At 71.6% G+C, this 56,586-nt stretch carries 53 protein-coding genes (1 of these 53 only partly in view); 26 read left to right on the top strand and 27 right to left on the bottom strand.

Going from position 1 to position 56,586, the window contains the following annotated elements; translation table 11 throughout:
* The 5 genes from AB0472_RS37555 to AB0472_RS37535 all read left to right on the top strand — a co-directional run.
* Window positions 1–535, top strand: partial view of a TIGR03089 family protein gene (locus AB0472_RS37555; protein WP_366363467.1) — the 3' portion only. The gene continues 221 nt to the left of window position 1, outside the view; only the last 535 of its 756 coding nucleotides appear in the window; its start codon lies beyond the left edge, outside the window; it ends in the stop codon at window positions 533–535.
* Window positions 536–773: 238 nt separating this feature from the next.
* Window positions 774–1,898: an LCP family protein gene (locus AB0472_RS37550; protein ID WP_366363465.1), complete on the top strand. Its 1,125-nt coding sequence runs from the start codon at window positions 774–776 to the stop codon at window positions 1,896–1,898.
* Window positions 1,899–2,139: 241 nt separating this feature from the next.
* Complete coding sequence (locus AB0472_RS37545) at window positions 2,140–3,855, top strand: LCP family protein (protein WP_366363463.1); 1,716 nt, start codon at window positions 2,140–2,142, stop codon at window positions 3,853–3,855.
* Between the two features lie 182 nt (window positions 3,856–4,037).
* Window positions 4,038–5,696, top strand: a complete 1,659-nt coding sequence (locus tag AB0472_RS37540; RefSeq protein ID WP_366363462.1) for an LCP family protein — start codon at window positions 4,038–4,040, stop codon at window positions 5,694–5,696.
* Between the two features lie 302 nt (window positions 5,697–5,998).
* Window positions 5,999–7,426, top strand: coding sequence for an LCP family protein (locus AB0472_RS37535; protein WP_366363506.1), 1,428 nt, complete (start codon window positions 5,999–6,001; stop codon window positions 7,424–7,426).
* 18 nt (window positions 7,427–7,444) lie between these two features.
* Here AB0472_RS37535 and AB0472_RS37530 read toward each other — a convergent pair whose 3' ends face one another.
* Complete coding sequence (locus AB0472_RS37530) at window positions 7,445–8,482, bottom strand: glycosyltransferase family 2 protein (protein WP_366363460.1); 1,038 nt, start codon at window positions 8,480–8,482, stop codon at window positions 7,445–7,447.
* A 249-nt stretch (window positions 8,483–8,731) separates the two neighbouring features.
* On the opposite strand from AB0472_RS37530, the gene AB0472_RS37525 reads away from it, so the two are divergent.
* Window positions 8,732–10,132: an LCP family protein gene (locus AB0472_RS37525; protein WP_366363505.1), complete on the top strand. Its 1,401-nt coding sequence runs from the start codon at window positions 8,732–8,734 to the stop codon at window positions 10,130–10,132.
* Window positions 10,133–10,274: 142 nt separating this feature from the next.
* On the opposite strand, the gene AB0472_RS37520 is transcribed toward AB0472_RS37525, so the two are convergent.
* The gene (locus tag AB0472_RS37520) at window positions 10,275–10,823 is read right to left on the bottom strand and encodes an acyl-CoA thioesterase (RefSeq protein WP_350783327.1); all 549 of its coding nucleotides are present in this window, start codon (window positions 10,821–10,823) and stop codon (window positions 10,275–10,277) included.
* Window positions 10,824–10,942: 119 nt separating this feature from the next.
* On the opposite strand from AB0472_RS37520, the gene AB0472_RS37515 reads away from it, so the two are divergent.
* A complete protein-coding gene (locus tag AB0472_RS37515; RefSeq protein ID WP_366363458.1) occupies window positions 10,943–12,238 on the top strand; it encodes an LCP family protein in 1,296 nt (431 codons plus the stop codon).
* Window positions 12,239–12,317: 79 nt separating this feature from the next.
* Here AB0472_RS37515 and AB0472_RS37510 read toward each other — a convergent pair whose 3' ends face one another.
* The gene (locus AB0472_RS37510) at window positions 12,318–12,683 is read right to left on the bottom strand and encodes a four-helix bundle copper-binding protein (protein ID WP_366363456.1); all 366 of its coding nucleotides are present in this window, start codon (window positions 12,681–12,683) and stop codon (window positions 12,318–12,320) included.
* A 139-nt stretch (window positions 12,684–12,822) separates the two neighbouring features.
* Window positions 12,823–13,980, bottom strand: a complete 1,158-nt coding sequence (locus tag AB0472_RS37505) for an acyl-CoA dehydrogenase (protein WP_366363454.1) — start codon at window positions 13,978–13,980, stop codon at window positions 12,823–12,825.
* Window positions 13,981–14,158: 178 nt separating this feature from the next.
* Between AB0472_RS37505 and AB0472_RS37500 the strand changes: the two genes are divergently transcribed.
* The gene (locus tag AB0472_RS37500; RefSeq protein WP_366363452.1) at window positions 14,159–15,502 is read left to right on the top strand and encodes a UDP-glucose/GDP-mannose dehydrogenase family protein; all 1,344 of its coding nucleotides are present in this window, start codon (window positions 14,159–14,161) and stop codon (window positions 15,500–15,502) included.
* A 190-nt stretch (window positions 15,503–15,692) separates the two neighbouring features.
* Window positions 15,693–16,091 carry a cupin domain-containing protein gene (locus AB0472_RS37495; RefSeq protein WP_366363450.1) on the top strand — a complete coding sequence of 133 codons (399 nt, stop codon included), beginning with the start codon at window positions 15,693–15,695 and terminating at the stop codon, window positions 16,089–16,091.
* On the opposite strand, the gene AB0472_RS37490 is transcribed toward AB0472_RS37495, so the two are convergent.
* Window positions 16,088–17,656, bottom strand: coding sequence for a hypothetical protein (locus AB0472_RS37490; RefSeq protein WP_366363448.1), 1,569 nt, complete (start codon window positions 17,654–17,656; stop codon window positions 16,088–16,090). The genes AB0472_RS37495 and AB0472_RS37490 overlap by 4 nt on opposite strands.
* A gap of 417 nt (window positions 17,657–18,073) precedes the next feature.
* Here AB0472_RS37490 and AB0472_RS37485 point away from each other — a divergent pair, with 417 nt between their 5' ends.
* Window positions 18,074–18,433: a VOC family protein gene (locus tag AB0472_RS37485; protein WP_366363446.1), complete on the top strand. Its 360-nt coding sequence runs from the start codon at window positions 18,074–18,076 to the stop codon at window positions 18,431–18,433.
* 13 nt (window positions 18,434–18,446) lie between these two features.
* Complete coding sequence (locus AB0472_RS37480; RefSeq protein WP_366363445.1) at window positions 18,447–18,836, top strand: VOC family protein; 390 nt, start codon at window positions 18,447–18,449, stop codon at window positions 18,834–18,836.
* On the opposite strand, the gene AB0472_RS37475 is transcribed toward AB0472_RS37480, so the two are convergent.
* The 4 genes from AB0472_RS37475 to AB0472_RS37460 all read right to left on the bottom strand — a co-directional run bounded on the left by AB0472_RS37475 (window position 18,837) and on the right by AB0472_RS37460 (window position 23,103).
* Window positions 18,837–19,934 carry a dipeptidase gene (locus tag AB0472_RS37475; protein WP_366363443.1) on the bottom strand — a complete coding sequence of 366 codons (1,098 nt, stop codon included), beginning with the start codon at window positions 19,932–19,934 and terminating at the stop codon, window positions 18,837–18,839.
* Window positions 19,935–20,076: 142 nt separating this feature from the next.
* Complete coding sequence (locus AB0472_RS37470) at window positions 20,077–21,255, bottom strand: dipeptidase (RefSeq protein WP_366363441.1); 1,179 nt, start codon at window positions 21,253–21,255, stop codon at window positions 20,077–20,079.
* Window positions 21,256–21,276: 21 nt separating this feature from the next.
* Window positions 21,277–21,798 (bottom strand): 5-(carboxyamino)imidazole ribonucleotide mutase, encoded by a 522-nt coding sequence (gene purE / locus AB0472_RS37465; protein WP_366363439.1) that lies wholly within the window; start codon window positions 21,796–21,798, stop codon window positions 21,277–21,279.
* Window positions 21,799–21,963: 165 nt separating this feature from the next.
* Window positions 21,964–23,103 (bottom strand): 5-(carboxyamino)imidazole ribonucleotide synthase, encoded by a 1,140-nt coding sequence (locus tag AB0472_RS37460; protein ID WP_366363438.1) that lies wholly within the window; start codon window positions 23,101–23,103, stop codon window positions 21,964–21,966.
* 217 nt (window positions 23,104–23,320) lie between these two features.
* Between AB0472_RS37460 and AB0472_RS37455 the strand changes: the two genes are divergently transcribed.
* Window positions 23,321–23,824, top strand: coding sequence for a GtrA family protein (locus AB0472_RS37455; RefSeq protein ID WP_366363436.1), 504 nt, complete (start codon window positions 23,321–23,323; stop codon window positions 23,822–23,824).
* 7 nt (window positions 23,825–23,831) lie between these two features.
* Here the strand turns inward: AB0472_RS37455 and AB0472_RS37450 are convergent, their stop codons facing one another.
* Together AB0472_RS37450 and AB0472_RS37445 are read right to left on the bottom strand one after the other, a co-directional pair.
* Complete coding sequence (locus AB0472_RS37450; RefSeq protein ID WP_366363434.1) at window positions 23,832–25,103, bottom strand: ATP-binding protein; 1,272 nt, start codon at window positions 25,101–25,103, stop codon at window positions 23,832–23,834.
* Between the two features lie 152 nt (window positions 25,104–25,255).
* Window positions 25,256–25,933, bottom strand: coding sequence for a response regulator transcription factor (locus AB0472_RS37445; protein WP_016436346.1), 678 nt, complete (start codon window positions 25,931–25,933; stop codon window positions 25,256–25,258).
* A 490-nt stretch (window positions 25,934–26,423) separates the two neighbouring features.
* Between AB0472_RS37445 and AB0472_RS37440 the strand changes: the two genes are divergently transcribed.
* Window positions 26,424–27,920: an oligopeptide:H+ symporter gene (locus tag AB0472_RS37440; protein WP_366363432.1), complete on the top strand. Its 1,497-nt coding sequence runs from the start codon at window positions 26,424–26,426 to the stop codon at window positions 27,918–27,920.
* A 104-nt stretch (window positions 27,921–28,024) separates the two neighbouring features.
* Here AB0472_RS37440 and AB0472_RS37435 read toward each other — a convergent pair whose 3' ends face one another.
* The 6 genes from AB0472_RS37435 to AB0472_RS37410 all read right to left on the bottom strand — a co-directional run bounded on the left by AB0472_RS37435 (window position 28,025) and on the right by AB0472_RS37410 (window position 33,438).
* Window positions 28,025–29,344: a hypothetical protein gene (locus tag AB0472_RS37435; RefSeq protein ID WP_366363431.1), complete on the bottom strand. Its 1,320-nt coding sequence runs from the start codon at window positions 29,342–29,344 to the stop codon at window positions 28,025–28,027.
* 2 nt (window positions 29,345–29,346) lie between these two features.
* Window positions 29,347–30,402: a hypothetical protein gene (locus AB0472_RS37430; RefSeq protein WP_366363503.1), complete on the bottom strand. Its 1,056-nt coding sequence runs from the start codon at window positions 30,400–30,402 to the stop codon at window positions 29,347–29,349.
* Window positions 30,403–30,443: 41 nt separating this feature from the next.
* A complete protein-coding gene (locus AB0472_RS37425; protein ID WP_366363429.1) occupies window positions 30,444–31,340 on the bottom strand; it encodes a hypothetical protein in 897 nt (298 codons plus the stop codon).
* A gap of 28 nt (window positions 31,341–31,368) precedes the next feature.
* Window positions 31,369–32,067, bottom strand: a complete 699-nt coding sequence (locus AB0472_RS37420) for an LPXTG cell wall anchor domain-containing protein (protein WP_366363427.1) — start codon at window positions 32,065–32,067, stop codon at window positions 31,369–31,371.
* Window positions 32,068–32,321: 254 nt separating this feature from the next.
* Entirely contained in the window at window positions 32,322–32,840 is a 519-nt protein-coding gene (locus tag AB0472_RS37415) for an ATP-binding protein (protein WP_366363425.1), read from the bottom strand.
* Window positions 32,841–33,024: 184 nt separating this feature from the next.
* Window positions 33,025–33,438, bottom strand: coding sequence for an STAS domain-containing protein (locus AB0472_RS37410; protein WP_366363423.1), 414 nt, complete (start codon window positions 33,436–33,438; stop codon window positions 33,025–33,027).
* A gap of 305 nt (window positions 33,439–33,743) precedes the next feature.
* Here AB0472_RS37410 and AB0472_RS37405 point away from each other — a divergent pair, with 305 nt between their 5' ends.
* Window positions 33,744–34,637 (top strand): RNA polymerase sigma factor SigF, encoded by an 894-nt coding sequence (locus AB0472_RS37405; RefSeq protein ID WP_366363422.1) that lies wholly within the window; start codon window positions 33,744–33,746, stop codon window positions 34,635–34,637.
* Window positions 34,638–34,796: 159 nt separating this feature from the next.
* Window positions 34,797–36,314, top strand: a complete 1,518-nt coding sequence (locus tag AB0472_RS37400; protein ID WP_366363420.1) for an RICIN domain-containing protein — start codon at window positions 34,797–34,799, stop codon at window positions 36,312–36,314.
* A gap of 30 nt (window positions 36,315–36,344) precedes the next feature.
* Here AB0472_RS37400 and AB0472_RS37395 read toward each other — a convergent pair whose 3' ends face one another.
* Both AB0472_RS37395 and AB0472_RS37390 read right to left on the bottom strand, forming a co-directional pair.
* Entirely contained in the window at window positions 36,345–36,743 is a 399-nt protein-coding gene (locus AB0472_RS37395) for a hypothetical protein (RefSeq protein ID WP_366363418.1), read from the bottom strand.
* A gap of 190 nt (window positions 36,744–36,933) precedes the next feature.
* Window positions 36,934–37,158, bottom strand: coding sequence for a hypothetical protein (locus tag AB0472_RS37390; protein ID WP_366363416.1), 225 nt, complete (start codon window positions 37,156–37,158; stop codon window positions 36,934–36,936).
* A 117-nt stretch (window positions 37,159–37,275) separates the two neighbouring features.
* Here AB0472_RS37390 and AB0472_RS37385 point away from each other — a divergent pair, with 117 nt between their 5' ends.
* Entirely contained in the window at window positions 37,276–38,865 is a 1,590-nt protein-coding gene (locus tag AB0472_RS37385) for a hypothetical protein (RefSeq protein ID WP_366363414.1), read from the top strand.
* A gap of 13 nt (window positions 38,866–38,878) precedes the next feature.
* Here the strand turns inward: AB0472_RS37385 and hutI are convergent, their stop codons facing one another.
* From hutI to hutU, 4 genes are all read right to left on the bottom strand, one after another.
* Complete coding sequence (hutI, locus tag AB0472_RS37380) at window positions 38,879–40,054, bottom strand: imidazolonepropionase (protein ID WP_366363413.1); 1,176 nt, start codon at window positions 40,052–40,054, stop codon at window positions 38,879–38,881.
* A gap of 20 nt (window positions 40,055–40,074) precedes the next feature.
* Entirely contained in the window at window positions 40,075–41,415 is a 1,341-nt protein-coding gene (locus AB0472_RS37375) for a formimidoylglutamate deiminase (RefSeq protein WP_366363411.1), read from the bottom strand.
* Window positions 41,412–42,614 carry an allantoate amidohydrolase gene (locus AB0472_RS37370; RefSeq protein WP_366363501.1) on the bottom strand — a complete coding sequence of 401 codons (1,203 nt, stop codon included), beginning with the start codon at window positions 42,612–42,614 and terminating at the stop codon, window positions 41,412–41,414. Before AB0472_RS37370 ends, AB0472_RS37375 begins: the two co-directional genes overlap by 4 nt.
* 179 nt (window positions 42,615–42,793) lie before the next feature.
* Window positions 42,794–44,458 carry a urocanate hydratase gene (gene hutU, locus AB0472_RS37365; RefSeq protein ID WP_366363409.1) on the bottom strand — a complete coding sequence of 555 codons (1,665 nt, stop codon included), beginning with the start codon at window positions 44,456–44,458 and terminating at the stop codon, window positions 42,794–42,796.
* Between the two features lie 157 nt (window positions 44,459–44,615).
* On the opposite strand from hutU, the gene AB0472_RS37360 reads away from it, so the two are divergent.
* From AB0472_RS37360 to AB0472_RS37340, 5 genes are all read left to right on the top strand, one after another.
* Window positions 44,616–45,974 carry a diaminopimelate decarboxylase gene (locus tag AB0472_RS37360; RefSeq protein ID WP_366363407.1) on the top strand — a complete coding sequence of 453 codons (1,359 nt, stop codon included), beginning with the start codon at window positions 44,616–44,618 and terminating at the stop codon, window positions 45,972–45,974.
* A gap of 172 nt (window positions 45,975–46,146) precedes the next feature.
* A complete protein-coding gene (locus AB0472_RS37355; protein ID WP_046731666.1) occupies window positions 46,147–46,536 on the top strand; it encodes a hypothetical protein in 390 nt (129 codons plus the stop codon).
* A complete protein-coding gene (locus AB0472_RS37350; RefSeq protein ID WP_366363405.1) occupies window positions 46,533–47,324 on the top strand; it encodes a transcriptional regulator in 792 nt (263 codons plus the stop codon). Before AB0472_RS37355 ends, AB0472_RS37350 begins: the two co-directional genes overlap by 4 nt.
* A gap of 31 nt (window positions 47,325–47,355) precedes the next feature.
* Window positions 47,356–47,856 (top strand): roadblock/LC7 domain-containing protein, encoded by a 501-nt coding sequence (locus tag AB0472_RS37345; protein ID WP_366363403.1) that lies wholly within the window; start codon window positions 47,356–47,358, stop codon window positions 47,854–47,856.
* 16 nt (window positions 47,857–47,872) lie between these two features.
* Window positions 47,873–48,247 carry a hypothetical protein gene (locus AB0472_RS37340; protein ID WP_360514563.1) on the top strand — a complete coding sequence of 125 codons (375 nt, stop codon included), beginning with the start codon at window positions 47,873–47,875 and terminating at the stop codon, window positions 48,245–48,247.
* A gap of 7 nt (window positions 48,248–48,254) precedes the next feature.
* On the opposite strand, the gene AB0472_RS37335 is transcribed toward AB0472_RS37340, so the two are convergent.
* From AB0472_RS37335 to AB0472_RS37325, 3 genes are all read right to left on the bottom strand, one after another.
* Window positions 48,255–48,857 carry a hypothetical protein gene (locus AB0472_RS37335; protein ID WP_366363401.1) on the bottom strand — a complete coding sequence of 201 codons (603 nt, stop codon included), beginning with the start codon at window positions 48,855–48,857 and terminating at the stop codon, window positions 48,255–48,257.
* Window positions 48,858–48,952: 95 nt separating this feature from the next.
* A complete protein-coding gene (locus tag AB0472_RS37330; RefSeq protein ID WP_366363399.1) occupies window positions 48,953–49,795 on the bottom strand; it encodes a MurR/RpiR family transcriptional regulator in 843 nt (280 codons plus the stop codon).
* Entirely contained in the window at window positions 49,792–51,300 is a 1,509-nt protein-coding gene (locus AB0472_RS37325; protein WP_366363397.1) for an aromatic amino acid ammonia-lyase, read from the bottom strand. The genes AB0472_RS37330 and AB0472_RS37325 overlap by 4 nt, the downstream gene beginning before the upstream one ends.
* Before the next feature lie 141 nt (window positions 51,301–51,441).
* Here AB0472_RS37325 and AB0472_RS37320 point away from each other — a divergent pair, with 141 nt between their 5' ends.
* Genes AB0472_RS37320 through AB0472_RS37305 form a run of 4 tightly spaced genes read left to right on the top strand, consistent with a single transcriptional unit; the run spans window position 51,442 to window position 54,758 of the window.
* Complete coding sequence (locus AB0472_RS37320) at window positions 51,442–52,479, top strand: ABC transporter ATP-binding protein (protein ID WP_366363395.1); 1,038 nt, start codon at window positions 51,442–51,444, stop codon at window positions 52,477–52,479.
* Entirely contained in the window at window positions 52,476–53,117 is a 642-nt protein-coding gene (locus AB0472_RS37315) for an ABC transporter permease (RefSeq protein WP_366363393.1), read from the top strand. The genes AB0472_RS37320 and AB0472_RS37315 overlap by 4 nt, the downstream gene beginning before the upstream one ends.
* A 1-nt stretch (window position 53,118) precedes the next feature.
* On the top strand, window positions 53,119–53,817 hold the full coding sequence (locus AB0472_RS37310; RefSeq protein WP_366363391.1) for an ABC transporter permease: 699 nt from the start codon (window positions 53,119–53,121) through the stop codon (window positions 53,815–53,817).
* Window positions 53,818–53,828: 11 nt separating this feature from the next.
* A complete protein-coding gene (locus AB0472_RS37305; RefSeq protein ID WP_366363389.1) occupies window positions 53,829–54,758 on the top strand; it encodes an ABC transporter substrate-binding protein in 930 nt (309 codons plus the stop codon).
* Between the two features lie 45 nt (window positions 54,759–54,803).
* Here AB0472_RS37305 and AB0472_RS37300 read toward each other — a convergent pair whose 3' ends face one another.
* Complete coding sequence (locus tag AB0472_RS37300; RefSeq protein WP_366363387.1) at window positions 54,804–56,042, bottom strand: FAD-dependent oxidoreductase; 1,239 nt, start codon at window positions 56,040–56,042, stop codon at window positions 54,804–54,806.
* Between the two features lie 200 nt (window positions 56,043–56,242).
* Here AB0472_RS37300 and AB0472_RS37295 point away from each other — a divergent pair.
* Window positions 56,243–56,586 (top strand): methylmalonyl-CoA mutase family protein (locus AB0472_RS37295; RefSeq protein WP_366363385.1); only part of this gene is annotated, 344 nt, incomplete at its 3' end.

The raw sequence follows: 56,586 nt of genomic DNA, 5'->3' as shown, positions 1-56,586 counted from the left end.
GCAGACGGCGGTGTGGCTGCTGGCCTGTTCGTCGGTGGGTGCGATCGCCGACGTGGCCGGGGACCCGGCGGCGGCCGACGTGGTCGTCAGCGGGCCGGACTCGCTGGAGGCGGCGCGGGCGTGCCGGGGGGAGCGGGTCGCTCTCGCGCTGCGGCCGTTGGGCGGGAGGTTCCCGCAGGTGCCGGAGGGATTCGTCGACTACGCCGTCGAGGTGCCGAGTCAGGGCGACCGGTTCGTGCCGTTCTCTCCGGTGGATCCGGAGGAGCCCGCGCTGATCGTCGCGGGGGCGGAGATGAGTGGGGCCGAGGTCGTGGAGCGGGCGCTCGGGGACGCGGCGGGGCTGGATCTGACCGGGCCGGGGTCGCGGTTGCTCTCGGGGCTGGGGTACGGCACGTGGGAGGGGCTGAGCGCGGGGCTGTACGCGCCGCTCGCGGTCGGGGGGTCGGTGGTGTTGTGCCGGCACCTGGCAGAGCTGGGTGAGGAAGGGGTCGCGAAGCGGATCGAGAGTGAGCGGGTGACCGCGTCCGCTCGCTGAGGTCGCGCTTCGGCCGCGGGTGCGTGGGGGCCGGTCACACAGTTCCTCCCCCAGCCTTCGGCCGGGGGGAGGCCCAGCGCCCCGAAGACGGTGGGACCGGGCACCCGCGTCAGCAGCCGGCCGCCCCTTCGACAGCACCGGCCGCCCCCGCCGCAGCGCGCCGCGCCGCGGTGGGACCGCTCACCCGCATGGACCAGTTACCCCGGCTTCGGCTCCCGTCCCGGGGCACTGTTGAGGGGTGACCGACGTCGTAGGGGCATCCGCCACCGGGTCCGGGCTTGCCCGGCGGCGGCGTCGGCGTTGGGTGCGGGGGACGGCCCTCGGGCTCGGTGTGGTGCTCGTCGGGGCCGTCGGCGGCGGCTGGGCGCTGTACGCCAAGCTGAGTCACAACATCACCGCCGACGAGGCCGCCGAGGCCGAGCTCGCCCGGTACGAGCGGGAGCGGCCCACCGCGCTGGTGCGGGGCGCGCAGAACATCCTGCTCATCGGGTCGGACACCCGCGCCGGGGACGGCAACGGCCGCTACGGCAAGGACTCGGGCACCGAACGCTCCGACACGACCATCCTGCTGCACCTCGCCCGCGACCGGCGCAGCGCCACCGCGGTCTCGCTGCCCCGGGACCTGATGGTGCACGTGCCCGGCTGCCTGCGCGCGGACGGGCGGCGCACCGAGCCCTCGTTCACGCTGTTCAACTCGGCGTTCGAGGTGGGCGGTTCGGCCTGCACCATCCGTACCGTCGAGAAGCTCACGGACATCCGGATCGATCACCATGTCGTCGTCGACTTCAACGGGTTCAAGAACATGGTCGACGCGATCGACGGGGTGCAGGTGTGCCTGAAGAAGCCGATCGACGACAAGGCGGCGAAGCTGCGGCTGCCCGCCGGGCGGGTCACCCTCGACGGGGAGCAGGCACTGGGGTACGTACGAGTGCGCAAGTCGCTCGGGGACGGCAGCGACACCGGGCGGATGGACCGCCAGCAGCAGTTTCTCGGGGCGCTCGTCAACAAGGTGCAGAGCAGTGACGTACTGCTGAACCCGGCGAAGCTCTACCCGCTGCTGGACGCGGCGACCTCCGCGCTCACCACCGATCCGGAACTGGCCAGTCTGCGCGGGCTGTACCAGCTGGTCCGCGGGCTGCGGGACGTCCCGACCGACCAGGTGCAGTTCCTCACCGTGCCGCGCGAGCCGTACGTGTACGACTCCAACCGGGACCAGCTGGTGGCGGGCAAGGCCGACGCGCTGTTCGCGCTGCTGCGGGCCGACCGGCCGGTGAAGGTCGCCAGGAAGTCCACCTCCGACGCCGAGGACTCCTCGGCGTCCGCGTTTCGCGGCAACACCGCCGCCGAGGACAGGTGCGAGTAGGGCACGCGCCAAGGCGGCGAACTTCCGTGCCGTTCATTGTCAGTTAAATGAGACGGATTGCCCGGTTGTAGGGAAGACGAATTTGTCACTGGCGTCACTCGACGCTGAACTGGGCGGATAGTGTGAGCGCTCCGGTGCATCCGGCCGCGAGGTCCGTCCTGGGGTCGCGCACCGCGAAACGTGACCGAGCGCCTTGGTGGGGGAAGGCGCCGCGTGGCCCCGACGGAGGATTCGGACAACCGTGGACGCGCAAGGCCGTGGGCGGGCGGACAACATCGACCCCGCAGACCAGTGGGTGCTCAATCCGAACACCGGTGAATACGAACTGCGACTGACCCCTTCCGCACCGCAGTCGCCGGTGCCCGGACCGCGCAGGCCGGCCCCGCCCGGCGCAAGCGCGGGCGGCACCCGGGAGACCGCCGGCCCGGAGATTCCGGGGCAGCGCAGACGGCGCACCGAGCCCGAGCCACCGGCCGGGCGCCGCTCACGGCGGCAGCCGGTGCAGAAGAAGTCGAAGGCCAAGAAGGTCCTGCTGTGGACCGGCGGGACGATGGCCTTCGTGCTGGTCGCCGCATCGGCCGCCGGCTACCTCTACATCAAGCACCTCAACGACAACATCACGTCCGTCTCCGACGACGGCGCGAGCACCGGTGGCTTCAGCAAGGACAAGGCCATCAACCTGCTGATCATCGGTACCGACAAACGGACGGGCTCGGGCAACGAGGGCTACGGCGACGCCGGCAGCGTCGGGCACGCCGACACCACGATCCTGCTGCACATCGCCAAGGACCGCTCGAACGCCACCGCGCTGAGCATCCCGCGCGACCTCATCGTCGACGTGCCCGACTGCCAGACGGAGCAGTCGGACGGGAGCGAGAAGGTCATCGCGGGGACCGAGAACGTCCGGTTCAACACCAGCCTGGGCCAGGACGGCCGTACCGCCAGCTGCACCGTGCGCACGGTGACCGAGCTGACCGGGATCCAGGCCGACAACTTCATGGTGGCCGACTTCAACGCGGTCAAGACGCTGACCGACGCGGTCGGCGGGGTCGATGTGTGTCTCGCCAAGGACATCGACGACTCGGACTCCCACCTGAAGCTGTCCAAGGGCACCCACAACATCTCCGGCGAGACCGCGCTGGCGTTCGTGCGCACCCGGCACTCGGTCGGCTTCGGCGGTGACCTGAGCCGGATCCAGCTCCAGCAGCAGTTCCTGAGCGCCCTGATGCGCAAGCTCAGCTCCAACTCGACGCTCACCAGCCCGACCAAGCTGCTGAAGCTGGCCGAGGTCGGCACCAAGGCACTCACCGTCGACTCCCAGCTGGACAGCATCGGCAAGCTGAAGGACCTCGGTCTGGAGCTCGGCAAGCTCAACCCGAAGAACCTGACCTTCACCACCATCCCGGTGCTGGACAACCCGGCGGAGAAGGTGAAGGCGACCGTCGTGCTCAACGACACGAAGGCCCCCGCCGTCTTCCAGGCGATCAAGGACGACGTCTCCTTCACGGCCGTCAAGAAGAAGCAGGCGCAGGCCAGCAAGGACGCGGCCGCCGCCCGTCTGGAGGGCAGCAAGTCCGCGGCCTCCGCGGTGCGGGTGCGGATCCTCAACGGCGGGGCCCCGCCCGGCAGCGCCCAGGAGACCCTCAGCTGGCTGCAGAACCAGGAGGGCGTCCTCAAGTCGGAGAACGCCGGCAACGCGGACGCCGAACTCGCCAGAACCACCCTGGAGTACGCGCCCGACCAGGCCGCGCAGGCACGCGAACTGGCCAGTCTCATGGGGCTGTCCGGCTCCGCGATGAAGCCCGGCAAGAGCGTGATCAACTCCCAGGGGCTGCCCGCGATCACCCTGACCCTGGGCAAGGACTTCCAGGGGGCGGGGGTCTCCCTCACCACTCCGACAAAGGCGCCGGACGTGGACAGCAAGACGACGGCGGACAAGGTGACCTGCGCCAAGTAGGCGGGCGCGACGAAGAGTCACACCGTGTGAGCGTCAAGTAACAGCGAATAAGTAGGTAACCCTATGGGTCCGTCACGCGTCTAACCGGGCGCGGGGCGGACCCGTGTGGTCCGTGTGACGTCCGACGGGGGGCGTGGCGGCGGGCCTGTGCGCGCAGGGCGCAGGGTGGGGAGGGCGGGACGTTGACCCAGAGCGATGTGCGGGGGGAGGTGCCTGCGGTCGAGGACACGATGTCCCTCGCACCGAAGGCACACAGAGCACCGAAGGCACCCGAGGCGCCCGGCGGCACCGGCGGCCGGTCCCGCAGGCGCGGCCCGGACAACGGCCCCGGCGGCCGCGGACGTCGCGTGCTGCGCTGGTCGGCGACCGTGCTGTCGGTGGTGATCCTCGGTACGGCCGGTGCCGGTTACCTCTACTACCAGCACCTGAACGGCAACATCCACAAGGGCCGGCGCGACATCGGCGACGCCAAGGCACGCAAGACGGCGGCCAACGCGGCAGGCCAGACGCCGCTGAACATCCTGCTGATCGGCTCCGACAGCCGTAACTCCGCCGAGAACGTGAAGCTCGGCGGCGCCAAGTACGACCGGGGCAGCCCGCCGCTCGGCGACGTGCAGATGCTGATCCACCTGTCGGCGGACCGGAAGAGCGCGGCGATGGTGAGCATCCCGCGGGACACCCGCGTCGACATACCCAAGTGCACGGACCCGAAGACCGGCAAGGTGTACCCGGCGACCAACACCATCATCAACGAGTCGCTGGCCCGCGGCGGAGCCGGCTGCACGCTGGCCACCTGGGAGAACCTCACCGGGGTCTACATCGACCACTGGATCACCATCGACTTCGCGGGCGTGGTGAAGATGGCGGACGCCATCGGCGGCGTCGACGTCTGTGTGAAGCAGAACGTGTGGGACCGGCCGACGGCCGCGGTGCCCGGCGGCTCCGGGCTGAAGATGACGGCCGGCACGCACAAGGTGGAGGGCAAGCAGGCCCTGCAGTGGCTGCGCACCCGGCACGCCTGGGGCAGTGACCCGCTGCGGGCCAAGGCCCAGCACATGTACCTCAACTCGATGATCCGGACGCTGAAGGGGCAGAACGTCTTCACCGACACCGGCAGGCTGATGGACCTGGCCGAGGCGGCCACCAAGTCGCTGACGGTCTCCGAGGAGATCGGCACCCCGAAGAAGCTCTACGACCTGGGCATGCAGCTCAAGTCGGTGCCGACGGACCGCATCACCTCGCTGACGATGCCGAACGTCGAGGACCCGCAGAACAAGGACCACCTCGTGCCGGACACCGCCAACGCCGACAAGATGTGGCAGATGCTCCGGGACGACGTGGCGTTCGACAAGAACGGCGGCGCCGAGAAGGGCGGCAAGAAGACCACGGCGAGCACCCGGCCCACCAAGGAGCCGTCCGTCTCCGCGGGCGGTCTCGGCGTGCTGGTGCGCAACGCCACCGGTACCGCCACCGAGGCCGCGGTCCGCGGCCGGGCGCGGGCGCTGGCCGAGGAGCTGGCCGCCAAGGGCTACACCAAGGCGGCGGCGGACACCTCGGGGGCCGCGGAGTCGGTGGAGAAGACGGTGGTCCAGTACCCGAGCGCGGACCTGGAGGGCGACGCCCAGGCGGTCGCCAAGGCGCTGGGCATCCCCACGAGCCAGGTGCAGCAGACCACCGATGTGTCGGGGGTCACGCTCGTCATCGGCGCCGACTGGCGGGAGGGGACGGCGTACCCGAAGCAGTCCGCGCCGAAGGCCGGTGACCTGCCGGAGAACACCGACGCGATCAACGGTTCGGACACCGGGCAGTGCATGGACGTGTACGCGCCCTACCGCTGGTAGCGGGAGCACACAGGTCCGCACAGCCAGGCACAGCTAACTCCTAAGCCACTGCATGACACTGCCGCCGTGCCCAGGTGCCCGGGAGTTCCGGGCGCGGTGGCCGGTGCGAGCGGGAGGGCGGGCAAGTGGTGCGCAGCAGTGTGCGGGGGGAGGTGTCCGACGTGGTGTCGGTCGAGGACACCATGTCGCTCACACCCCAGGACGGCGGGGGCCTGCAGAACAGACCCGGGGCGGAGGACGGCGACCGCCGGCGCCGCAGACGCCGGATCGTGCGCTGGTCCGCCTCGGTCCTGGCGCTGGCCATGGTCGGCACCGCCACCGCCGGGTACCTGTACTACGAGCATCTCAACGGCAACATCAAGAAGGAGTCCCTGAACATCGGGGACTCCAAGGACCGCGCCACGAAGGCCAAGGCGAACGCGGCCGGTCAGACCCCGCTGAACATCCTGCTGATCGGCTCGGATGCCCGGAACACCGCCGAGAACCAGAAACTGGGCGGTGCCAGGGACATCGGGACCGCGGCCCGCGCCGACGTCCAGATGCTCCTGCACGTGTCGGCCGACCGCACCAACATGTCCGTGGTGTCCGTGCCCCGCGACACACTCGTGTCCATCCCCAGGTGCACCGACGCGAAGACCGGCAAGGTGTACCCGGCCACCGACGACACGATGACCAACGCCTCCCTGGAACGCGGCGGCCCCGGCTGCACGGTGGCCACCTGGGAGAAGCTCACCGACATCCACATCGACCACTTCATGATGGTCGACTTCTCGGGCGTGGTGTCGATGGCGGACGCGATCGGCGGGGTGCCGGTGTGCGTGGACGCCGACATCTACTCGCACACCGCCACCGGCCACGGCTCCGGCCTGAAGCTGAGGAAGGGCACCACCTCCGTCAAAGGCAAGCAGGCCCTGCAGTGGCTGCGCACCCGCTACGGCTTCGAGGACGGCAGCGACATAGCCCGGACCAAGGCCCAGCACATGTACATGAACTCGATGGTCCGCCGGCTGCGCTCCGACGCCACCCTCAGCAACCCCGACAAGCTCCTGGGACTCGCCGAGACGGCCACCAAGGCGCTCACGGTCGACACCGGCCTCGGCTCGGTCACCAAGCTCTACGACCTGAGCAAGGAGCTGAAGAAGGTCCCCACCGACCGCATCACCATGACGACGATGCCGTTCGTGTACTCGTCCGACGGCAACCGCGTCCTGCCCAGGCCCACCGACGCGGCCAAGCTGTGGCGGCTGGTCCGCGAGGACGTCGCGCTGGACGGCAAGGGCGAGAAGAAGACGACGGCCACGGCGAAGGTCACCGACAGGGCGGCGGCCGACGACAGGATCGCCGTACAGGTGCAGAACGGCACGGAGAGCAGCACAGGATCCGCGGTCACCGGCCGGGCCGCGACGGTCACCGGACTGCTCGTCGGCAAGGGCTTCACGAAGGCCGCGGCCGACACCTCGGCGCCGCTGAGCGAGGACCGGACGCTGGTGCGCTACCCGAGCGCGGACCTCGCGGGCGACGCCCAGCGGGTCGCGGAGGTCCTCGGCATCCCCACCGACCAGGTCAAGAAGTCCACCGCCGTCGACGGTGTCACGCTGGTCGTCGGCGCCGACTGGCGCCCGGGCACCGAGTACACCGCCGACGACGACACCACCCCGACGTCGGCGAACGCCCTCAACGCCTCGGACACCACGGCGTGCATGCACGTCGACAAGGACTACACCTGGTGACGCCCGAGCGGCCGGTGCTCAGTTCGTGGAGGAGGGGCTGAGCACCGCGGGCCTGCGGGACGCGATGACCCGCTTCGCCAGCGACCTGGGGCTGGTCAGGAAGCCGTACCCCCACGACATGTGCATGGTGGCGAGGGCGACCGGGATCCGCAGCCGCGCCTTCAGCGGCAGCCCCCGGCCGGCCGGGAGGGACCCGGCGGTTATCGCCGCCAGATAGCCGGCCGGGACCACGAAGCCGAACGGGGTGACCAGCGCCCCGACGACGATCCCGGCGGCGATCGCGCACACCGCCACCGGCGGGGCGAGGTACCGCAGGTTGATCGAGCCCTCGTGGTAGCGGGCCACGACGTGCCGCCAACGGCCGTAGTCCTTGTACTGCTTGGCGAGCGCCCGCACGCTCGGCCGCGGCCGGTAGGAGACCTTCAGCTCCGGCGAGAACCAGATCAGCCCGCCGGCCTCGCGGATCCGGAAGTTCAGCTCCCAGTCCTGGGCGCGGATGAACTCCTCGTTGTAGCCGCCCTGTTGCTCCAGCGCCTCGCGCCGGAACACACCGAGGTAGACCGTCTCGGCGGGACCGGCCTCCCCGCCCGTGTGGAAGGCCGCGTTCCCGACGCCGATCTTCGAGGTCATGGCCGCCGCGACCGCGTGCTCCCAGTCGTTCTCGCCCTCGGCGTGCATGATGCCGCCGACGTTCATCGCACCGGTCTCCGCCAGGAGCCGTACCGCGGTGGCGATGTAGTTCGGCGAGAGGATGCCGTGGCCGTCGACGCGGACCACGATCGGGTGCCGGGAGGCCTTGATCGCGGCGTTCAGCGCGGCCGGGGTGCGCCCGGTCGGGTTCGGGACGGTGTGCACGCGGGGGTCCTCGGCCACGAGCGCGGCGGCGATCTCGTCCGTGCGGTCCGTGGACGGACCGAGGGCGATGACGACTTCCAGCTCGCCGGCGTACTCCTGCGCGAGGATCGCTTGGACGGCCCCGCGCAGATGCCGCTCCTCGTCGAGGACGGGCATGATCACAGAGACTGCGGGGTGCCGCACATCGGGCTTGGCGTTCATAGGACGCTCACGTTACCGCGAACGGGGGACACCGGTGCGCGCCGCATCGGCGGTGCCGCGGGCTGAAGGTCGTATCGGCCTACCGTGCTCACGGATCCCACGTACGGCCTCGTCCGGAGGTGTCCTTTGTCCGCCAGCCCGCCCCGGTCCCCCGCCCGGCCCGCCCCGCCGCAGCGCAGACCGCAGCCCACCCGTCAGGCCCCGCGGCCGCCGGTACGACCCAGCAGGCCCCGGCGGCCGCGCTGGGCCATGCGGGCGGTCACCACACTCTCGGTGGTGGTGCTGGCGTCGGCCGGGATCGGACACTCGGTGATGGCCGGCCTGGACGCGGACATCGCCCGCGTCGACCCCTTCAAGGACATGAAGAACCGGCCCGCCGCCGGCCACGGCATGAACGTCCTGCTGGTCGGCACCGACGGCCGCGACAAGATCACCGAGCACGAGCGGCGCAAGTACCGGCTGGGCGGCGCACCCTGCCACTGCACCGACACGATCATGATCGTGCACATCTCGGCGGACCGGGAGCGGGCCACCGTGGTCAGCCTGCCGCGCGACTCGTACGCCGAGATCCCGGCCCGGGTGGACGAGACGACGCACCGCACCTACCCGGCCCACCCCATCAAGCTGAACGCGGCCTACGCGGAGGGCGGCCCGCAGCTGACCGTGCGCACGGTCGAGGACATGACCCACCTGAAGATCGACCACTACCTGGAGGTCGACTTCATCACGTTCATGCGGACCGTCGACGTGCTCGGCGGGGTCCAGGTCTGCACCGCCCTGCCGCTCAAGGACTCCTACACCGGCCTGAACCTCTCCCCCGGCACGCACACCCTGGGCGGCGGCCAGGCCCTGCAGTACGTCCGCGCCCGGCACCTCGACGCGGCCAGTGACCTGGGCCGGATGAAGCGGCAGCAGCGGTTCCTGGCGTCGCTGATCGAGCGGGCGACGTCGAGCGGGGTGCTGCTCAACCCGATCCGGTTCCGGGACGTGACGCGGGCGGTGCTGGGCTCGGTACGGGCGGACACCGGGTTCGGCACGGACGAGCTGCTGGACCTCGGCCGGGCGATGCGCAACTTCTCCCCGTCCTCGTCCGAGTTCACGACCGTGCCCATCGGGCAGCTGGCATACCCCGTGAAGGGCATCGGCTCCACGCTGAAGTGGGACCAGGCCGGGGCGGACCGGCTGTTCCGGTCCCTGCGCGACGACCAGCCGCTCGCACCCGCACCCGCGCCGGCGCCGGCGCCCGCGGCGTCGCCGAAGCCGCAGGGGCCGCCGCCGGCGACGGTGGAGGTCGCGCCGGCCACGATCCGGGTCCAGGTGGAGAACGGCACGGCCACCGCCGGGGTGGCGCGGCGGATGGACGCGGCGCTGGCGGCGACGGGCTTCGCGACGAACCACCGGCCGGTGACGGCCGCGCACCGCGACGTGAGGCGGACGGTGGTCTCCTTCGACCCACGCTGGGACCGCTCGGCCCGTTCCCTGGCGGCGGCGCTCCCGGGCAGCGAGCTGCGGGCCGTGCCGGGTCTCGGGCCGGTGCTGCGGGTGACGGTGGGGGCGGACTTCAAGGGGGCGGTGCGCAAGGTGCGGGTGGACGAGCCGGCGCCGCAGGGAGCCTCCGCCGTCATCCGGGGGGACGAGAAGGTCTGCTGAGGGTGGTCGGCCGGTGCAGGCCGGTGGGGGTTTGTCGCGCAGTTCCCCGCGCGCCTGCAAGACCCCGTTCCCCGCGCCCCTTCAGGGGCGCGGGGAACTGCGCGACAAGCCACGACGGCGCCGCGGCCGACGACGCACCGGCCTAGTCCGCGTACCCCTCCGCCACCCTGCGCTCGCGCAGCTCGCGGATCTCCCGCCGCCTCGCCAGCCGGTGCGTGCGCCTGATCTGGGCCTCCTGGTAGCGCCGCCGGTCCCGGTCCGTCTCCGGCAGGACCGGCGGTACCCGGCGCGGCTTGCCGTCCGCGTCGACCGCCGCGAAGACGAGGTAGGCCGAGCCGACCTGGGTGGCGGGCGTCGACTCGTTCCAGCGCTCGGCGAGCACCCGGACCCCCACCTCCATCGACGTCCGGCCGGTCCAGTTGACCTGGGCCTTGACGTGCACGAGGTCGCCGACGCGGACCGGCTCCAGAAACGCCATCTCGTCCATGGACGCGGTGACGGCGGGACCGCCCGAGTGGCGCCCGGCGACCGCGCCCGCCGCGTCGTCCACGAGCTTCATGATCACACCGCCGTGCACCGTCCCGAGCAGGTTGGTGTCGCTGTGGGTCATGATGTGGCTCAGCGTGGTCCGGGACGCGGACGTCGGCTTGCCGGGTATATCGGATTCCGCCTCGGGGGCCTGGTCTGTCATGGCCCCCACCTTATGCCGAGGCGACAATCACGGAATTTGTGTCGGCTTCGCAACAGCGGTGCCCTGATTTTCCTACGGGCCTTGTAAGAGGCACCGTGGCTGCCTGCACACTGGGGCCCATGAACGAATGGCCCGAGGGATGGTCGGACGGCAACCGCGGCAACCAATACGGCCGCGGTAGTGCGGGCGCGCAGCCTGAGGGCGCCCGCGTGATGCGTCAGGTACGGCGCGGAGAGCCGTCGGCACCGCCGTACGGCGCCCCGCAGCAGGGCGGCGGCTACGCCGGGGTCCCGCAGCAGCCGTCGTACAACGGCGGGTACGACGACGGCGGCGGGTACGACGGCTACGACAGCGGCTACAACACCGGCCACGTCTACGGCGGCGGCCCGGGCGGCGGCGGTCCCTCCGGTACGCCGGAGCGCGGACCGCGGCCTGCTCCCAACTGGCGCAAGCGGATCAAGTGGACGGCGATCGTCGTCGTCAGCGTGCTGGTCGTCACATCCGTCGCGACCTACTTCTGGGCCGACTCCAAGCTGCACCGGGACGTCGACCTGTCCAAGGTGATCGACCGGCCCGCGGCGGGCAAGGGCACCAACTACCTGATCGTCGGCTCCGACAGCCGCAAGGGCATGTCGTCCGACGAGAAGAAGAAGCTGCACACGGGGTCCGCCGAGGGCCAGCGCACCGACTCGATGATGATCCTGCACGTCGGGGACAACGGCGACACCCTGGTCTCGCTCCCCCGTGACTCGGACGTGGAGATCCCCTCCTACCAGGGATCCACCTCCGGCAAGGTCTACCAGGGCACCGGCCGCCACACGAAGCTGAACGCGGCCTACGCCGAGGACGGCCCGACCCTCCTCGTCCGTACGGTCGAGTACAACACCGGCCTGCACATCGACCACTACGTGGAGATCGGCTTCGCCGGCTTCGCGGACATAGTCGACGCCGTCGGCGGTGTCACGATCACCATCGACAAGGGCTTCAAGGACAGCTACTCGGGCGCGAACTTCAAGGCGGGCAAGCAGACCCTGAACGGCGAGGAGGCCCTGGCCTTCGTCCGCACCCGGCACGCCTTCGCCGCGTCCGACCTGCAGCGCACCAAGAACCAGCAGAAGTTCCTGGCCGCCCTGGCCCACCAGGTGGCCACCCCGTCGACGATCCTGAACCCCTTCAAGCTCTACCCCACCCTCGGCGCGGGCCTGGACTCCCTCACCGTCGACAAGAACATGAGCCTGTGGGACCTGGCGTCGATGTTCTTCGCGATGAAGGACGTCAACGGCGGCGACGGCACCTCGATGAACATGCCGATCTCCGGCTCCACCGGCGGCAACCTCGTCTGGGACAAGGCGAAGGTGAAGACACTGGTCGACGAGCTGAAGAACGACCAGAAGGTCACCGTCAGCGGCAACTAGGCCGCAGCGGCGGCCGGCGGCACCACATGGGGAAGGGCCCAGCGCCCTTCCCCATCGCCGTTCCCGGCCGCGACGAGCGTCAGATGGGCATGGTCGCCATCGAACGGCACATCTCGGCGCAGCTGCGACACGCCTCCGCGCAGCGCTTCATCTGCGGGTCGTCGGGCATGGACATACACGCCTCGGCACACATGTCACACGCCTTGGCACACATCGCGCACATCTCGGGCGAGAGCGGCGAACGCCGCATCATCATGTCGGCGCACATGCGGGTCGCCTCGGAGCAGTCCATGAGCGCGCGCATGATGCGCATGTGTGCCTGGCCGCCCTCCATCGACATGCAGGAGCTCAGCGTCTCCTCGCACATCGTGTGGGTGGCCATGCACATGTTGACGCACTCCTGCATCTGCTTGGACATGGCCGTCATGGGTCCGGTCTGGGTCATGGCTCCTCCAGGTGGGGGGCGGGGTCCGGGGCGGTCCCCGTGTGGTTCCCGTCCTAAGCCCGACCGACCGGTAGTGCCATTCGGAACGCGGACCGAGAAGGCGCCCCGAGGGGCGCCTTCTCGCCGGATGCCGGTGCGGTTACGGCAGATTGCGGGCCATGACGATCCGCTGGACCTGGTTGGTGCCCTCGTAGATCTGGGTGATCTTCGCGTCGCGCATCATGCGCTCGACGGGGTAGTCGCGGGTGTAGCCGTAGCCGCCGAGGAGCTGGACGGCGTCCGTGGTGACCTCCATGGCGGTGTCGGAGGCGAAGCACTTGGCCGCCGCGCCCTGGAAGGTGAGGTCGGCGTCGCCGCGCTCGGAGGCGGCCGCGGCCTGGTAGGTGAGGGCGCGGGCGGCGGCGATCTTCATGGCCATGTCGGCGAGCATGAACTGGATGCCCTGGAAGTCGGCGATCGGCTTGCCGAACTGCTTGCGCTCCTGGACGTAGCCCTTGGCGTAGTCGAGGGCGCCCTGGGCGACGCCGAGGGCCTGGGCTGCGATGGTGATGCGGGTGTGGTCGAGGGTCTTCATCGCGGTGGCGAAGCCGGTGCCCTCGGCGCCGATCATGCGGTCGGCGGGGATGCGGACGTTGTCGAAGTAGACCTCACGGGTCGGCGAGCCCTTGATGCCGAGCTTCTTCTCCGGGGCGCCGAAGGAGACGCCCTCGTCGGACTTCTCGACGACGAAGGCGGAGATCCCCTTGGAGCGCTTCTCGGGGTCGGTCACGGCCATCACCGTGTAGTACTCGGAGACGCCCGCGTTGGTGATCCAGCGCTTCACGCCGTTGAGGACGTAGTGGTCGCCGTCGCGGACCGCCTTCGTCCTCATGCCGGCCGCGTCGGAGCCCGCCTCCGGCTCGGAGAGGCAGTACGAGAACATCGCGTCGCCCTTGGCCAGCGGCGTGAGGTACTTCTTCTTCAGGTCCTCGGAGCCGGAGAGGATCACCGGGAGCGAACCCAGCTTGTTCACGGCGGGGATGAGGGAGGAGGAGACGCAGGCGCGGGCGACCTCCTCGATCACGATGACCGTGGCGAGCGCGTCGGCACCGGCACCGCCGTACTCCTCGGGGACGTGCACGGCCTGCAGGTCGTTGGCGACCAGGGCGTCGAGCGCCTCCTGCGGGAAGCGGGCCTCCTCGTCGACCGCGGCGGCGTACGGGGCGATCTTCGCCTCGACCAGCGCGCGGACGACGTCGCGGAGCATGTCGTGCTCCTCGGACGGGCGGTACAGGTCGAAGTCAGCCGATCCGGCCAAGGTCCCTCACTCCAGACGCAGTGGTGCTGACGCTAATTACTGTTAAGTAACTCAAAGTTTAGAGCGCGGCCCACGGAACGGTGACGTGAGGTACGCGACAGCGGGAAAGTTGCCCGCAAGGGGGCCCGGTTATGCTCGGCCCCGCAGCAGCACCAATGTCCCCGAGCTGGAGCGTTCCATGAGCCTGAAGATCACTGTGATCGGCACCGGCTATCTCGGTGCCACGCATGCCGCGGCCATGGCGGAGCTCGGCTTCGAGGTGCTGGGGCTCGACGTCGTACCCGAGAAGATCGCGATGCTGGAGCGCGGCGAGACCCCGATGTACGAGCCGGGGCTCGACGAGCTGCTGCGCCGGCACGTGGCGGGCTTCGAGGGCTCCTCCGGGCGGCTGCGCTTCACCACCGACTGGGCCGAGGTGGGTGCCTTCGGCGATGTCCACTTCGTCTGTGTGAACACGCCGCAGAAGCACGGCGAGTACGCCTGCGACATGTCGTACGTCGACTCCGCGATCGCGTCGCTGGCCCCGCATCTGACCGGGCCCGCCCTCGTGGTCGGCAAGTCGACGGTGCCGGTCGGCTCGGCGGAGCGGCTGGCCGCCTACCTCGCCGAGAACGCGCCGGCCGGCGCCGAGGCCGAGCTGGCCTGGAACCCGGAGTTCCTGCGCGAGGGCTTCGCCGTCCAGGACACCCTGCACCCGGACCGGATCGTGGTCGGCGTGCGCGGCGAGCGGGCCGAGAAGCTGCTGCGCGAGGTGTACGCGAGGCCGGTCGGCGAGGGTACGCCGTTCGTGGTGACCGACTTCCCGACGGCCGAGCTGGTGAAGACCTCCGCGAACTCCTTCCTGGCCACGAAGATCTCCTTCATCAACGCGATGGCGGAGGTGTGCGAGGCCGCGGGCGGGGACGTGGCCAAGCTGGCGGAGGCGATCGGGCACGACGACCGGATCGGGAAGAAGTTCCTGCGCGCCGGGATCGGGTTCGGCGGCGGCTGCCTGCCGAAGGACATCCGTGCCTTCATGGCCCGTGCGGGTGAGCTGGGTGCCGACCAGGCGCTGACGTTCCTGCGCGAGATCGACTCCATCAACATGCGGCGCCGCGGCCAGATGGTCGAGATGGCCCGGGACGCCCTCGGCGGCGGGTCCTTCCTCGGGAAGCGGGTCGCGGTGCTCGGCGCGACGTTCAAGCCGGACTCGGACGACGTGCGGGACTCGCCGGCGCTGAACGTGGCCGGGCAGATCCATCTGCAGGGCGGCCAGGTGACGGTGTACGACCCGAAGGGGATGGCGAACGCCCGGCGGCTGTTCCCGACCCTTGGCTACGCGGAGGCTGCGCTGGAGGCCGTGCGGGGGGCGCATGTTGTGCTGCATCTGACGGAGTGGCGGGAGTTCCGGGAGCTGGATCCCGCGGCGCTGGGTGCCGTGGCCTCGGACAAGGTGATCCTCGACGGGCGTAATGCGCTGGATCCTGAGATCTGGCGGCGGGCCGGGTGGACGTATCGCGCCATGGGGCGTCCCACCGCGTGAGGCTGCGGGTGCGTGGGGGCTGAGCGCGCAGTTCCTCCCCCGGCCTTCGGCCGGGGGACCCCCAGCGCCCCTGAAAGGGCGCTCCGGCGCGGGGTGCCAAATGGAACCGGACGACACCGGTTCGGCCGAGGCTCAGTCGGCCGAACCGGTGTCTTGTTGCATTCTGCACCACGCGGCACATGCATATCCGGTGAACCGGCTGTGCCTTACCGGTCCTTGGCGCGGTACCGGTGCGACCGGGTCGGCGCAGGGCGCGGGCCGGGCAGAGGCCCAGATCCTGGCGAACCACCTCAGGATCCCCGATCGCGCCGAACCCGCCCACCATCACGGCGACCAGGAGACGATTCTCTACGTCATCAGCGGCACGTCCCGCTTCCGGTGGGGCGACAAGCTGGAGAGCGTGGCAGAGGCGGGCCCCGGAGACTTCGTGTTCATCCCCGGGCACGTCAGCCATCAGGAGATCCACGCCTCCCCGGAGGCGGAGACGGTCTGGGTCGTCGTGCGCTCCGGCGTCGATCCCATCGTGGTGAACCTTCCGGAGCTGGACGCCTTCGCGGAACCGGCGGCTGTCGAGTACACCCACCCCTAGGGGGCGAGGAACTCGGCGAGCGGGAAGGAGCGATGGCGACGTGGTGGCACCAGAAAGTTCTGCCGGTGGGTCGTGTTCAGGACCGAGTTGATGCCGGCGTGGGGGCTGCGCGGTGAGACGGGGAGTTTCATATCGGGATAGTGGCCGTCCATGGCGAGCCGAACGATGTTGAAGATTCCGATCGTCGGCTGGAACTGGATGAAGTGCAGCCCGGCCGCCGGCTTCGTGCTGTAGTGGTCCCCCGTGGGATCGGACGTGTAGTGGAACGGATTGTCCAGCGTGTCGAAGTCGCCGCGCACCGGGATGGTCGTCCCCGAGGGATATGACTTCCCGTAATTGCTGGTTTCCTGCTTTGTGGTGCTGTCCACCTCCGACATGCTCCCGGTGTGCCCGAAGGAGTGGTACTGCTTGACCCCTTCCGCCACTTGGGCCTCGGTCGGCCCTGGCGGCTGGAGGGCAAACGTACCCGGCGCGGGGGCGGGCTTCAGGCCCGGTTGGAGCATCGCCTGGACGCGGTCCGCGTACTGGGGGTAGTTCTTTTCGTACCAGGTCTCCAGGTCTTGGAACAGGTGCGAGAGATGCATGGTGGTGCCCTGTTTGAAGTAGCCGTTGGGCCACTGGTCGGTGAAACCGGGCAGGGTCTCGAGATTCGCGATGTTGTCGGGTCCCATGTTCGACACCAGGGTGGTGGCGAAACCGAGGAAGCCTTGGGCCTGTCGAGGAATCGACTGGGCGCCGGGGATGTTTGCTTTCAGCGCCAGCTTGCTCGGCAGGCCCTGTTGCCCGTAGAACCCGCCCCCGGAGAAACCCTGGCGGATACTCGTCACCTCGAACAGGCTGCCCGCCTGATTGCTTCCGGACCCGAAGACCGCGTTGGCGGCCGCCGTGATATTGGCGAGTGTGTCACTGCGGAGGAGCACCGCCACGTCGTTCTGTTCCAGGCGGACCGGCCCGAAGCCGGGCGGAGGCTGGTCGCTGGGGAACGTCCTGGCCTCCTGGAGCGCATAGACGGTGCGGCCCTGCGTCTTGGAGGTCATCAGATCCACCGGCAGATAGGCCGGGTAACGCGTTCCCGCCTTGAAGAAGTGCGACCCCTTGCCCAGGGTCGGGATGTAGTGGTGGAAATAGGGAAGTCCCCAGGCCACGGTGACGCCCACTCCCGAGGGAGTGGGCGGAAATTCACGTTCCAGCGCCACGATGGCGGACTCGAGATGGTGCTGTGCCTCCTGCAACGCCCTGGCATTCGCCGGAACCTTCAGCTTCGCGGTGAGGACGTGATCGTGCAGGGCCGGCACCCGGACCGCGATCGTTCCCTTGCTGCTGCGCACGGCCGAGCCATCGACCATGATTACCTGCTCGTTCTGCAGGATGTACTGCTCCTGGACGGGCGGACCGGCAGAGGCGGTGGGACGGTCCGGCGGTTCCACGATCGCATCGATCATCTTGTAGATGCCGACAGATGCCAGAGCGGCACCGAAGGTGCCCGCCGTCCCCTGGAGAAGGCGTCGCCTGTTCAGGGCTTTTCCAGCTCCGCCCACAGGCCCGTTTTCGTTGCCGCCCGCCATGATTCCCTCGCTGTGGAAAAGATGTCCGCCATCACCCGGCATCGAATTTTCGACCCGCCCAAACGGCCGCTACTCGCCTTTCCTGCCACGAACGCACGCCGGAGGGGGCTGGGGGCGGAATATCGGATTCGCCGCGCCGATATAACAACACGAGCCCCAAGGCCTTCGAAGTCAACACGCCGCCGGGTCATCGAGGCCGACCGTACGAGCAGGAACCCAACTCCTGACAGCGGCGCCCTTCGGAACGGGCGTGCTGAACCATCGGTGAAATCCCGACGGGGATACGAAGACGTCGCCCGCCGCGGTGCCGAGCACTGCCCAGGGCCGGCGGCGCGTCGGTGGGTGCCGACGATGACTGAGGAACCTCCCTCGTGGTTAGGAAGTCCTGGAGGTAACTCCCACTCCAAGGAGGAAGTCATGGCTCTCGCCAAGCTCGGTGTCGTCGTCCTGGACTGCCCCGACCCGTCCGCGCTGGCCGGTTTCTACGCCGGCGTGCTGGGCGGCAGTGTCGAGGGGGACGGGGACTGGGTGGACCTGGCGGTGCCCGGCGGGCAGGCGCTGGCGTTCCAGAAGGCACCCGGATTCGTGGCGCCGCAGTGGCCCGCGCCCGACGACTCGCAGCAGTTCCACCTGGACCTGGTGGTGGACGACCTGGACGCGGCCGAGAAGGGGGTGCTGGAGCTGGGTGCGAAGCCGCTGGACGCGGCGGACCGGGAGCGCACCTTCCGGGTGTACGCCGACCCGGCGGGGCATCCGTTCTGTCTCTGCGCCTGCTGACCGAGGAGGTTCCGTGGCATCCATCGCCCGTCTGCGCAACGTGGTGCTCGACTGTCCCGACCCGCACGCGCTGGCCGCCTTCTACGCGGCCGTCGCGGGCGGTTCCCCGGTGGTCGAGGAGGAGGACTGGGTCGTGCTGCGGCTGCCGGACGGGCTGCGGCTGTGCTTCCAGCTGGCGGAGGGGTACACCCCGCCCGAGTGGCCGCGCGCCGACCACGGCTCCCAGCAGTTCCATCTCGACTTCGACGCGGGGCCGGCCTGGGAGGACGTGGACGCGGCGGAGGAGAAGGTGCTGGCCCTCGGGGCGCGGCTGCTGCGGCGGGAGGAGGACCAGGTGGCGGAGGACTTCCGGGTGTTCGCCGACCCGGCCGGGCATCCCTTCTGTCTCTGCCGGATCGGCTGATCAGGCCTCGGTGTCGGCCGGGCGGGGCGGGTTCGGGTCCCTGCGGCGCTGGGTGGCGCGGGCGGTGAAGTCGGCGCTGCGCAGCGCCCGCTGGACGTTTCCCCAGGTCAGCAGGGACAGTTCGGTCTCCGACCAGCCGCGCTGGAGCAGTTCGGCGATCAGGTGGGGGTAGCGGGAGGTGTCGTCGAGGTCGCGGGGGTGGGCAGCGCCGGAGTCGAAGGTGCCGGAGAGGGCGACGCACTCGGGGCCCGCGACCACGCGGATGTGGTCGAGGTGGTCGGCGACGTCCGGGAGGGTCGGCCCGGTCTGCTCGGCGCTCAGCGGCACCATGCACACGCCCTTGTGCTCGCCCAGCTGCCCGAGCAGCTCGTCGGAGAGGTTGGCGGGGTGCGGGCGTACGGCCGCGGCGGCGGAGCGGGTGCACAGGACCGGCGTCTTGGAGAGCGCCAACGTCCGGGCGAGGGCGGCCTCCGGGGCGCCGGACAGGTCGGCGAGGACCCCGAGCCGGTTCATCTCCCGGACCACCTCCTCGCCGAACCGGGTCAGCCCCGCCTCGCCCGCCCACACGGCACCGGCCAGCGAGAGCACGCGCACGCCCAGGGACTGCAGGACCCGCAGGATGCCGAGGGAGTCGCCGACGGCGGCAGCGGAGGCCGGCCCGAGGACGACGGCGACCCGGCCGCAGTTGCGGGCGTCGATGACCTGCCCGGCGGTGCGCACCAGGCGGAGCCCCTCCGGGTGCATCTCGACCACCCGGCGCACCAGGTCCAGCTGCTCCAGGGTGGCCCCCACGGCCCGGTCGCCCCGCTCCCGCGCCGGCAGGTCCAGCGACCAGAACAGCGCGCCCACGTGCCCCTCGCGCAGCCGGGGCACGTCGGTGGCCACGGCCGTCTCGCCCAGCTCCAGGTCGTACCAGGGCAGCGCGCCGAGCGCCCGGGGCAGCCCGCAGTAGCCGTCCGCGACCGGATGCGCCTCCAGCAGCTCGTGGGCCCGCTCCAGGACCGCGGCACCGGACTCCATTCGGAAGGGGTCGTCCGGAAGGCAGTCCTCCCTGCCGACCTCGGTCGTGGTGTGGATGTCGTGCTGGAGGTCGGCCATGAAAGGCTCCGTACGTCGTCGTGAGCTACGTCGTGAAGGGGCTGTAGCTCACCGTCGCACGGCCGACCGGGAGGGTTCCTGGTGGACGGGGCGTTCGGGGGTACGCCCCGAACGCCCGGCCCGTCCGACCGGCTTTCGCCGGTCAGCCGTCCAGGTCGGAGATGGTCGCGTGGGACGGCCCCCGCGTCTCCTGGAGGCCGCGAGCCACGTCCTCCGCGGCTCCCAGCACCCGGACCGCGTTCTGCCAGGTCAGCTTGGCCAGGTCGGACCTGGACCAGCCGCGGTCCAGCAGCTCGGCGACGAGGTTGGGGTAGCCGGAGACGTCGTTCAGACCGTCGGGGGTGAAGGCGGTGCCGTCGTAGTCGCCGCCGATGCCGAGGTGGTCGATGCCGGCGACCTCGCGCATGTGGTCGAGGTGGTCGGCGACCGTGGCGGTGGTGGCGACCGGGCGCGGGGTGGTCTCCTCGAAGGCCCGGTGGACCTTCATGGCCGCCTCGGTGGTGTCGAGGTGGTGGAAGCCGTGGGCGCGCATGTTGTCGTCGGCCGCCGCCGTCCAGTCGACCGCCGCCTGGAGCACGAACTTCGGTACGAACGTCACCATCGCCATGCCGCCGTTGCCGGGAAGACGTTCGAGGACGTCGTCCGGGATGTTGCGGGGGTGGTCGCAGACGGCCCGGGCGGAGGAGTGGGAGAAGATCACCGGGGCGGAGCTGGTGTCGAGGGCGGCGTGCATGGTCGTGGCCGCCACGTGGGAGAGGTCGACCAGCATGCCCAGCCGGTTCATCTCGCGCACGACCTCGCGGCCGAAGGCCGACAGGCCGCCGACGTTCGGCTCGTCGGTCGCCGAGTCCGCCCAGTCGTTGTTGTCGTTGTGGGTGAGCGTCATGTAGCGCACGCCCAGCTCGTACAGACCGCGCAGGGTGCCCAGCGAGTTGTCGATGGAGTGACCGCCCTCCGCGCCCATCAGGGAGGCGATGCGGCCCTCGGCGCGCGCGGCCTCCATGTCGGCGGCGGTCAGCGCGGCCCGCAGGTCGGCCGGGTAACGGGCGATCAGCTGCCGTACGCAGTCGATCTGTTCGAGGGTCGCCGGGACCGCGCCGGGCAGGTCCGAACGGACGTACACCGACCAGTACTGCGCACCGACGCCGCCCTCCCGCAGCCGCGGGATGTCGGTGTGCAGGTGGGCGTTCTGGTGGGCGGCGATGTCCAGGGCGTCGAGGTCGTAGCGGACCTGCTCGCGCAGTGCGTACGGCAGGTCGTTGTGGCCGTCGACGACCGGGAACTCGCGCAGCAGGGACCGGGCTTCATCGAGGGACGTCATTGCGTGTTACTTCCCGGAGTCCTACTTGCCGAAGCCGAAGCCGTTCGAGCCCTCGACCTTGGCCCGCAGCCGCTTGCCCTTGTCGGTGGCCTGGTCGTTGAGGTCCTGCTGGAAGTCGCGCATCTTCTGCAGCAGGTCCTCGTCGTGGGCGGCGAGGATGCGGGCGGCCAGCAGACCGGCGTTGCGGGCACCGGCGACGGAGACGGTGGCGACCGGGACGCCGGCCGGCATCTGCACGATGGACAGGAGGCTGTCCATGCCGTCGAGGTACTTCAGCGGGACGGGCACGCCGATGACCGGGAGGGGGGTGACGGAGGCGAGCATGCCGGGCAGGTGGGCGGCGCCGCCCGCGCCCGCGATGATCACCTTCAGACCGCGCTCGGCGGCGTGCTCACCGTAGGTCACCATCTCGCGCGGCATGCGGTGCGCGGAGACGACGTCCACCTCGTACGCGATCTCGAACTCGTCGAGGGCCTTGGCGGCGGCCTCCATGACGGGCCAGTCGGAGTCCGAACCCATGACGATGCCGACAACGGGGCTCATCTCAATCTCCTTGCGTACCTGCTCGGCCTCGGGCCGAGGGTGTGGGTAGGCACCTCGCTCGCAAGCGGGAGCGGTTCATCCGGATCCGCACGACAGGATTCCCTGGCTGCCAGACATGCTTACATCAAAGGACCGCAGATCCCTCCCCAAGGGGAGAGGCCGAAGTCAATCGGTGATCGTGCCTCTCAGGTAGCCGGCAGCGTGACGTGCGCGCTCGAGAACGTCTTCCAGGTCGTCGCCGTAGGTGTTGACGTGGCCGACCTTACGGCCGGGCTTCACGTCCTTGCCGTACATATGGATCTTCAGTCTGGGGTCGCGGGCCATGCAGTGCAGGTACGCGGAGTACATGTCCGGGTAGTCGCCGCCCAGGACGTTGACCATGACCGTCCACCTGGCGCGGGGCCGCGGGTCGCCGAGGGGCAGGTCGAGGACGGCCCGCACGTGGTTGGCGAACTGGCTGGTGATCGCGCCGTCCTGGCTCCAGTGGCCGCTGTTGTGCGGGCGCATCGCCAGTTCGTTGACGAGGATGCGGCCGTCGCGGGTCTGGAACAGCTCGACGGCCAGGTGGCCGACCACGCCCAGTTCCTTGGCGATCCGCAGGGCCATCTCCTCGGCCTGCAGCGCGAGGGACTCCTCCAGGTCGGGGGCGGGCGCGATCACGGTGTCGCAGACGCCGTTGACCTGCTGCGACTCCACCACCGGGTAGGCGACGGCCTGGCCGTGCGGGGAGCGGACGACGTTGGCGGCGAGCTCACGCACGTAGTCGACCTTCTCCTCGGCGAGGACCGGCACGCCGGCCCGGAAGGGGTCGGCGGCCTCCTCGGCGGTCTCGACGACCCACACGCCCTTGCCGTCGTAGCCGCCGCGCACGGTCTTCAGGACGACGGGGAAGCCGTCGCCCTCGGCCGCGAACCGGACCACGTCCTCCTGGTCGGTCACGATCCGGTGCCGCGGGCACGGCACGCCGATCTCCGTGAGCTTCGCCCGCATCACGCCCTTGTCCTGGGCGTGCACCAGCGCCTCCGGGCCGGGGCGCACGGGGATGCCGTCCGCCTCCAGGGCCCGCAGGTGCTCGGTGGGCACGTGCTCGTGGTCGAAGGTGATCACGTCGCAGCCGCGTGCGAACGCGCGCAGCGTCTCCAGGTCGCGGTAGTCGCCGACGACGACATCGCTCACCACCTGGGCCGCTGAATCCTGGGGGGTGTCACTGAGGAGCTTGAACCTGATGCCCAGCGGGATGCCCGCCTCGTGCGTCATACGCGCGAGCTGACCCCCGCCGACCATGCCGACTACCGGAAACGTCACGCCCCTAGGGTATCGGCCACTCCGGGGTGGCCAGTTTCCGCGCCCGCGACCAGGGCTCTTACCCGCCGCTTCGAGGCCTCTTGCCCTGCTTTTCCCGCGCCTTTCCGGAGCTCTTCCCAAGCCTTTCCCGACCTGTGTCGCCATCCACAGGCATCGGAGATACTGGGTCGTTAGAGTGGCTGGGTCGCAATACCTACGGACGGGAGCCCGCACAACCATGGAACGTGGTTCCTCGGGGCTGCAACGGCTCGTACGCGAAGTCGCCAAGTTCGGCGCGGTCGGCGGGGCCGGCATTCTCGTCAATCTCGGCGTCTTCAACCTGGTCCGGCACGTCACCGACCTGCCCGTGGTGCGGGCGAGCGTCATAGCGACGGTCGTCGCGATCGCCTTCAACTACCTCGGCTTCCGCTACTGGACGTACCGGGACCGCGAGAAGAACGGCCGCACCAAGGAACTCACCCTGTTCCTGCTGTTCAGCGCGGTCGGCCTGGTGATCGAGAACGGTCTGCTGTACCTGGCCACCTACGGCTTCGGCTGGGACAGCCCGCTGCAGAGCAACGTCTTCAAGTTCGTCGGCATCGGCGTGGCGACCCTGTTCCGTTTCTGGTCGTACCGCACGTGGGTGTTCAAGGCGCTGCCGGCGCGTGAGGCGGTCGCCGACGCGGAGGCCCTCCTGGAGCGGGCCGTCGACACCGAGCAGCCCGCGCAGCGGGTCCGCTAGCGCTTCCTCACCGGACCGTCGGCAGGTCGTCCTCCGGCTTGTGCGGCGGCGGGGTGCGGGACAGGAAGAGGCCGAACACCGGCGGCTGGGCCTGGAGCAGCTCCAGGCGGCCTCCGTCGGCCTCCGCGAGGTCGCGTGCGACGGCCAGCCCGATCCCGGTGGAGTTGCGGCCGCTGATGGTCCGCTCGAAGATGCGGTTGCCGAGATCGGCCGGCACCCCCGCCCCCTCGTCGGTCACCTCGACCACGGCCTGGTTGCCGGTGACCCGGGTCCGCAGGGCGACGGTGCCGCCCCCGTGCATCAGCGAGTTCTCGATCAGCGCGGCCAGCACCTGCGCCACCGCGCCCGGCGTGCCGACCGCGCGCAGGTGGCGCTTGCCGGAGCTGACGATCGCCCGGCCCACGCCCCGGTAGGCGGGCCGCCACTCGGCGAGCTGCTGCTGGATGACCTCGTCCAGGTCGAAGGAGACGGCGGAGCCGGTGCGCGGGTCCCGGGAGTTCGTCAGCAGCCGCTCCACGACGTCCGTGAGCCGCTCCACCTGCGTGAGCGCGACGTTCGCCTCCTCCTTCACGATGTCCGGGTCGTCGGTGAGGGTGATCTCCTCGAGGCGCATGGACAGCGCGGTCAGGGGGGTGCGCAGCTGGTGGGAGGCGTCGGCGGCGAGGCGCCGTTCGGCGGTGAGCATCCGCCCGATCCGCTCGGCGGAGGAGTCCAGCACGTCGGCGACCCGGTCCAGCTCGGGCACGCCGTAGCGCTTGTGCCGCGGGCGCGGGTCGCCGGATCCCAGCCGCTCGGCGGTCTCCGCGAGGTCGGTGAGCGGGGACGCCAGCCGGTTGGCCTGCCGGATGGCGAGCAGCACGGCGGCGATCACGGCGAGCAGCGCGACGGCCCCGATGATCAGCAGCGTCCGGCCGACCTCCCGGGTCACCGTCGACCGCGGCTCCTGGACGGTGACCGTCTCGCCTTCCTCGCCGTCGGCCGTGTAGTGGATGACGTCGCCCTCGGGCTTCGCACCCAGCTCGATCGGCGCCTTGCCCGGGATCCGGATGACGGCGTACTGCTCCTTGCCGACCTGGCTCCGCAGTATCTCGGCGGTGACGTCCTCGTCCCCGAGGATTCGGCTGTCGACGATGCTGGCGAGACGCAGCGCCTCGGAGTCGACCCGTTCCTGGGCGCTGTTGCTGATGGTCCGCGACTCGACGATGACGAGAGAGACACCGAAGACGGCGATGACCACGAGCACGACGGCGAGGGTGGACTGAATCAGACGACGACGCACGGCACTCTCCGGGAAACGGCGACTTCAGCGCCCCGGACGGGGCACGGGGCGGAGACATGTGCGGCCCCGCCGCGCGGGCGTGACCGGCCCATGGCGACGGCTGGTCGCACCATGTCTCATCAGCCGCCCACGGCGCGACGCGCGTAGCCGACCTAGCTCTTCTCGAAACGGAACCCGACGCCACGCACGGTAGCGATGTACCGGGGGTTCGCCGCGTCGTCGCCGAGCTTCTTGCGCAGCCACGAGATGTGCATGTCGAGCGTCTTGGTCGACGACCACCACGTGGTGTCCCAGACCTCCCGCATCAGCTGGTCCCGCGTGACGACCCGCCCCGCGTCCCGCACCAGCACCCGCAGCAGGTCGAACTCCTTCGCCGTGAGCTGGAGCTCCTCGTCGCCCATCCATGCCCGGTGCGACTCGACGTCGATGCGCACCCCGTGCGTGGCCGGCGGCTGGGCCGGCTCCGCGGCACCGCGCCGCAGCAGCGCCCGCACCCGGGCGAGCAGTTCCGCGAGGCGGAACGGCTTGGTGACGTAGTCGTCGGCGCCCGCGTCGAGGCCGACGACGGTGTCCACCTCGTCGGCCCGCGCGGTCAGGATGAGGATCGGCACGGCGTGGCCCTCGGCACGCAGCCGGCGCGCCACCTCCAGGCCGTCCATGCCGGGCAGCCCGAGGTCCAGCACGACCAGGTCGACGCCGCCCTGCATTCCGGCGTCGAGCGCGGTGGGTCCGTCCTCGCGCACCTCCACCTCGTAACCTTCCCGGCGCAGTGCGCGGGCCAGCGGCTCCGAGATGGACGCGTCGTCCTCGGCGAGCAGTACACGGGTCATGGGGTGATGGTAGTCCGATTACGCGCAGTACTGGAGTGTGATCGGCACCAGGGATTCTTACCTTGGGGCACAGTGGTACGAACCTGTGGGCGAGAGGTGCGATCGTAGGAGGGACCTTCGAAACCGGGTGCGAGGTTCCCCCGACACCTGTGATCCGCGTCTCAAGTCCTTCCATATCCGGCAGTGTCCTGACGTACAGTGACGTGAACGCCTGTAGTACACCCGGGGACCTTTGGTGGGCATGTTGACACTGAAGGTCTCTTTTGTGTGCGGGCTGGCCCGCCAGCCTCGAAAGGAATGACCTCTGGCCGGGCTCCGGACGCGACGCAGCGTCACGGGGCGTGGATCCCGGTGGTCGCCGTCCGCCGCTCCGTGATGCGGGGCGGACTCCCCCTGGGCGTGGGGTGGACGGTACGACCCGCCGGTGCCGGCCGCTCCCCCCACGGGCGCGCACAGCCCCACCGCGCGCTCCGACCAGCAAGGAACGACCATGGCGTCCAGCCTGACGAAGGACTCGGTCCGCCCGGGCACCCCCGGTTCCGAGAAGACCTTCTTCGGCCACCCCCGCGGACTGGCCACCCTCTTCATGACCGAGATGTGGGAGCGATTCTCCTACTACGGCATGAAGGCCCTGCTCCCGCTGTACCTGGTCGCTCCCGGCGGCCTGCACATGAACGCGGCCACGGCGACGGCGATCTACTCCGTGTACCTGTCGCTCGTGTACCTGCTCGCCCTGCCGGGCGGCTGGTTCGCCGACCGTGTGCTCGGCCCCCGCAGGACGGTCGCCGTCGCGGGCACGATCATCATGCTCGGCCACCTGACGCTGGCGCTGCCCAGCGCCGGCACCTTCTTCGCGGGCCTCGGCCTGGTCGCCATAGGTTCCGGGCTGCTGAAGGCCAACATCTCCACGATGGTCGGCCACCTGTACGACGGCCCGGACGACCCGCGCCGTGACGGTGGCTTCACGCTCTTCTACATCGGCATCAACCTGGGCGCGTTCGCCGCGCCGCTGGTCATCGGCACGGTCGGCGAGAACTACAACTGGCACCTGGGCTTCGCGCTGGCCGCGGTCGGCATGGCGCTGGGTCTCGCCCAGTTCCTGCTCGGCACCCGCCACCTGAGCTCGCGCTCGGACGTCGTCCCGACGCCGCTGTCCGCCGCGGAGAAGAAGGCGACGCTGACGAAGGCCGGTCTCTGGGCCGCCGTCGCCGCGGTCTTCTACCTCGTGGTGGGTGTCTCCGGCGTCTACACGCTGAACTGGCTGCTGGTCCCGATCACGATCGCCGGCCTGCTGATCCCGGTCTTCGTCATCGCCCGCATCAAGCGCGACAAGGACCTGGACCGCGCCGAGCAGTCCAAGATGAGCGCGTACATCTGGTTCTTCGTGGCCGCCGCCGTCTTCTGGATGATCTACGACCAGGGCGGCTCGACCGTCTCCCTGTTCGCCGACGCGTCCGCGAAGAACACGATCTTCGGCTGGAACTTCCCGGTCTCCTGGTACCAGTCCGTCAACCCGGTCATGATCATGGCGTTCGCGCCGGTCTTCGCCTGGGCCTGGCTGGCGATGGCGCGGCGCGGCAAGGAGCCGAGCACGGCCGCGAAGTTCGCCGGTGGCCTGGTGCTGATCGGAGCGTCGTTCTTCCTGTTCCTCGCGCCGCTGTCGATCGCGGACGGCGGGCACAAGGCCGCGGCGATGTGGCTGGTCGGGATCTACTTCGTGCAGACCGTGGGTGAGCTCCTGCTGTCTCCCGTGGGTCTGTCCGTGACGACCAAGATGGCGCCGGCGAAGTACGCGTCCCAGATGATGGGTGTGTGGTTCCTCGCGGTCACCGCGGGTGACGCGACGACCGGTCTGCTGTCCATCGCGGGTGTCGACCTGAACAAGACGGGGATCGTGACGCTGCAGGCGGCGCTCGCCGTGGCCGCCGGTCTGGCCGTGTGGATGTACCGCAAGAAGGTACGCGAGCTCATGGGCGACGTGCACTGATCGTCTTCTGACGGAGGGCCACCGCATCTTCTGGATGGGGTGGCCCTCGTGCGTTGTCGGCTAACGGTTCGTGGGGGCCGGCCGCACCCCTGGAAGCAGGCCGGTCACCTCGTCCTCTTCCGGGGCATGAAGGTGAAGACCGCACCGCCCAGGAGGATCGCCGTTCCCGCCACCAGGCCCAGCGCCTTCAGTGCGCCGTTGCTGTTGTCACCGGTCTCGGCGAGGCCGCCGCTGCTGCTGCCGCCGCTCGACGAGCCGCCCGACGTGGACGTGCCGCCCGATGCCCCGCTCGCCTGCTGCGTCGTGTCCAGGGTCAGCGAGACCTCGGTCTTCGTCGGGGTGCAGGTGGTCGTCGTACCGAGGGCCTCGACCGTCAGGACACCCGGTGACAGCGTCGACTCGCCGCTCGCGCCCGGCTTGTAGGTGCCCGTCAGGTCCGGGATCTCGATCGGGTCGCCGGACTTGATGGCGGAGGAGTTGGTGGGGCCCTCCACATGGACCGTGCCCCTGTCGGCGCCGCCCAGGACCACCTCCATCGACGGCTTCACGGAGTCCGCCGGGATGTCGGCCGGGCTGTCCATCACCGACCCGTTGAACTGCACGGTGAGGGCGAAACTCCCGCCGTCCTTCTTGGCGTTGATCTGCACCGGCGAGGTCGCGCTCTTGTCGCCGATGGGGGTCTTGCAGGCGTAGGGGATGTCGACCTGCTTGCCCGTGAAGTCGGTCTGACCACCGCCCGTGCCGTCGGAGGGCGACGCGGAGGCGGAGGACGACGCCGAGGCCGAGTCGGAGGGGGACGCCGACGCCGAGTCGGAGGGGGACGCCGAGGCCGAGGTGCTGTCCGAGGGGCTCGCCGAGTCGCTCGAACCGCTGCCGGTCACCTCGATCGTGGCCGCCTTCTCCACCGTGCCCGTCGGGGTGCACACGGTGTTCGTCCCGTACGCGTTGACCGTGTACGCGTCCGGGGCGAGCGTCACCTCGCCGGGCGACGTCAGCTTCAGCGTGCCCGTCATGTCGGACAGCACCATGTCGCCGCCCTTGGGGATCGCCGGGTTCTCGCGCGGCCCCTGCATGGCGATGTCCGCGGTCTGCGCGCCGGCCGCCTTGACCGTGCCGGACGGCTGGACCGTGTTCGCGGGCAGGTCGATGATGTTCGGGTTCTTGGACGCGGCCTGCACGAACTTCCAGGTGACGTCGACGGTGTCACCGACCTTCGCGGTGGCGGGGGCGGTGATCTCGACCTTGGTGGTCCCGTCGATCGGGTCGGCGACCCCGGCGGGCGGTACGCAGTGGGTGGCGTACGACACCTCGGCCGCCTGGGCGGTCCCCGCGGCCGTGCCGAGCAGGGCGCCCGCCCCGGCGAGGACCAGGGCGGCCGCCGCCGCGCCCGCTCTGGCCGGTACCGGTGTCACTCTCCTTCGCATGATCACGTCGGTCCTTTCGTGGTCGGAGTCGTGGGACTCGCGGAACTGTCGTCGTGCGGTGCGGAGAGCCGGCCGGCCGTCGCGCCCGGACCGGAGTCCGGGGTGAACCACGGCAGGGTCGAGGTAGTGGGGTCCGCCGGGGGCGCGGGCTCCGTGGCGCGCAGACGCGGCACGCGGAGGACCGGGCGGGGCATCCCCCGGTGCCGGATGCCGCCGGCACGGGGCGGCCGTACCCGGTCCACCACCGCCATGCCGATGCGGAAGACGGCGGCGGGTACGACCGCGCAGAGCAGGAGCCAGAACAGGGTCACGCCCCAGGGGCGGCCGACGCCCCAGGGCTGTTCGGCGAGGACCCTGCCGTCGTACCGCAGGGACACGGTGTAGTCGCCGTGCGCCCCGGCGGAGAGTTCGACGGGCAGTTTGACCTGCGCCTTCTTGCCCGGTGCCAGAGTGCCGCGCCACTGCTGCTCGTCCCACTGGGGGGCGAACACGCCGTGCGCGGTGCCGACCTGGAAGACGGGGTCCTTCAGGGTGGAGGTACCCGCGTTGCCGACGGTGAAGACGAGGGTGCGGGTGGGGGGTGCGCCGAACCAGGTCAGCAGGCCCGAGGAGCCGTCGAGGCGGGTGTCGGTCAGCATCGACAGACGGCCACCGGTGGACTCGGCGGGCAGTGCCTTGACCGGGTGTCCGGCGACCCGGAAGGCGGCGTCCGCGTCGGCACTGGCACCGGTCACGGTGGCCACATGCACCACGCAGGGGCAGGGCACCGGCGGTTCGGCGACCGGAAGCTGCTTGCTGAAGGACCCGTCGGCGTCGGTGGTGACGGCCCGTCCGTCGGCGTTGGCGCAGGAGTTGGTGCCGCCGAGCACGCCCCGGGACGGGCTGGACTGGCCGCAGACCAGCATCATCAGCAGGGTGTGCGGTCGCCATCCGGTGCCGCTGACGGTGACCGAACCGCCGGTGCCGGCCTGGGACTTGGAGACCCTGACGGTCGGCCCCGCGGCAGCTGCCGCCGTGGGCGCGACGACCAGTGCGAACACCGCCGCCAGCGCCGTCAGTGCCGCCAGTACCGGGACCGGTCTCGGGACCGCACGCACCCTCACCTCGCTGCTCCCGTCAACTCGACGTCCGTGTCCGTGTCGGTGCCCGTGTCCGTGTCCGTGTCCGTCGACAGGGGTTCGGCCGCCTGACCGGCGCGTCGCCCGCGCAGTCGTACGACCGTCAGCGCGGCCCCCGCCGTCAGCGCGCCCGCGACGCCCGCGACCACGTTCCAGGGCACGAACCGCGCCTCGGTGCCGGCCGTGTCGTGCGCGCCGTCCGCCGCGGTCGCCGTCAGCCGGACGTCGACCGCGTCCAGCGCGGGGTGGCCGGGCCATGGCTCGCTGAGTTCGGTGCGGGTGCCGGGGGCGAGCCGGACCGGGAGGGGGCGCGCGGCCCGGTCCAGCAGGACCCGGCCGAACAGGCCGTGGGCGCGCACCGCCAGCTTCGGTGCGAGCACGGTCGTACCCCGGTTGACCAGTTCGTAGGTGATGCGGTCAGCGTGCACGGCGACGTGTTCGACGGTCAGCGCAGAGAGCGCGGGGCCGCCGACGCGCAGCCGGATGCGGGCGGTGACGGTGCGACCGTCGGCGTCCTTCGCGACGAGCGTGCCGCTGCGGTCGCCGGGGGCCGCGCCCGCCGGGACGGTCACGGTGAAGGGGACGTCCGCGCGGGTCCGGGCGGGAACCCGGACGGCCTGCTCGGCGAAGATGACGGGGAGGCCGGTACCGGCCAGCCCCACCGTGACGGCGCGGCGGCCGGAGTTGGTCACCGACACGGTGTCCTGGAGGACCGATCCGGGGGCGCCCTCGGCGTAGAAGGAGGGGCGGCCGCCGCCCGCGGGCGCGAGCGACCAGCCCACGGCCGCCGAGGCGCGCGGGGCGGTGGCGAGCAGGGTCAGCGCGGCGAGGCCGAGGACACGGGCGGCGGACCGGGCGGCGGACGGGGCGGACGGCATGGGCGGCTCCAGCGGTCGGACCCGGAGGTCAGCGGCGTGCGGTCTGGTTCCGCCGGGTCAGCCAGAGGGTGCCCGCCGCGCCGGCGAGCAGGACGGTGCCGCCGAGCGTGCCGAGAGCGACGAACGAGTCCTCGGGACCGGTCTTCGGGAGGGTGCCTCCGGAGTCGGTGCCGGTGCTGCCGGACGACGAGCCGGAACCGCTCGACCCGCCGCCCGCCGCGGTCACGTCCAGGGTCAGGGACGGGCCGGGGTTGTTGGTGGGGTTGCAGGTGGTCGTCGTACCGAGCGCCTTGATGGTGAGCGTGGCCGCCGTGAACGTCACCTTGCCGGACTTCTCCGGGGTGTAGGTGCCGCTCAAGTCGTTGATCTTGATGGGGGTGTTGGCGGGGATCGCGGCCTGGTTGGCGGCGCCGGTGACGTTCAGGGTGCCGCTGTCGGCACCGCCGAGCCTGATGGTGGCGCTCGGGTTCATCGCGCCCTTGCCGAGTTCGACGGGGCTGGAGGAGACGCCCTTCTGCCAGGACATCGTGATCTTGTATCCGCTGCCGCTCTTGACGCCCTTGATGTCGATCGGGGAGACGGCGCTCTTGGCGCCGATCGGCGTCTTGCACTGGTAGTTGACGTTGACGACGGTGGCGTGCGCCGCGGGGGCGGCGAACAGCACCGCCGATCCGGCCAGGGCGGCGGCGGACGCGAGCACGGCGGTACGTTTCGGGTACGACGACACGGTCGGTCCACCCCATTCGCTACTGACGAGGTATCAGATTCGGCCGTCAAGGTACGCCGGGGCCCATGAGGAGGGAAGAGAAAGGGCGTGGCGGAAGTGTGGGGATGCCGAAGCGCCCCGTGAGCTTTGACGCCCCAGGGGGAGCGTCCCGTCAGGGGCGCTGGGGGTCCCCCCGGCCGAAGGCTGGGGGAGGAACTGCGCGGCCAACTCCCCACCGGCCGCGAGCCGCAGAGCAAGCCGTCACGGCGCCCTTCTCAGGCCGGTGCCCCCAACTCCGCCCACACGGTCTTCCCGGTCGCCCCCGGCGCCCGCACAACACCCCAGTCCAGACACAGCCGTTGCACGATGAACATCCCGTGCCCGCCCGGCCGCCCCGCCCGGTGCGGCGTCCGCGGCGCCGGCTCCCCGACCCCCCGGTCGGACACCTCCACCCGGATCACCTTCTTGTCGCAGGCCAGGAACAGCTCGTCCGGCCCCTCCGCGTGCAGGCACGCGTTGGTGACGAGCTCGGAGACGACGAGCAGCACATCCTCGGCGGCCGCCCTGCGGTCGGCCGTCGCGGCCGGCAGCCACCCCCACGCGTGCAGGGCCTGGCGGGTGAAATCGCGGGCGAGCGGTACCACCCCGCTCTCGCCGTGGAGGCGCAGCCTGCGGACCTGACGACCCCCCGCCGAGGACGGCAGCTCGTCGGACGCCGCCCCCTCGGACATCCCCGAAGCGCCGCTGGGCTCCGGGCCGCGGTCGCCCGGCGGGTAAGGCCGGGTGGTGCTCATCAGCGCTTCACCTCACCGATTCACCGGTTCACATGGAAAATTTCGCGTTGCTGCAGTTCGTACGGGCCTGTCGGCGCGATCGACTCGAACGGGGCCGGGCCGGGCGACGACAGATCCAGGATCTCTCCTGCCCGAGCGATCCGCGGGAACACCCCCCGGTTCCGGACGCCGGGCCGGCCGGGGCTCAGCCCTCGCCGCCGGTACTGCCGGTCCCGCCACCCCTGCCGTCCTCGCCGGCCAGCGCCGCCTCGACGGAGTCGTGCACGGTGAAGACCGCCTCGGCGCCGGTGATCTCGAAGACCCGGGCGACGACGGGCAGCATCCCGGCGAGGTGCACCCCGCCCCCGGCGGCCTCGGCCCGCAACCGGGCACCGAGCAGCACGTTGAGCCCGGTGGAGTCGCAGAACTCGAGCCGCGAGCAGTCGACGACAAGGCGTGAGAACCCCTTGTCGAGAAGATCGTCGAGCGGCTCGCGCAACAGGTCGGCGGTGTGGTGATCGAGCTCACCCGCAGGAATCACGACGGCACTGGAGCCCTCTTCCCGCACTTCCACCAGAAGCCGGCCCGACTGTGCGCTGCCGACCGTCCCGTGGTCCATTGCCGTCTCTCTCCCGAGGTCGTGACCGCTTTTGCCACCGTCTGACCGTTGTCTGACGATGCCCACCGATGTCTGCCGAACGCCGTGTCGGCGCCCTCGAACATTACGCCTTCTGCACGCAACCCGACACCCGAACTACCTCGCACAACCGGACAAACCACAATAGAACGGACTTGCGAGTGGCTCGGCGGAGCGGGTAGGGCTAGTAGGGACACGTAACCGACACGGCCGGCTTTGGAGGCGCCGCACACCGCAGTGCACGCACGGCTCCGGCAGCCTTATTGCCGAGAACGATGGAGGACACCATGTCACCGCGGCTCGACGCCTCGCACCCCCTGACGGCGACGTCGACACCCCCACCGGAACCACTGGATGCCATCGAGGGATTCTTCGCCGACCTCGGACTCCCCGGGATCCCCCCGTACGACGAGGTCGACGCGGTCGACGCGCGAGCCCTGTCCAAGACCCTCTTCGAGCGGCTGGAGTCGCTGGAGGAAGGCACGCACGACTATTCGTACGTCCGTAACACCCTGGTGGAACTGAACCTCGCGCTGGTCAAGTTCGCCGCCTCCCGCTTCCGCTCCCGCAGCGAGCCGATGGAGGACATCATCCAGGTCGGCACCATCGGCCTGATCAAGGCGATCGACCGCTTCGAGCTCTCCCGCGGCGTCGAGTTCCCCACCTTCGCGATGCCCACGATCATCGGCGAGATCAAGCGTTTCTTCCGTGACACGTCGTGGTCGGTACGCGTCCCGCGCCGCCTCCAGGAACTCCGCCTCGACCTCGCCAAGGCGGGCGACGAACTGGCCCAGAAGCTGGACCGCGCCCCCACCGTCGCCGAACTCGCCGAACGCCTCGGCCTCTCCAACGAGGAGGTCGTCGAGGGCATGGCCGCGGCCAACGCCTACACCGCCTCCTCCCTGGACGCACAGCCCGACGAGGACGAGTCCGAGGGCGCCCTGGCGGACCGCATCGGCTACGAGGACCACGGCCTGGAGGGCATCGAGTACATCGAGTCCCTGAAGCCCCTCATCGCCGGACTCCCGTCCCGGGACCGCACGATCCTCTCCCTCCGCTTCGTCGCGGGCATGACCCAGTCGGAGATCGGCGACGAACTCGGGATCTCCCAGATGCACGTCTCCCGCCTGCTGTCCCGCACGCTCGTGCAGCTGCGCAGGGCGCTGACCGTGGAGGAGTAGGCCCCGTCCCGACCGCCGCGCCGCCGGGGCGACGGGGATTCCCCCGCCGGCCCCCGCCCCGGCCCGCAGCGTCTTTGGCCAAAGCTCCCCCGCTACCGCGAGTCACACCCCAAACTGGCCGGTACGTCAGGAAGGACGGCCCGCGAGAAGGGGTGCACGATGGTCCAGGACATCCAGGGCGACCCAGCCTCGGACGCAGACCTGACCGAACTGCTGCGCACCCCCAGCCCCACCGCCTACCCCGCCCTCCAGGAACTCCGGACCCGCCACCACCCCGCGGTTCTCGCCTACGCCCGCCTCTGCACGGCCGGCGACGCGGCGGCCCGCCGGCTCGCCGCGCAGACCTTCACCACCGCCGCCCGCGACATCGCGCGCGGCGCCGAGCCGGTCGTGCCCCTGCGCCACCACCTGCTCCTGCTCACCGCCCGGCTGGCGGCAAACTGGTCGGGCGGCGAGCACTCCGCCGCCCTGGACCCCACCTTCCTGCTCGTCCTGAACTCCTCCGGCACTCCCGGCGGCCCGACCCCGCCCCTGCTCTCGGCGTTCCAGTCCCTGCCGTCCCGCACCCAGGGGCTGCTCTGGTACGGCGTGCTGGACCGGGAACCCGCCGAGCGCACCGCGAGACACCTCGGCCTGACCCCCGAGGACGTCCGGTACGGCATGCCGCCCGCCCTGCAGTCCCTGGCCCAGGCCTGTCTGCGCACCCGGCTGGCCGCCTCGGACGACCCGCGCTGTGCGGACTTCCGGCGCCTGATCGAGGAGTCGGTGCGCCCGGAGAACCCCCGCCACAGCCCCGACCTGCACGCGCACATGGCCCACTGCCCGCACTGCACGGCCGCGTTCGAGGACCTCGGTGCACTGCGCGACGCCCCGCGCGAGACCCTGGCGGAAGGCCTGCTGCCGTGGGCCGGAACGGCGTACGCCCGCCACGACACCCCGCCGGCCGCGCCCGTCGGCCCCGACCCCGCCGCGCCCCGGCAGCGCCACCGGCCGTCCCGGCGCCTTCTCCTCACCTCCACCGCCTTGGGCGTGGCCCTCGTGCCGCTGCTCCTGGTCCTCCTGTCGCACCGCGACACCCACGTCCCCGACCCGGCCGCGGCCACCCCGCCCGCACCGAGTCCGCAGGTCACCGTGACGGCGACGGCGACGGTCTCCCCGGTGCCGTCGGGGGTCTCCCCCACGGCGAGCGCCAGTGGTATGTCACATACCCCCACCCCGACCCCGTCCCGGCGCCCCAGCCCGACCTCCTCCCCCAGCCCCACCCCGGAACCCCCGGGAACCTCCTCCGCCCAGGTCGTGAACCTCGCCACCGCCCGCTGCCTGGACGTCCGCGGCGGCGACTTCGACAACGGCACCGACGTGATCACGGCCGCCTGCTCCGGCTCCGCCACCCAGCGCTGGCGCGTCGACCCGGACCGGGGCGTCCTGCAGTCCGCCGCGGACCCCGACTTCTGCCTGGACAGCCGGGGTTCGGTCGACAACGGCGTCGGCATCTGGAGCTGCTCCTCGGTGGACGGCGACCACGGCGACAACCTCCGCTTCACCGTGACCCCCGACGGCGAGATCCGCCCGGAGATCGCCCTCGAAACGGCCCTCACCCCGACCGGCGACGACGAACTCTCCCTGAACCGGGTGAACGACGGCCCGTCCCAGCGCTGGCGGGCGGGGGCGGGCTGACTGCCCCCCGCCCCTCAAGGCTTACCGATATCAACCACCCAACACCCCGGTGCCGTCGTAGGCCTCCGGCACGGCAGTCAGGACCTGCCCCTCGGTGGGATCGGCGGAAGCCGCGTACACCGCATGGCCGAAAGGCCAGTCCAGCCCGGCGGACGCGACCTGCTCAACCATCGCCGCCCCGGCGAAGTCGAGCGGAAGAATCTCGAGCCCGGGCGGCGCTCCGACATGCGCAGCCACACCGGGCCGCTCCAGGCCGGCCGCGACAGGACACGAGGCAGGTACATGGGCGCGTCGGGCCGGACCGCCGACCTCCACGACGGCCGGCCCGGAGAGCAGTCGACGGCCACGGCAGAGCGCGAGCACAGCGGTGCGGTCGGGAAAGATCACCTGCGGCTGCCCAACCGGCCTTCGGTGATCGCCGTACGCCACTCCCGTGCTTCCTGCACGTCGTCCTCAGTGAAGTCCTCCCTGAGGTGGGCCTGCACGTAGGCCACCGCCCGGGCCGTCCGCTCCGCGCCGCTCGGCCTCGGTCGGCGTGGCGGCGACCACCCGCTCCACGTACGCACGTGTACTCATGCCACGACCGCGTTCCCGGCGCGCCCGACATCCCGGAGGCCGCTCACCGGCTCCTGCTGAAGATCAGCGTCGTACGCGTCCAAGCGATCAGCTGCTGCACGATCGCGCGGGCGCGGGGGCTGTGCGCGGGGAAGAAGGGGAGCAGGACGAGGGCGGGGACGGAGGCCAGCGTCACGACGCACAGGGGGAGCAGTGCGAAGAGGACGATGAGTGCGCGCTGGATCCAGCGCAGGCCGGTGACAACGGTGGACCACGACGACGGCGCCATGCCGGAACCGCCCTTTCGATTCGGGTGACTTGGAACCCCTTCACGGTCGGAGGCGTCCGGTACGTTGCGAAAGCGGCAACGGTTGCCGATGGGGTGTCAACGGATCAGGGAGGACCGGTGTCGGAGACCACGCCCTCGACCAGGAACTCTTCGGATGTGGAGCGAGGCGGGATACCCGAGGTTGCGGCCCTGGGCAACGCGTTGACCGCGCTGTTCAACACCCTGGAGATCTCGCAGAGCGTGTACGGCGTCCGTGTCTGCATGGACAAGTCGATCGTCTCCCGGTACCTGAGGGGGCGAAGAGTCGCGACACAGGACTTCATCGACCGCCTGGTACGGGAGGTCGAGACGGAGCGGGGCGCGTCGCTCCAGCCCGAGGTCCGGTCACGCCTTGCCGGACTCAGGCTGGACGCGCTCAGGGTCACCGACCCCGCCGTCTACGAACTGGAGTCCCTGCGGGCCGAGATGGCCCGGTCGGCACGTCAGGTCCAGACCCTGGTCAGGCACCAGGAGGCCCTGCACGACCTCCTGGACAAGCGGGAGTCGGAGGCCCGTGCCGCGCAGGGGGAGCTGGCGGCGGTGCGACAGGACTGGACCGCGGACATCCTGCGCGCGGAGCGGGCCGAGATGGAACTGCGCGAGCACGCGGGGCGGCACTCGACGGAACGCGAACGACTCGAGGAGGAGATCGCCCGGCTCAGAGCGGAGGTGTCGGAGGTCGCCTCGCTGAAGGCCGAGGCGGAACGACGTTGCGCGGATCTCGAGGAGCAGGTCAGGTCGATGGAGGAGACGCTGGCCGCCCATGTCGTCTCGGCCGCCGACACACTCCTGCCTCTTTCCGTGTTCAAGGAGCAGTTGGCGGAACTCGTGGCGGCAGGCGAGCAGCGCGAGGCGTCCAGGGAGATCGCGGAGGCGGCTTGGAGCCGGCCTGTTCGCGAACTCGTCGACCTGGACGCATGGCTCGTGAGGGCACAGGACCACAGCCGTCGGCACCGGCTCCTCACCGAGGTCGTCCACAGCCGGTCCCTCGCGGAGTTGGCCGAGTTCGGACGCTTGGTGCACCGCGTCGGGAGCAAAGCGCTCCCGCCTGTCCTCATCGAGGAGACGGCCTCGGTCCGCTCCCCTCGGGAGATCGTCCAGCTGCACACGGAATGGCTGACGAGCTGGTCCGGCAAGCGCGCGAACCTGCTGAAGTCCATGTTGCGGCAAATGCGCCACGAGGACGACGTCGTCGAAGCGCTCGCTCTGGTCGATCCGCACGACGAGACTGCCTTCCGTCTCCTCAGGAACGCGCTCACAGGTCCGGGCTACGAAAAGCGCGACGCGCGGATAGTGGCCCGCCTCGAGGAGATTGGACGACCCGATGTGGCGTCGGCCCTGGGGGAGAACCTCTTCGCAAAGGCGGGCATCTTCGCGGCATGGTCCCTCGTCGGTGCGGTGGACGAGGGGCATCGCGCGGCGCTGACGGACGTCGTGCTCCGCACCATGCGTGCGGACGACATCGTCATCCTGATCGCCGAGGAACTCGGCCCTTCCCTGCAGCGAGCAGGCTCACCTTCCGGTCTCGAACCTCACGAGGCGGCCTTCCTCGACAAGCTGCGGTTCTCGGACCGTCTCCCGGAGGTGCTGAGCCGGGCCGCCTCCCTCGCTCCGCACTTCGACGTCCTCCTCGGCTATCTCGGAGGCCGTCCGGACCGCTCCCACTGAGACATCCCGATCGTCAGGCGACCTTCTCGCCCCGCCGCCACACCTCACTGACCAGCGGCACCCCCGGCCGGTAGGCCAGGTGGACGTGGCTGGGGGCGTCCAGGAGGAGGAGGTCGGCGCGGGCGCCCGGGGTCAGGCGGCCGATGTCGGTCCGGCGCAGGGCCGCCGCGCCGCCCGCCGTGGCCGACCAGACGGCCTCGTCGGGGGTCATGCGCATGTCGCGGACGGCCAGCGCGATGCAGAAGGGGACGGAGGAGGTGAAGGACGAGCCGGGGTTGCAGTCGGTGGAGAGGGCGACCGTCACGCCGGCGTCGAGGAGGCGGCGGGCGTCGGGCCACTCGGCGCGGGTGGAGAACTCGGCGCCGGGCAGGAGGGTGGCGACCGTCCGGCTGTTCGCGAGGGCGTCCACGTCCGCCGCCGTCAGGTGGGTGCAGTGGTCGGCGCTGGCCGCGTCGAGTTCAACGGCGAGCTGGACGCCGGGGCCGTAGGAGAGCTGGTTGGCGTGGATGCGCGGGGTCAGGCCCTTGGCCCTTCCCGCGGCGAGGACGGCCCTGGCCTGGTCGCCGTCGAAGGCGCCCTTCTCGCAGAACACGTCGATCCAGCGGGCGTAGGGGGCGCAGGCTTCGAGCATCTCGCCGGTGACCAGCTCGACGTAGGCGGCCGGGTCGTCGGCGTGGTCGGGCGGGACGACGTGGGCGCCGAGGTACGTCACCTCGTCGGTGTGCCGCGCCGCGATGCGCAGGGCCCGCGCCTCGTCGGCGACCGTCAGGCCGTAGCCGGACTTCGTCTCGAAGGTGGTGGTGCCCTGCCGGAGTGCCTCGGCGAGGTAGTGCGTGAGGTTCCGCTCCAGCTCCTCGTCCGTGGCGGCGCGGGTGGCCGCGACGGTCGTCCGGATGCCGCCCGCCGTGTAGGAGCGGCCGGACATACGGGCGTTGAACTCCTGGGTGCGGTCGCCCGCGAAGACCAGGTGGGAGTGGGAGTCCACGAACCCCGGCAGCACCGCCCGGCCGCCCGCGTCGACCCGATTGTCAGTGGCGGGTGCTTTGCTGGATTCACCGGTCCACACGACACGGTCGTCCTCGATGACGACGGCCGCGTCCCGGATCAGGCCGAGAGGGGAGTTGTCACCCAGGGAGGGGTCGTTGGTGACCAGCGTGGCGATGTCGGTGATGGCGGTGCTGCTGCTCATGGTGTCCTCGTGGGTGGTCGTCAGGCGCGAAGGGCTTCGACGGCCCGCGCGAGGGCCTGTGGCACATCGGGTACGAGGGTGTGCGCGCCGTCCCGTACGACGTGCCGTCCTCCGACGACCGTGTGCCGTACGTCCGCCGCGGTCGCCGCGAATACGGCCGTCTCGGCGCCCAGCCGCGGCAGCGGCCCCGCGGTTCTGACGGAGTCGAGCGCGATCGTCGTCAGGTCGGCGAGCATGCCGGTCTCGATGGCGCCCGCGTCGTCCCAGCCGAGGGCGGCGTGCCCGTCGGCGGAGGCGGCACGGAGCAGGGCGGCGGCCGTCCAGTGGCCCCTGGTGCGGGTGCGCAGCCGCTCGTTCAGCTCCATCGCGCGGGCCTCTTCGAACAGGTCGATGACGGCGTGGCTGTCGGAGCCGAGGGAGAGCGGCGAGCCCGCGCGCTGCAGGGCGACGGCCGGTCCGATGCCGTCGGCCAGGTCGCGCTCGGTGGTCGGGCACATGCAGGTGCCGGTGCCGGTGCCGCCGAGCAGCGCGATGTCCTCGTCGGTGAGGTGGGTGTTGTGGACGCCGGTGGTGCGCGGTCCGAGGACGCCGTGGTCGGCGAGCAGCCGGGTGGGGGTGCGGCCGTGGGCGGCCAGGCAGGCGTCGTTCTCCCCTGTCTGCTCGGACAGGTGCACGTGGAGCGGGGCCCGCCGCTCCTCGGCCCAGCCGGCCACGGTCGCCAGCTGCCCGGCGGGCACGGCCCGTACGGAGTGGATCGCCGCCCCGATCCGTGCGTGATCGCGTTCCTTGAGAACTGAACAGCGTTCGGCCCAGGCTTCCGCGCTGCCGTCGGAGAAGCGCAGCTGGTGGGCGTTGGGCGGCTCGCCGAAGCCGCTGGACAGGTAGGCGGTGTCGAGGAGGGTGATCCGGATCCCGGCGTCGGCGGCCGCCGCGATCAGGGCCTCGCCCATGGCGTTGGGGTCGGCGTACGGGGTGCCGCCGGGGGCGTGGTGGACGTAGTGGAACTCGCCGACGCAGGAGACGCCCGCCAGCGCCATCTCGGCGTACACGGCGCGGGCGAGCGCGTGGTAGGTCTCCGGGGTCAGCTCGTCGGCGAAGGTGTACATCAGCTCGCGCCAGGTCCAGAAGGTCCCGGAGCCGACCTGGACGGTGGAGCGCAGGGCGCGGTGGAAGGCGTGCGAGTGGGCGTTCGCCAGGCCGGGGAGGGTCAGGCCGCGCAGCACCTCGGCACCGGGCGGCGGCGCGGGCACCTCGGTGCGCACCGCCGTGATCCGTCCGCCCGCCACCTCCACGGCGACGCCCGGCTCGACGTGCGTGTCCAGCCAGGCGTGCTCCAACCAGTACGTCGTCCGTGTCGTCACCCGCAGGCCAGCCCTTCCAGTACGTCGGCGAGCGCGCTCACCCCGGCCACGCAGTCGTCCTCGGCCGCGAACTCGGCCGGGGAGTGCGAGACGCCGGTGGGGTTGCGCACGAACAGCATGGCGGTCGGGATGCTCCCGGAGAGGATCCCGGCGTCGTGTCCGGCCCCGGTGCCCAGGACGGGCACGGTGAGTCCGGTGTCCCGGCCGAGTACGCGCCCCAGCTCGTCGCGCAGGGCGTGGTCGAACTCGACGACCGGGGTGAACGACTCGCGGACCACGTCCAGGTCGATGCCGTGCGCCTGCGCGTACTCCCGGGCCGCCTTCTCGATGCCGCCGACGACGGTGTCGAGGGTGGCCTGGTCGGCGGCGCGGGAGTCGAGCCAGCCGCGCACCAGGGAGGGGATGGCGTTGACGCCGTTCGGCTCGACGGCGATCTTGCCGAAGGTGGCGACGGCACCGGCGAGTTCGGCCTCGCGGCGGGCGGCGAGCACGGTCTCGGCGTACGACAGCATGGGGTCGCGCCGGTCCACCAGGCGGGTCGTGCCCGCATGGTTGGCCTCGCCGCGGAAGTCGAACCGCCAGCGTCCGTGCGGCCAGATGGCACTGGCGATGCCGACCCGGTCGCCGGACAGGTCCAGCGCCCGGCCCTGTTCGACGTGCAGCTCGACGAACGCACCGATCCGGGCGAGCCGCTCGGGGTCGGGCCCGATGGCGTCGGGGTCGTAGCCGGCGGCTGCCATGGCCTGCGGCAGCGTGACGCCGTCCCCGTCGGTGAGCCGGTGGGCCTGCTCGACGGTGAGGTGCCCGGCGGTCAGCCGCGATCCGACACAGGCGAGCCCGAACCGGGCGCCCTCCTCGTCACCGAAGTTGACGATGGCGAGGGACCGGGTGAAATCGGCGCCCCTGCCACGGAGTTCGTCGAGCGCGGCGAAGGAGGACACGACGCCGAGGGGGCCGTCGAAGGCCCCGCCGTCCGGCACGGAGTCCAGGTGCGACCCGGTGACGACGGCGTTCCCGGCCGCCGGATCCCCGAGCCAGGCCCACTGGTTCCCGTTCCGGTCGACCTCGTACGCCAGCCCGCGCCCCTCTGCCTGCTCCCGGAACCAGGCCCGGCAGTCGGCGTCGGCCCCGGTCCAGGCGAAGCGCCGGTAACCACGGGAGTCGGGGTGCCGGCCGACCGGGAGCAACTCCTTCCACATGGAGTGGAAGGAGGCCGCACCGCCCTCGGCCCGGACCGGCCGCGGGCCCTGTGCCCGTACCGGCTGCGGGCAGTCGTTCCGCAGGGCGGAACGGGTGGGCACAGCCGCACCCGCACCCGCACCCGCACCCGCACCCGGCGACGAGAGCTCGGCCCCCACCGGAGAGTCCCCGCTCTTCGTCACGCGTCGTCACCCTCGCGCATCGGCACCCGGACGCCCCGCTCCTCGGCGACCGACTCCGCGATGTCGTACCCGGCGTCCACGTGCCGGATGACGCCCATGCCGGGGTCGTTGGTGAGCACTCGGCGGATCTTCTCGCCGGCCAGCTTGGTGCCGTCGGCGACGGTCACCTGCCCGGCGTGGATGGACCGCCCCATGCCGACCCCGCCGCCGTGGTGGATGGAGACCCAGGACGCGCCGGAAGCCACGTTGACCATCGCGTTCAGCAGCGGCCAGTCGGCGATCGCGTCGGAGCCGTCCAGCATGGCCTCGGTCTCGCGGTAGGGGGAGGCCACGGAGCCGCAGTCGAGGTGGTCGCGGCCGATCGCCAGCGGCGCGGCCAGCTCGCCGCTCGCCACCATGTCGTTGAACCGCTCGCCGGCCTTGTCGCGCTCGCCGTAGCCGAGCCAGCAGATGCGTGCGGGCAGGCCCTGGAAGTGGACCCGCTCGCCGGCCAGCTTGATCCAGCGGGCGAGGGACTCGTTCTCCGGGAAGAGGTCGAGGATCGCCTTGTCGGTCTTGGCGATGTCGGAGGCCTCGCCGGACAGGGCCGCCCAGCGGAAGGGGCCCTTGCCCTCGGAGAAGAGCGGGCGGATGTAGGCGGGGACGAAGCCGGGGAAGGCGAACGCCCGGTCGTAGCCGGCCAGTTGCGCCTCGCCGCGGATGGAGTTGCCGTAGTCGAAGACCTCGGCGCCGGCGTCCATGAAGCCGACCATGGCCTCGACGTGGCGGGCCATGGACTCGCGGGCGCGGGTGGTGAAGCCCGCCGGGTCCTTGGCCGCCGCGTCCGCCATGTCCTCGAAGGCCACGCCCACGGGCAGGTAGGCCAGCGGGTCGTGGGCGGAGGTCTGGTCCGTGACGATGTCGATCGGCGCGTTCATCGCGAGCAGCTGCGGGACCAGCTCGGCCGCGTTGCCGAGGACGCCGATGGAGAGCGGGCGGCGGGCGTCGCGGGCCTCGGTGGCCAGCTGGAGTGCGTGGTCGAGCGAGTCGGCCTTCACGTCCAGGTACCGGTGCTCGATCCGGCGCTCGATGGCGCGCGGGTCGACGTCGATGCAGATGGCGACGCCGTCGTTCATGGTGACCGCGAGGGGCTGGGCGCCGCCCATGCCGCCGAGGCCGGCGGTGAGGGTGATGGTCCCGGCGAGGGTGCCGTTGAACTTCTTCGCGGCGACGGCGGCGAAGGTCTCGTAGGTGCCCTGGAGGATGCCCTGGGTGCCGATGTAGATCCAGGAGCCGGCGGTCATCTGGCCGTACATGGTCAGGCCGAGGGCCTCCAGGCGGCGGAACTCCTCCCAGTTGGCCCAGTCGCCGACCAGGTTGGAGTTGGCGATGAGGACGCGCGGGGCCCACTCGTGGGTCTGCATCACGCCGACCGGGCGGCCGGACTGGACCAGCATGGTCTCGTCCTGCTTGAGGGTGCGCAGGGTGCGGACCATGGCGTCGAAGGAGCGCCAGTCGCGGGCGGCCTTGCCGGTGCCGCCGTAGACGACGAGCTTGTCGGGATGCTCGGCGACCTCGGGGTCCAGGTTGTTCTGCAGCATGCGCAGGGCGGCTTCCTGCTGCCATCCCAGGGCGCTCAGTTCCGTACCGCGCGGTGCTCGTACGGGGCGGGGTCCTGACATGGTCTGCCTCCTAGCGAATGCCTGCCAGTATGGTGTTCCTCTTGTTATTCACATCCTGACTCTCTGAATAGAACTAGTCAATACGTCCGGTCCGCCAGCACGGCCGGGTTCCGGATGTTTGGCTGGACTTATGGGTCTCAAGGGTGTGGACGGTGACATGTCGGAGGACGACGGCGAGCGGGCCGGGCGGCGGGACGACGCCGTGCGGGCGGCGGTGGAGCAGGGACTGCTGGGGCCGGACGCGCCGATCGTAGGCCTGCTGGACGTGCCGGGCATCCGGGCGTCGGCCGCGGAGCTGCGCCGGGCGTTCGAGGCGGCCGCGGCGCCCGGCACCGCGATCCTGCACGCCTTCGCGGTGAAGGCGAACCCGCTGGTCCCGGTGGTGCGGCTGCTGGCCGGCGCCGGTCTGGGCGCCGAGGTGGCCAGCGCGGGCGAGCTGGCGCTGGCGCGGGCGGCCGGGGTCCCGGCGGAGCGGATCGTGTTCGACGCGCCCGCGAAGACGGCGGCCGAGCTGCGCGAGGCGCTGGCGCTGGGCGTCGCGGTGAACGCGGACAACCCGCAGGAGCTCCGGCGCCTGGACACCCTCGTGGGCACCACCGCCTCCGCGCCGCTCGGGATCCGGGTGAACCCGCAGATCGGCGCGGGCACCATCGAGGCCACCTCCACCGCGACCGCGACCTCGAAGTTCGGGGTGGGGCTGCGCGACGGCGGGGCCCGGGAGTGGGTCGTCCGGGCGTTCACGGACCGGCCGTGGCTGACGCGGCTGCACGCGCACACCGGGTCGCAGGGGATCTCGCTGTCGCTGCTGGCGCGGGGCGTGGCGGAGACCTACGCGCTGGCCGAGGAGATCAACGCGCGGGTCGGGCGCCGGCAGGTCGACACCCTCGACATCGGGGGCGGGCTTTCGGTGAACTTCGCCTCCGAGGCGACGCGGCCGACGTTCGCGCAGTACGCACGGCTGCTGGCGGAGGCGGTGCCGGGGCTGTTCGACGGGCGGTACGGGCTGGTGACGGAGTTCGGGCGGTCGCTGCTGGCGCGGCACGGCACGGTGGTGGCGCGGGTGGAGTACGCGAAGAGCTCCGGCGGGCGGCGGATCGCGGTGACCCACGCGGGGGTGCAGGTGGCGCCGCGGACGGTGTACGTGCCGGGGGCGTGGCCGCTGCGGATCGCCGCGTACGACGCGAAGGGGCGGCCCAAGGAGGGGGCGCCGGTGGTGCAGGACGTGGCGGGGCCGGCCTGTTTCGCGGGCGACCTGCTCGCCGAGGGGCGCCTGCTGCCGCCGTTGGAGCAGGGGGACCTCGCCGCCGCGCTGGACACCGGGGCGTACTACTTCGGCAGCCACTACTCCTACAACTCCCTTGCCCGGCCGGGGGTTTACGGCTTCGCGCCGGACGGCGACGGGGGCGTGGCGTTCGCCGTCGCACGGGAGCCGCAGACGGTCGCCGAGGTCGTGGCCGAATCCGGAGGGGCGCACGCCGACTCGCTCACCACCCTGCGCGCAACCGGAAGCCGTTGAGACACCTCGGACAGCGGGGATCAACTGGTGCGAAAAGCAGCCCAGTTGACCAACACTAGCCTGCCGGGTGCACGTTCCACTGGAAAATGCCAAACGCCTCACCCCTCACGCACACGTTGCGTAGTGTCTGCGTCACTCAACCGGAGAGCCACGCGGCGGGAGGGGAGCCTCGGTGCCCGGAATCGACGAGTGCTTACTGGAAGCCATGCGACTGCCCGGTGCCCGGGGCGCCGCGCTGGTCGACTGGACCAGCGGGCTGGCCCTGGGCACGGTCGGGGAGGCGCCCGGCGGTGACCACGAGACCACCGCCGCGGAGGCCGCCGAGCTGGCCCGGCTGGCCGCCGAGCACGGGGCGTTCAGCACGGAGGACGACACCGAGGTGAGCCCCCCGGTGGAGGACCTGATCGTCAGCAACCGGGACAGCTACCACCTGCTGCGGTTCGTGGTCACGTCCTTCGACGCCACCGTGTTCCTGCATCTGTGGCTGACCCGCGAGGACGGCAATCTCGCCCTCGCCCGGATCCGGCTCGGCGAGATGGCCGAGCGGCTGGTGCTGGGATGACCGTGGTCGAGACCCCTCCACCGCTGCCGGTCCGGGACCGGGCGGCCCTGCACGAGAGAGCGCCCGGCGCGCTCTCCCCGATGCTGATACGCCTCGCCGAGGAGCGGGCCACCGGTGTCCTGGTCCGCGAGCACGGCACCCTGCATCTGGCCGAGGGCCGCGTGGTGCACGCCGAGAGCCCCCTTGCACCCGGCCTCGACGTGCTCCTCACGGCCCGCGGCACGCTCGACGCGGCGGCCTGGCCCTGGACCGACGACACATCCGCCGCGGTCCGCCGGCTGCTCGCCGCCGGGCTGCTCCCGCGAGGCGCCCTGGAGGTGTGCCGGCTCGGCGCCCTGTACGACGCCGGATACTTCGCGCTGGCGCCCAGCAGCACCCCGGGCCGGTTCCGGTACGGCGCCACGGCCGCCGCGGGACTGCTGCCCGCGGTCCCCGTCACCGCCCTGGAGCGCGAGACCCTGCGCCGCCGCGAGCTGCTGCACCGCATCTGGCCCGACCCCTCGGCCGACGGCGCCCCGCTGATCCGCGCCGACCCCCTCGCACCACCGCCGGTCACCCCCCGGCAGCGGGCGGTCCTGGACCGGGTGGACGGCGTCCGCACGGCCCCGCAGATCGCCCGGGAACTGGGCCGACCGACCTTCCACACGCTGGTGGACGTACGGCGGCTGGCGGCGGCCGGACTCCTCGCCCGGAGGAACACCGCGCCCCTCCCGCCCCCGATCCCCCCCGTCACCGACCCCGACATCGCGCTGCTGAAGAGGCTCAGGGATGCGCTGGAGGCCCTTTGAACGGCACCGCCCCGCCGAGAGGAGACAGCTGATGGCGGCAGAACCCGGCAGCTCCGACAGAGAGGCCGTCCTCGACGAACTGCGCCGGTTACGCACCCGGATGCCCCAGCTCACCGGCGCCCTCGCGGCCGGTGTCGACGGCCTGGTCGTCGCCCACGACTGCCCGGGCGTCGATCCGGAGGGGCTCGCCGCGCTCACCGCGGCCGAACTCGGCGTCGCCGTCCGGGTCTCCGACGCCACCGGCAAGGGCGAGCTCAGGGAGCTGCTGGTGCGCGGCGACGACGGCTACGTCGCCACCTACGCCGCCGGCCGCAGCGCCGTGCTCACCCTGCTCGCCGAGGACCGGGTGAACGTCGGCCGCCTCCACCTGGAGGGCCGCCGGGCCGCCGCCCGGATCGGCGAGGTGGTCGACGCCGCCGAAGCCGCCGCCAAGGCCCTGCGCCCGGCCCGCGCCACAGCCACACGGACCAGATCCACGCGCACGCCACGGACCAGCACCACCACCGACGCGCGCACCGCAACCGACAGTTGAAAGGAACCAGAAAGTCATGGCCAACACCGAAACCGCGCTGAAAGAGTGCCTCACCTCCATCGAAGGCGCCACCGGCGTGGCGCTCGTCGACTACACCAGCGGGATGGCGCTGGGCACGATGGGCGGCAGCAAGACCTTCGACCTGAACGTGGCCGCGGCCGGCAACACCGACGTGATCCGCGCCAAGATGCGCACCATGGAACACCTCGGCCTCAAGGGCGAGATCGAGGACATCCTGATCACGCTCTCCAACGCGTACCACCTGATCCGGCTCCTCAAGGGCCGGGGCGGCAACGGCCTCTTCCTCTACCTGGTGCTCGACGCCTCCCGCGCCAACCTGGCGATGGCCCGGCACCAGCTGAAGAAGATCGAGGAGGAGCTGGAGGTCTGACCGGGCCTCACACCAGCGCCGCGGTGCGGCGGCGGGTCCCGCCCGGGGCCGCGTCGCCCGCCGCGATCCCGGTACCGCGGTAGGCCTTGACGGCCTTGCCGGCCGGGCGGCCACCGCGCTTGCCGAGCCAGTCGACGCGCAGCCACACGAGCTGTCCGCCGGCCTTCTCCCGGCGGCCCAGCCAGGCCGCCTTCAGGTGCAGACCGGTGCCGGTCCCGGCCAGCAGCAGGCCGCCGGCCGCGGGCACCACGAAGGCCGAGCCGAGGGCGACGACGAAGGCGAGCAGCAGCCACCAGCGGTGCCCCCGGCGCCAGTTCCGCACGGTCACCGCCCGGTCCTGGAGCACGTCGTGCCTGCCGGCCCGGGCGGCCCCGTGCAGCAGGGCGGTGTACCGCCTGCGGCGGGTGAGGGCCACGACGGCGGCGCCGACGACGAACAGCGCGGCCCCGGCCATGACGCCGATGCGGCGTCCGGTGAACCCCGGCGGCAGCACCCCGACGCCGGCCGCGAACACCCCGGACCACCACAGCGGGGCGGCCCCGGCCCGTACGACCACGGCCACCCGGGCCAGGCCCTGCCCGCCTCGCACCCCTCGTCCCGCACGCGCCATGTCCGCAGCCTCCTCGCCGGTGTCGGTCCAGTCCGTACGGCGGGACGCTAACCAGCGAACGTGAGACGAGTCTTAAAGAAGCCTTCGGCGCGGGCTCACTCCACGAACAGGCCCCGCGCCGCCGCCCGGGTGTCGAACTCCTCCAGCCGGGCCTGCGCGTCCGGCAGGTCGTCGCACATCGCCTCCAGGAGCACCCGGCCGAGCAGCATCGGCGCGCACGCGGTGTCGAAGGCGAGCCCGGTGCCGACGGCGGCCGGCAGCAGCAGGTCGGAGACCTTGGCGACCGGCGCGAAGGCGGAGTCGGCGACGGTCACGACGGCCAGCCCGGCCTCCTTCGCGTACCCGAGGGTGTCCACGACCTCGCGCGGGTGCCGGGGCAGTGCGAAGCACAGCAGCGCCGAGGCGCCGGCGAGGACGGCCGCGTCGATGCGGTCGTGGATCATCGTGCCGCCCTCGTTGAGCAGCCGGACGTCCGGATGCACCTTGGCGGCGAAGTAGGCGAAGCCGTACGCCTGCGAGGCGGCGGCGCGCAGTCCGAGGACCGGGAGCGGCCGGGAGGCGGCCAGCAGCCGGCCGGCCTGCTGCACCGGGCGCGGGTCGGCGAGCACCTCAGCGAGGTGCCGGAGGTTCTCGATCTCGGCCTCGACGGCCTGCTGGTACTCGTTGTACGACCCGATGCCGGCCGCCTGTTCGGCGGGGACCACCTCGCGCAGGTGCTTGCGCAGCGCCGGGTAGCCGTCGAAGCCGAGGGCGACCGCGAACCGGGTGACGGAGGGCTGGCTGACCCCGGCCAGTTCGGCCAGCTCCACGCTGGACAGGAAGGGCACGTCGGCGGCGCGCCGCACCATGCTGTGCGCGATGCGCCGCTGGGTCGGCGTGAGCCGGTGCCCTTCGAAGAGCGCCTGCAAGCGAGTCGCAGGGCTGTCGGTCACGTTCATGACGTGCTCCCCCTCCAGATGTCCGTGAACCGGTCGAGCAGCCCGGCCGCCGCGGTGACGTCGTCCGTGAGCGGCCGGTCGGCCGGGTCCGCCTCCAGCGCCGCCTCGGCGAGCTCCAGCGCCCGCCCCGCCCCGAGCCCGGGGTCGGGACGCAGCTCGCGCTGGCGCAGCGCCCGTACGGCGGCGACGAGTTCGCAGCCGACCACCAGACGGTACGCACGGCAGGCGCGCAGCGTTTGACGGGCGGCGAGCGAGGCGAAACTGGCCTGTTCCTCGACGCCTCGGGAGAGTACAGCGTGCCCGAGGGAGGCGGGCGCGGAGAAGGCGCGCAGGTCGCCGAGGGCGGCGCCGGCGGCGTACTCCAGGATCATCACGCCGGAGGAGGCGGGCTCCTGGTCGGCGAGGAAGGGGCGCAGGCGGGTGAAGGCGGGCTCGTTGAGGGAGGAGAGGCGGGAGGTGGACAGGCGTGCGACCTGGGTGACCGCGAGCCGGAAGTGGTCCAGGGCGAGGGCGAGCTGGGCCTGGTAGAAGCCGCCGTGGTGGTAGGCGGCCAGGTCCTCGGCGGAGATGAGGGGGTTCTCGGCGGCCGCGTTGATCTCGATCGCGAGCACGCCTTCCAGGGCGTCGGCCGCGTCGTGGGCCGGCCCGTGGATCTGGGGCAGGCAGCGGAAGCCGTACGGGTCCTGGATCCGGCCGAGCGGCGGGGTCGGCCGGTCGGCGGCGCCGATCAGCTCCCGCATCCGGCGGGCGGCCTCGACGCTCCCCCGGTGCGGGCGGGCCGCGTGCACGGGTGCCGCGAACGCCTCGTGGGAGCCGTCGACGGCCAGCAGCGACAGGGCCGCCACCACCTGGGTCGCCTCGATCAGCCCGCGCAGTTCGTGCAGGGCGAGCGCGGACTGGCCGAGGGTGAGGGCGTTGCTGCTGATCAGGGCGAGGGCGTCGTTGTTGTCCAGCGGCTGGGCGGCCGGCGCCCCGGTGCCCCGCCAGGGGTGCTCCCCCGCCAGTGCGAGGCCCATCTGGGCGAGGGCCGCGATGTCCCCGGTGCCGACCGAGCCGAACTCGTTGACGGCCGGGTACGCGCCGGACTCCAGCGCCTCGCACAGCGCCGTCACCACGGTCGGCCGGAGGCCCGCGCCGCCGGCCAGCAGCTGGTTGGCGCGCACCGCGAGCATCGCGCGGACCTGGCGGGCGGGCAGTTCGTCGCCGATCGCGCCGGCGTGGCTGCGCAGCAGCCGCAGCCCGTGTCCGGCGGCGGCCTCGGTGGGCACGTCCTCGTTCCGGTTGGCGCCGACGCCGGTGGACCGGCCGTAGACGCGGCCGGTCGCGGCGATCTGCCGGGCGGCGTTCCAGGACTCCTCCGCACGACGCATCGCCTCGGTGCCCGGGACCGGGCGGGCGGTGCCGTCGGCGAGGTGGACGACGTCCTCGACACCCATGCCGATGCCGTCGAGGACCACCAGGCCGGAATGCGCTATTCCCGGAGTGTCCAAGATACGAGACGACATCACGCCCAAACCTCCCTCAATCCGGACACCCAATCTTGTCCATCGGCCATCCGTTACCTCGGATTAACGCGAGACCGTTGACAACCTATTCACCTACCGAGAACTCTGCATGACGTTATACAGCCGGGCAAGGGACATCTCATGATCCAGTTCGACGCGGTCCACAAGCGCTTCCCCAACGGCACCACAGCAGTTCACGATCTCTCCCTGGAGATGCCGGAGGGCGGGGTCACCGTCCTGGTCGGCTCCTCCGGTTGCGGCAAGACCACCACCCTGCGGATGATCAACCGGATGGTCGAGCCGACCTCCGGCACGATCAGGGTGAACGGCGAGGACGTCACCGAGCAGGACGCCGCCGAACTGCGCCGGTCCATCGGGTACGTCATCCAGCAGGCCGGCCTCTTCCCGCACCGCACGGTGCTGGACAACGTCGCCACCGTCCCGCTGCTGCTCGGCTGGAACCGGAGGAAGGCCCGCGCCCGCGCCGCCGAACTCCTGGAGACCGTCGGCCTCGCCGCCGACGCCGGCAAGCGCTACCCGCACCAGCTCTCCGGCGGCCAGCAGCAGCGCGTCGGCGTGGCCCGCGCGCTCGCCGCCGACCCGCCCGTGCTGCTGATGGACGAACCGTTCGGCGCCGTCGACCCGGTGGTGCGCACCCAGCTCCAGGACGAACTGCTGCGACTGCAGAAGGAGTTGAACAAGACCATCGTCTTCGTCACGCACGACGTCGACGAGGCCGTGCGGCTCGGCGACCGGATCGCGATCTTCCGCACCGGCGGCCACCTGGTCCAGTGCGCCCCGCCCGAAGAGCTCCTGGCCCGTCCGGCCGACGACTTCGTGGCGGACTTCCTCGGCGCCGAGCGGGGCCTGAAGCTGCTCTCGCTGAAGACCCTCGCCGACGTCCCGCAGGGCCCGGCACCCCAGGGCGGCGCCTGGACCCTCGTCCTGGACGCGGCGGGCAAACCCCTGCACTGGGCCGCGAAGGACGCCGAACTCCCCGTCCGGCCGCTGGCCGACGGCGACTCGCTGCTCGCGGCGCTCGACGAGTCGATCGCCTCCCCGACCGGACTCGTCGCCCGCGTCGACGCAACGGGCAGGCTCACGGGCGTCTCGTCCCGCGACGACATCCACGCGCACGCCGGCCAGGCGCACAGCGCGGCCCGGGCGGTGGCGGCATGACCGTCGACTGGTCGTGGATCGGCGACCACACCGACGACCTCACCAGCCTCACCCTCTCCCACCTCCAGGCCGCCATGACCGCCGTCTTCTTCGGGCTGGTGATCTCGCTGCCGCTCGCGGTCGTCGCCCACCGGGTCCGTCCGCTGCGCGGCTTCCTGCTCGGCCTGTCCAACGTGCTCTTCACGATCCCCTCGATCGCGATCTTCGTACTGCTCCTCCCGGTCAGCGGCCTGACCCGGACCACGACCGTCATCGGCCTGACCGTCTACACCCTGGTCGTGCTGCTGCGGAACACGGTCGAGGGCCTGGACTCGGTGCCTGCGAAGACCAAGGAGGCGGCGAAGGCGATGGGCACCCGCCCGCTGCGCACCCTCCTCACCGTCGAACTCCCGCTGGCCCTCCCCGTGATCATGGCGGGCGTCCGGATCGCCACGGTCATGTCCATCTCGCTGGTGAGCGTCGCCACCTACATCGGCGACGGCGGCCTCGGCCAGCTCTTCACCGACGGCTTCCAGCGCGACTTCCCGACCCCGGTGATCGTGGGCGTGGTCCTCACGATCCTGCTCGCGGTGGTCGCGGACGCGCTGCTGGTCGCGCTCCAGTTCGTACTGACCCCGTGGCGGCGGAGGCGAGCCTGACATGTTCGAACTCTTCAAGAACCTCGGCACCTGGCTGACCAGCGGCTCCCAGTGGGCCGGGCAGGACGGCATCGCCCACCGCCTCGCCGAGCACCTCCAGTACTCGCTGCTCGCCACCCTCATCGCGGCCGCGATCGGCCTCCCGCTCGGCCTGCTGATCGGCCACACCGGCAAGGGCGCGTTCCTCGCCATCAACCTGGCCTCCTTCGGCCGCGCCCTGCCGACCGTCGGCCTGGTGGTGCTGGTCTTCCTCGCGGGCGGCCTGTCGATGCTGCCGGTGTACGTGGCGCTGGTCGCCCTCGCGGTCCCCGCGATCGTCACCAACACCTACGCCGGCATGACCGCCGTCGACCCGGACGTGAAGGACGCGGCCCGCGGCCAGGGCATGCGCGGCCGTCAGGTCCTCCTCCAGGTCGAACTGCCGCTCGCCCTCCCCCTGATCATGACGGGCCTGCGCCTCGCGCTCATCCAGGTCGTGGCCACGGCCACCATCGCCGCGTACGTCTCCTTCGGTGGCCTCGGCCGCTACGTCTTCGACGGACTCGCCCAGCGCGACCTCGTCCAGGTGCTCGGCGGCGCCGTGCTGGTCGCGCTCGTCGCCGTCGTCCTCGACCTGCTGCTGAGCAGCCTCCAGCGCTTCCTCTTCCTCCCCCACTCTCGACTTCGCTCGAGCGGGGGGACCCCCAACCGCACCGTCTAGGGACCCCGCCCATGAACCGTCGTACCCTCCTCGGTGGCCTGCTCGCCGCCGGTTCCGTCCCCGCCCTCGCCGCCTGCTCCAGCGGCATCACCTCCCTGAACGAGAGCAGCGGCTCGGCCGCCGGCGGCGGCTCCAGCAAGGGCGGCATCACCATCGGCACCGCCAACTTCACCGAGAACCAGGTGCTCGGCTACCTCTACGCGGCCGTGCTGGAGAAGGCCGGCGTGAAGGTGAAGGTCCGCCCCAACCTCGGCACCCGGGAGATCGTGATCCCCGCGCTCAAGGCCGGCGACATCGACCTGCTGCCCGAGTACCAGGGCGCCCTCCTCAACTACCTGGCCCCCAAGGACGCCTCCGCCGAGCCGGGCACCATGCAGAACGCCCTCACCCTCGCGCTGCCGGCCGGCCTCCAGGTGCTGTCGTACGGGCAGGCCGCCGACTCTGACTGCTTCGTCGTCACCCGGGCCACGGCACAGAAGTACGGCCTCACCTCGCTCGCCGACCTCGCCAGGCAGAACGGCAGGCTGGTGATCGGGGCCGCGCCAGAGGTGAAGAAGCGCCGGGTGGGCGCGGTCGGGCTGCAGGAGGTGTACGGCGTGCAGTTCAAGGAGTTCAAGTCGCTGGACTCGGACGGGCCGCTGGTCAAGGGCGCGCTGAAGAAGGGCGACGTGGACGTGGCGAACCTGTTCACCACCGACACCGACATCGCCGCCAACGGCTGGGTGGTGCTGGCCGACCCCAAGAACCTGATCCCCAGCCAGCACATCGTCCCGCTGATCGCCGACCGCAAGGCCGACGACACCGTCCGCAAGGCCCTGGCGGAGCTCGGCAACGTCCTCACCACCGAGCAGCTCACCCAGCTCAACAGCCAGGTCGACAACGACAAGAAGGACCCGGAGGACGTGGCGGCCGCCTACGCGAAGCAGCACGGGCTGGCCTGACGGGGAACACACGGGCCGGCCGGCGGGGCAGGGCACCCACCGTGCTCACACCGCCCCCACCGCCTCGCCGACCGCCGCGCCCGCCACCGCGCGTGCGGCCGTCTTCAGTGGCGCGTCCGGGTCCGCGATCCGGCCCGGGTCGACCGGGGTGGCGGCGGTGATCAGGCGCCTGGCCTGCGCGAGGTCCCGGGGCCGGTCCACCGCCAGCACGGCCGTCAGGCGGTCGCCGCGCAGCCAGCACACGCTCCAGCCGTCCCCGGCACCCGGCGTGCCCCGCCGTACCACCGTCTCCCCGGCGCCGGCATGGCCCGCGTACTGCAGGACCCGCCCGAACTGCTCGGACCAGAAGTACGGCACCGGGTCGTAGGGTGCCGCGCCGGGGCCGTCGACGAGACGGGCGGCGACCGCCCTGGCCCCGAGCATCGCGTTGTCCCAGTGGTGCACCAGCAGCCGCTCCCCGTACCGGGCCGAGGGGAAGGACGCGCAGTCCCCGACCGCGTAGACGTCCGGCACCGACGTCCGCAGGTGCGCGTCGGCGGCCACCTCACCGCGGGCGCCGAGGGCGATCCCGGAGCCGGCGAGCCATCCGGTCGCGGGCCGCGCGCCGATCCCGGCCACCACCGCGTCCGCCCGCAGCCGGCCGCCGTCCGCCAGCCGCACCCCGTCCGCCGTCACCTCGGCCACCCGGGTCCCGAGCCGCAGCTCGGCGCCGGCCTCGGCGTACCACGCCGCCATCGGCGCGGTCGCCTCGGCGGGCAGCGCTCCGCCGAGCGGTGCGGCGGCCGCCTCCACCACGGTGACCCGGCACCCCGCCTCGCGGGCGGCGGTGGTGAACTCGGCGCCGATCCAGCCGGCCCCGACGACCACCACCTCGCCCCGCGCGTCCAGCACACCGCGCAGCCGCTCGGCGTCGTCGAGGGTGCGCAGCGTGTACACCGGTGCGCCCGGCGGCCGGACCGGGTCCGCGCCGGTCGCGAGCACCAGCGTGTCGTACCTCAGGTCACCGCCGGAGGTGACCAGGCGCCGCTCGGCCGGGAGCACCCGCCGGGCGGTGCGTCCCGGCTCCACGGTGACACCGAGCTCCGCGAGGTCGAGGTCGAAGAACACGTCCGCGGGCCGGCCCCGGCCGCGCAGCACCGCCTTGGACAGCGGCGGCCGGTCGTACGGGCGGTGCCGCTCGCTTCCGACCAGGGTCACGGGGCCCGCGTACCCGCGCTCCCGCAACGCGACCGCGGTCTGCACCCCGGCCGCTCCCGCGCCCACGACGACGACTCCCACTGACATCGACCTCCCTGTCCCGGCTGCTGTGTCCGGACCTCATCGTGGCGGACCGCCCGGTCCCGGGTCGCGTCCCCGGGCGGGAGTCAAGGGGGCTCTAGGGGATGGTCCGGCCTCCCGGTCTCCCTAGCATCCGAGGGGTCCGGCCGCGGTGGCGGACCCGTGCGGACGGGCGTGGACACCGACACACAGGAGCGGGAGGAACCATGGCACGTGATTCCGAGTCCGGACTGCCCATCGAACCGGTCTACGGGCCCGCCGCGACGCGGCACTGGGATCCGGCGGTGCAGCTGGGGGAACCGGGGTCGTACCCGTTCACGCGGGGTGTGTACCCGACGATGTACACGGGCCGGACGTGGACGATGCGGCAGTACGCGGGTTTCGGTACGGCGGTGGAGTCGAACGCCCGGTACCGGCAGTTGATCGCGAACGGGACGACGGGGTTGTCGGTGGCGTTCGACCTGCCCACCCAGATGGGGTACGACTCGGACGCGCAACTGGCCCATGGTGAGGTCGGCAAGGTGGGTGTGGCGATCGACTCGGTGGACGA

Origin of the sequence: Streptomyces sp. NPDC086777 (genome assembly GCF_040702065.1) — a bacterium.
Taxonomy (GTDB): Bacteria; Actinomycetota; Actinomycetes; order Streptomycetales; family Streptomycetaceae; genus Streptomyces.
The sequence above is the reverse complement of the archived record's forward strand: the minus strand, read 5'-3'. Positions and strand labels throughout refer to the sequence as shown.

Excerpts from the sequence above, each read along its gene's own strand:
- AB0472_RS37425 (WP_366363429.1), bottom strand. The coding sequence starts at position 31,340 with ATGCCGTCCGCCCCGTCCGCCGCCCGGTCCGCCGCCCGTGTCCTCGGC.
- AB0472_RS37415 (WP_366363425.1), bottom strand. The coding sequence starts at position 32,840 with ATGAGCACCACCCGGCCTTACCCGCCGGGCGACCGCGGCCCGGAGCCC.
- AB0472_RS37320 (WP_366363395.1), top strand. The coding sequence starts at position 51,442 with ATGATCCAGTTCGACGCGGTCCACAAGCGCTTCCCCAACGGCACCACA.
- AB0472_RS37535 (WP_366363506.1), top strand. The coding sequence starts at position 5,999 with ATGGTCGGCACCGCCACCGCCGGGTACCTGTACTACGAGCATCTCAAC.
- AB0472_RS37455 (WP_366363436.1), top strand. The coding sequence starts at position 23,321 with ATGGAACGTGGTTCCTCGGGGCTGCAACGGCTCGTACGCGAAGTCGCC.
- hutI (WP_366363413.1), bottom strand. The coding sequence starts at position 40,054 with ATGAGCAGCAGCACCGCCATCACCGACATCGCCACGCTGGTCACCAAC.
- AB0472_RS37305 (WP_366363389.1), top strand. The coding sequence starts at position 53,829 with ATGAACCGTCGTACCCTCCTCGGTGGCCTGCTCGCCGCCGGTTCCGTC.
- AB0472_RS37310 (WP_366363391.1), top strand. The coding sequence starts at position 53,119 with ATGTTCGAACTCTTCAAGAACCTCGGCACCTGGCTGACCAGCGGCTCC.
- AB0472_RS37445 (WP_016436346.1), bottom strand. The coding sequence starts at position 25,933 with ATGACCCGTGTACTGCTCGCCGAGGACGACGCGTCCATCTCGGAGCCG.
- AB0472_RS37330 (WP_366363399.1), bottom strand. The coding sequence starts at position 49,795 with ATGAACGTGACCGACAGCCCTGCGACTCGCTTGCAGGCGCTCTTCGAA.
- AB0472_RS37345 (WP_366363403.1), top strand. The coding sequence starts at position 47,356 with ATGGCGGCAGAACCCGGCAGCTCCGACAGAGAGGCCGTCCTCGACGAA.
- AB0472_RS37500 (WP_366363452.1), top strand. The coding sequence starts at position 14,159 with ATGAGCCTGAAGATCACTGTGATCGGCACCGGCTATCTCGGTGCCACG.
- AB0472_RS37405 (WP_366363422.1), top strand. The coding sequence starts at position 33,744 with ATGTCACCGCGGCTCGACGCCTCGCACCCCCTGACGGCGACGTCGACA.
- AB0472_RS37360 (WP_366363407.1), top strand. The coding sequence starts at position 44,616 with ATGTCGGAGGACGACGGCGAGCGGGCCGGGCGGCGGGACGACGCCGTG.
- AB0472_RS37410 (WP_366363423.1), bottom strand. The coding sequence starts at position 33,438 with ATGGACCACGGGACGGTCGGCAGCGCACAGTCGGGCCGGCTTCTGGTG.
- AB0472_RS37515 (WP_366363458.1), top strand. The coding sequence starts at position 10,943 with ATGAACGAATGGCCCGAGGGATGGTCGGACGGCAACCGCGGCAACCAA.
- AB0472_RS37440 (WP_366363432.1), top strand. The coding sequence starts at position 26,424 with ATGGCGTCCAGCCTGACGAAGGACTCGGTCCGCCCGGGCACCCCCGGT.
- AB0472_RS37315 (WP_366363393.1), top strand. The coding sequence starts at position 52,476 with ATGACCGTCGACTGGTCGTGGATCGGCGACCACACCGACGACCTCACC.
- AB0472_RS37325 (WP_366363397.1), bottom strand. The coding sequence starts at position 51,300 with ATGTCGTCTCGTATCTTGGACACTCCGGGAATAGCGCATTCCGGCCTG.
- AB0472_RS37530 (WP_366363460.1), bottom strand. The coding sequence starts at position 8,482 with ATGAACGCCAAGCCCGATGTGCGGCACCCCGCAGTCTCTGTGATCATG.
- AB0472_RS37490 (WP_366363448.1), bottom strand. The coding sequence starts at position 17,656 with ATGGCGGGCGGCAACGAAAACGGGCCTGTGGGCGGAGCTGGAAAAGCC.
- AB0472_RS37340 (WP_360514563.1), top strand. The coding sequence starts at position 47,873 with ATGGCCAACACCGAAACCGCGCTGAAAGAGTGCCTCACCTCCATCGAA.
- AB0472_RS37525 (WP_366363505.1), top strand. The coding sequence starts at position 8,732 with ATGCGGGCGGTCACCACACTCTCGGTGGTGGTGCTGGCGTCGGCCGGG.
- AB0472_RS37510 (WP_366363456.1), bottom strand. The coding sequence starts at position 12,683 with ATGACCCAGACCGGACCCATGACGGCCATGTCCAAGCAGATGCAGGAG.
- AB0472_RS37520 (WP_350783327.1), bottom strand. The coding sequence starts at position 10,823 with ATGACAGACCAGGCCCCCGAGGCGGAATCCGATATACCCGGCAAGCCG.
- AB0472_RS37370 (WP_366363501.1), bottom strand. The coding sequence starts at position 42,614 with ATGTGGAAGGAGTTGCTCCCGGTCGGCCGGCACCCCGACTCCCGTGGT.
- hutU (WP_366363409.1), bottom strand. The coding sequence starts at position 44,458 with ATGTCAGGACCCCGCCCCGTACGAGCACCGCGCGGTACGGAACTGAGC.
- AB0472_RS37390 (WP_366363416.1), bottom strand. The coding sequence starts at position 37,158 with ATGGCGCCGTCGTCGTGGTCCACCGTTGTCACCGGCCTGCGCTGGATC.
- AB0472_RS37300 (WP_366363387.1), bottom strand. The coding sequence starts at position 56,042 with ATGTCAGTGGGAGTCGTCGTCGTGGGCGCGGGAGCGGCCGGGGTGCAG.
- AB0472_RS37350 (WP_366363405.1), top strand. The coding sequence starts at position 46,533 with ATGACCGTGGTCGAGACCCCTCCACCGCTGCCGGTCCGGGACCGGGCG.
- AB0472_RS37335 (WP_366363401.1), bottom strand. The coding sequence starts at position 48,857 with ATGGCGCGTGCGGGACGAGGGGTGCGAGGCGGGCAGGGCCTGGCCCGG.
- AB0472_RS37475 (WP_366363443.1), bottom strand. The coding sequence starts at position 19,934 with ATGGCCGACCTCCAGCACGACATCCACACCACGACCGAGGTCGGCAGG.
- purE (WP_366363439.1), bottom strand. The coding sequence starts at position 21,798 with ATGAGCCCCGTTGTCGGCATCGTCATGGGTTCGGACTCCGACTGGCCC.
- AB0472_RS37435 (WP_366363431.1), bottom strand. The coding sequence starts at position 29,344 with ATGCGAAGGAGAGTGACACCGGTACCGGCCAGAGCGGGCGCGGCGGCG.
- AB0472_RS37485 (WP_366363446.1), top strand. The coding sequence starts at position 18,074 with ATGGCTCTCGCCAAGCTCGGTGTCGTCGTCCTGGACTGCCCCGACCCG.
- AB0472_RS37470 (WP_366363441.1), bottom strand. The coding sequence starts at position 21,255 with ATGACGTCCCTCGATGAAGCCCGGTCCCTGCTGCGCGAGTTCCCGGTC.
- AB0472_RS37400 (WP_366363420.1), top strand. The coding sequence starts at position 34,797 with ATGGTCCAGGACATCCAGGGCGACCCAGCCTCGGACGCAGACCTGACC.